This window comes from Salinivirga sp., assembly GCF_035268865.1.
Taxonomy (GTDB): Bacteria; Bacteroidota; Bacteroidia; order Bacteroidales; family Salinivirgaceae; genus Salinivirga.
In genome coordinates this window covers 1-46,915 of sequence record NZ_DATFKB010000134.1, presented here as the reverse complement: position 1 = coordinate 46,915, position 46,915 = coordinate 1, and the positions used below count along the sequence as shown (strand labels likewise).

Annotated in this window: 35 protein-coding genes; 16 read left to right on the top strand and 19 right to left on the bottom strand. The window is 38.2% G+C overall.

Going from position 1 to position 46,915, the window contains the following annotated elements:
• Window positions 1–1,074, top strand: a 1,074-nt coding sequence (locus VJ937_RS08280; RefSeq protein ID WP_324066428.1) for a T9SS type A sorting domain-containing protein, incomplete at its 5' end; no start/stop codon positions are given.
• Window position 1,075: 1 nt separating this feature from the next.
• Here the strand turns inward: VJ937_RS08280 and VJ937_RS08275 are convergent.
• The 3 genes from VJ937_RS08275 to VJ937_RS08265 form a co-directional block, all read right to left on the bottom strand.
• Window positions 1,076–1,852 (bottom strand): class I SAM-dependent methyltransferase, encoded by a 777-nt coding sequence (locus VJ937_RS08275; RefSeq protein WP_324066427.1) that lies wholly within the window; start codon window positions 1,850–1,852, stop codon window positions 1,076–1,078.
• A gap of 139 nt (window positions 1,853–1,991) precedes the next feature.
• Window positions 1,992–3,497, bottom strand: coding sequence for an AbgT family transporter (locus VJ937_RS08270; protein ID WP_324066426.1), 1,506 nt, complete (start codon window positions 3,495–3,497; stop codon window positions 1,992–1,994).
• Window positions 3,498–3,636: 139 nt separating this feature from the next.
• Window positions 3,637–5,871, bottom strand: a complete 2,235-nt coding sequence (locus tag VJ937_RS08265) for a tetratricopeptide repeat-containing sensor histidine kinase (protein ID WP_324066425.1) — start codon at window positions 5,869–5,871, stop codon at window positions 3,637–3,639.
• A 110-nt stretch (window positions 5,872–5,981) separates the two neighbouring features.
• On the opposite strand from VJ937_RS08265, the gene VJ937_RS08260 reads away from it, so the two are divergent.
• On the top strand, window positions 5,982–7,178 hold the full coding sequence (locus VJ937_RS08260; RefSeq protein ID WP_324066424.1) for a metallophosphoesterase: 1,197 nt from the start codon (window positions 5,982–5,984) through the stop codon (window positions 7,176–7,178).
• A gap of 50 nt (window positions 7,179–7,228) precedes the next feature.
• Here VJ937_RS08260 and uvrA read toward each other — a convergent pair whose 3' ends face one another.
• Window positions 7,229–10,012, bottom strand: coding sequence for an excinuclease ABC subunit UvrA (gene uvrA, locus VJ937_RS08255; RefSeq protein ID WP_324066423.1), 2,784 nt, complete (start codon window positions 10,010–10,012; stop codon window positions 7,229–7,231).
• A gap of 424 nt (window positions 10,013–10,436) precedes the next feature.
• Between uvrA and VJ937_RS08250 the strand changes: the two genes are divergently transcribed.
• Together VJ937_RS08250 and VJ937_RS08245 are read left to right on the top strand one after the other, a co-directional pair.
• Window positions 10,437–11,027: an RNA polymerase sigma factor gene (locus tag VJ937_RS08250; RefSeq protein WP_324066422.1), complete on the top strand. Its 591-nt coding sequence runs from the start codon at window positions 10,437–10,439 to the stop codon at window positions 11,025–11,027.
• Between the two features lie 79 nt (window positions 11,028–11,106).
• Window positions 11,107–11,280: a hypothetical protein gene (locus tag VJ937_RS08245; protein ID WP_324066421.1), complete on the top strand. Its 174-nt coding sequence runs from the start codon at window positions 11,107–11,109 to the stop codon at window positions 11,278–11,280.
• 53 nt (window positions 11,281–11,333) lie between these two features.
• On the opposite strand, the gene VJ937_RS08240 is transcribed toward VJ937_RS08245, so the two are convergent.
• Window positions 11,334–11,756 (bottom strand): DUF2147 domain-containing protein, encoded by a 423-nt coding sequence (locus VJ937_RS08240; protein ID WP_324066420.1) that lies wholly within the window; start codon window positions 11,754–11,756, stop codon window positions 11,334–11,336.
• A 120-nt stretch (window positions 11,757–11,876) separates the two neighbouring features.
• Between VJ937_RS08240 and VJ937_RS08235 the strand changes: the two genes are divergently transcribed.
• Complete coding sequence (locus tag VJ937_RS08235) at window positions 11,877–13,253, top strand: exonuclease domain-containing protein (protein WP_324066419.1); 1,377 nt, start codon at window positions 11,877–11,879, stop codon at window positions 13,251–13,253.
• A gap of 51 nt (window positions 13,254–13,304) precedes the next feature.
• On the opposite strand, the gene VJ937_RS08230 is transcribed toward VJ937_RS08235, so the two are convergent.
• Window positions 13,305–13,781 carry a hypothetical protein gene (locus tag VJ937_RS08230; RefSeq protein ID WP_324066418.1) on the bottom strand — a complete coding sequence of 159 codons (477 nt, stop codon included), beginning with the start codon at window positions 13,779–13,781 and terminating at the stop codon, window positions 13,305–13,307.
• A gap of 203 nt (window positions 13,782–13,984) precedes the next feature.
• Between VJ937_RS08230 and VJ937_RS08225 the strand changes: the two genes are divergently transcribed.
• Entirely contained in the window at window positions 13,985–14,515 is a 531-nt protein-coding gene (locus tag VJ937_RS08225) for a hypothetical protein (RefSeq protein ID WP_324066417.1), read from the top strand.
• Window positions 14,516–14,519: 4 nt separating this feature from the next.
• Here the strand turns inward: VJ937_RS08225 and VJ937_RS08220 are convergent, their stop codons facing one another.
• Window positions 14,520–15,794 carry an MFS transporter gene (locus tag VJ937_RS08220; RefSeq protein ID WP_324066416.1) on the bottom strand — a complete coding sequence of 425 codons (1,275 nt, stop codon included), beginning with the start codon at window positions 15,792–15,794 and terminating at the stop codon, window positions 14,520–14,522.
• Between the two features lie 240 nt (window positions 15,795–16,034).
• The gene (locus VJ937_RS08215; RefSeq protein ID WP_324066415.1) at window positions 16,035–16,814 is read right to left on the bottom strand and encodes a superoxide dismutase; all 780 of its coding nucleotides are present in this window, start codon (window positions 16,812–16,814) and stop codon (window positions 16,035–16,037) included.
• A gap of 186 nt (window positions 16,815–17,000) precedes the next feature.
• Between VJ937_RS08215 and VJ937_RS08210 the strand changes: the two genes are divergently transcribed.
• A complete protein-coding gene (locus VJ937_RS08210; protein ID WP_324066414.1) occupies window positions 17,001–19,055 on the top strand; it encodes a methyl-accepting chemotaxis protein in 2,055 nt (684 codons plus the stop codon).
• A gap of 35 nt (window positions 19,056–19,090) precedes the next feature.
• Here VJ937_RS08210 and glgP read toward each other — a convergent pair whose 3' ends face one another.
• The 4 genes from glgP to VJ937_RS08190 all read right to left on the bottom strand — a co-directional run bounded on the left by glgP (window position 19,091) and on the right by VJ937_RS08190 (window position 28,059).
• A complete protein-coding gene (gene glgP, locus VJ937_RS08205; RefSeq protein ID WP_324066413.1) occupies window positions 19,091–23,314 on the bottom strand; it encodes an alpha-glucan family phosphorylase in 4,224 nt (1,407 codons plus the stop codon).
• Window positions 23,315–23,402: 88 nt separating this feature from the next.
• Window positions 23,403–24,692 (bottom strand): glycoside hydrolase family 57 protein, encoded by a 1,290-nt coding sequence (locus tag VJ937_RS08200; RefSeq protein WP_324066412.1) that lies wholly within the window; start codon window positions 24,690–24,692, stop codon window positions 23,403–23,405.
• An 85-nt stretch (window positions 24,693–24,777) separates the two neighbouring features.
• On the bottom strand, window positions 24,778–26,073 hold the full coding sequence (locus VJ937_RS08195; protein ID WP_324066411.1) for a glycosyltransferase family 4 protein: 1,296 nt from the start codon (window positions 26,071–26,073) through the stop codon (window positions 24,778–24,780).
• 30 nt (window positions 26,074–26,103) lie between these two features.
• Window positions 26,104–28,059 (bottom strand): amylo-alpha-1,6-glucosidase, encoded by a 1,956-nt coding sequence (locus VJ937_RS08190; RefSeq protein ID WP_324066410.1) that lies wholly within the window; start codon window positions 28,057–28,059, stop codon window positions 26,104–26,106.
• Between the two features lie 154 nt (window positions 28,060–28,213).
• Here VJ937_RS08190 and VJ937_RS08185 point away from each other — a divergent pair, with 154 nt between their 5' ends.
• The 8 genes from VJ937_RS08185 to rocD all read left to right on the top strand — a co-directional run bounded on the left by VJ937_RS08185 (window position 28,214) and on the right by rocD (window position 38,281).
• Complete coding sequence (locus VJ937_RS08185; protein WP_324066409.1) at window positions 28,214–29,677, top strand: aminoacyl-histidine dipeptidase; 1,464 nt, start codon at window positions 28,214–28,216, stop codon at window positions 29,675–29,677.
• A gap of 76 nt (window positions 29,678–29,753) precedes the next feature.
• Window positions 29,754–30,548: a sulfite exporter TauE/SafE family protein gene (locus tag VJ937_RS08180; RefSeq protein ID WP_324066408.1), complete on the top strand. Its 795-nt coding sequence runs from the start codon at window positions 29,754–29,756 to the stop codon at window positions 30,546–30,548.
• A gap of 11 nt (window positions 30,549–30,559) precedes the next feature.
• Window positions 30,560–31,591, top strand: a complete 1,032-nt coding sequence (gene mltG / locus VJ937_RS08175) for an endolytic transglycosylase MltG (RefSeq protein WP_324066407.1) — start codon at window positions 30,560–30,562, stop codon at window positions 31,589–31,591.
• Window positions 31,592–31,609: 18 nt separating this feature from the next.
• Complete coding sequence (locus VJ937_RS08170) at window positions 31,610–32,356, top strand: YdcF family protein (protein WP_324066406.1); 747 nt, start codon at window positions 31,610–31,612, stop codon at window positions 32,354–32,356.
• Window positions 32,357–32,491: 135 nt separating this feature from the next.
• On the top strand, window positions 32,492–33,295 hold the full coding sequence (locus tag VJ937_RS08165) for a 3'(2'),5'-bisphosphate nucleotidase CysQ (RefSeq protein WP_324066405.1): 804 nt from the start codon (window positions 32,492–32,494) through the stop codon (window positions 33,293–33,295).
• 113 nt (window positions 33,296–33,408) lie between these two features.
• Complete coding sequence (gene cls, locus VJ937_RS08160; RefSeq protein WP_324066404.1) at window positions 33,409–34,884, top strand: cardiolipin synthase; 1,476 nt, start codon at window positions 33,409–33,411, stop codon at window positions 34,882–34,884.
• Between the two features lie 90 nt (window positions 34,885–34,974).
• Complete coding sequence (locus VJ937_RS08155) at window positions 34,975–36,969, top strand: BatA domain-containing protein (RefSeq protein ID WP_324066403.1); 1,995 nt, start codon at window positions 34,975–34,977, stop codon at window positions 36,967–36,969.
• 100 nt (window positions 36,970–37,069) lie between these two features.
• Complete coding sequence (gene rocD, locus VJ937_RS08150; RefSeq protein WP_324066429.1) at window positions 37,070–38,281, top strand: ornithine--oxo-acid transaminase; 1,212 nt, start codon at window positions 37,070–37,072, stop codon at window positions 38,279–38,281.
• 68 nt (window positions 38,282–38,349) lie between these two features.
• Here rocD and VJ937_RS08145 read toward each other — a convergent pair whose 3' ends face one another.
• Window positions 38,350–40,416: a tetratricopeptide repeat-containing sensor histidine kinase gene (locus tag VJ937_RS08145; protein ID WP_324066402.1), complete on the bottom strand. Its 2,067-nt coding sequence runs from the start codon at window positions 40,414–40,416 to the stop codon at window positions 38,350–38,352.
• Between the two features lie 529 nt (window positions 40,417–40,945).
• Here VJ937_RS08145 and VJ937_RS08140 point away from each other — a divergent pair.
• Window positions 40,946–42,040 (top strand): adenylate/guanylate cyclase domain-containing protein, encoded by a 1,095-nt coding sequence (locus VJ937_RS08140; protein WP_324066401.1) that lies wholly within the window; start codon window positions 40,946–40,948, stop codon window positions 42,038–42,040.
• Window positions 42,041–42,105: 65 nt separating this feature from the next.
• Here VJ937_RS08140 and VJ937_RS08135 read toward each other — a convergent pair whose 3' ends face one another.
• From VJ937_RS08135 to VJ937_RS08110, 6 genes are all read right to left on the bottom strand, one after another.
• Complete coding sequence (locus VJ937_RS08135; protein WP_324066400.1) at window positions 42,106–42,678, bottom strand: rhomboid family intramembrane serine protease; 573 nt, start codon at window positions 42,676–42,678, stop codon at window positions 42,106–42,108.
• 11 nt (window positions 42,679–42,689) lie between these two features.
• The gene (locus VJ937_RS08130; RefSeq protein ID WP_324066399.1) at window positions 42,690–44,231 is read right to left on the bottom strand and encodes a polyamine aminopropyltransferase; all 1,542 of its coding nucleotides are present in this window, start codon (window positions 44,229–44,231) and stop codon (window positions 42,690–42,692) included.
• 156 nt (window positions 44,232–44,387) lie between these two features.
• Complete coding sequence (locus tag VJ937_RS08125; protein ID WP_324066398.1) at window positions 44,388–45,266, bottom strand: DUF350 domain-containing protein; 879 nt, start codon at window positions 45,264–45,266, stop codon at window positions 44,388–44,390.
• Between the two features lie 43 nt (window positions 45,267–45,309).
• Complete coding sequence (locus VJ937_RS08120) at window positions 45,310–46,050, bottom strand: hypothetical protein (protein ID WP_324066397.1); 741 nt, start codon at window positions 46,048–46,050, stop codon at window positions 45,310–45,312.
• Between the two features lie 37 nt (window positions 46,051–46,087).
• On the bottom strand, window positions 46,088–46,627 hold the full coding sequence (locus tag VJ937_RS08115) for a DUF4178 domain-containing protein (RefSeq protein WP_324066396.1): 540 nt from the start codon (window positions 46,625–46,627) through the stop codon (window positions 46,088–46,090).
• A gap of 53 nt (window positions 46,628–46,680) precedes the next feature.
• The coding region (locus VJ937_RS08110; RefSeq protein ID WP_324066395.1) for a PspA/IM30 family protein at window positions 46,681–46,915 on the bottom strand (235 nt) is incomplete at its 5' end.

Genomic DNA, 46,915 nt, shown 5'->3' with positions numbered 1-46,915 from the left:
TGGATTCAGGACAATTATTCTGACTCCTGGACTTCATATGATCTTATGCTAAAAATAACAGGCACAGCACCATTCGACGATAGCTTGATGCTGCTAGCATGCGGCTCCGGTTCATATTCAGATGGAGTTTACAAGGTTAATGTAGATAATGGGCATAGTGAAGTACTATTTTACTGCTATAAACCCGAAACAATTACTAAAATCCAGGACAAATGGTACGTTGGATATAATGGAGGTGTTGCAGCTTCCGATGATGGTTTAAGCTGGAATAATATTTTATTTTTTCATACAGACACTACAGTTATTAAATACTTTATAGATGATAATCATCATTTGGCTCTTTGTTTTGCTCCCGAAGTTAATTTCATATACCATTCTAATGATAACGGAAATACCTGGCAAAAATATGATTCAATACCGCCGGTAAGTGATGCTGAATACGATTTAATGAATCACCGCCTATATATTGCCGGAGGCAATGGCTCATATTCCGATGGCTGTTATGTTTCCGAAGATTTTGGAGCGACCTTCGACAACCTCATTTTTGAACAGGGTATTACTTCTTTAAAAATGGTTACCAATGAGACGCTGGCAATAGGTTATGGTGAAAAAGATACTGATCCTCAGGGAGTTCATTTACTTAATACTTACACCCTTGAAACATATGATAAAACCGGAAACCTACCCTCCACAAATGTTTATAACCTTACAGTGAACCCCATAATTAATTGTATTAATCTGATAGCATGTACTGAAGCAGGTGCTTATTTAAACTGCAACGTCCTGAGTATTGAAGATATTCCATACGATGAGGATATTGCTGTGTATCCGAATCCAATCAAAAATAATCTCACTTTTGAAGGGTCACTATCCTTTTCAGGGACTTTATATTGCAAAATTTATGATTTAAGTGGAAGGCTTGCAACCGAGCAAAAGCGAATGATTAATACACCTGAAAAATTTAGCTGGACTATAGACAATTTGCAAGATATAATTCCAGGTTATTACACAGCCACATTAAGCCATAATGGTTTTACCATTTATAGCCAGTCATTTATTAAAGAAACGAAATAAACTAGTTTTCTGTTTTCTGAAGAATATAACTGAAATAAACATACTTCCCTGATTCAAAGTGGTTGTAAGTTTGGCTCCCCACGGTACCTGCAAAATTCAAAGCCACTTTATGAAGAAAGCCAGGGACCAACCTTTTTACAAGGTTCCGCTTTCTTGAATCATCGAGCGAAAGTGCTGCAAGAACCTCATTATTAATATTTTGCTCCTTTACTATTTGCAACCCGCTTTCAAGAAGATATTTTTTAAAATCATCCATCTCGTAGTCATACCTAAAATCTGTTAAAAGCAAATGACCACCAGGTCTTAAAATACGTGTAGCTTCGCTTAAAAAAGCTTTCATATTTTGATAACGGTGCGAAGACTCCACATTAAGCACCACATCAGATGATGCATCTTCCAGTTTTAAGCTTTGAGCATCTCCCTGGGAAAAAGTTAAATTCCCATCTTTATAATGCGTATTGCAAAAATTCACTGCTCTTTTGTCCAGTTCAATACCCTGTGCTGAAGCTGGCGCATGTGTTTGCTTTACATGAAAAAGTCCCCCTCCTCGTCCACTACCAATTTCCACTACATCAAGCCCTTTCAAATCAATTGCCGTTGCAAGATGATCATACAACTGAATAGAAAAACGATTACCATCATCGTATCCTACTGTATCAGCATTATTCTTATCATTATGGAAACCATAATTCATAAATAAAATTTCAGCCTTACGGTCTACCTTATTCACGTACCAATACCAAATTCTAAATAGATGATCACGTATTTTTAGTTTCATTTTCCCTTTTTAAATTATAAAATAAAAACGGCCATGCGTTGCCTACATACTTGCGCATGGCCGTTAACAAATTTAGGTATTTTTATATACTAAACCATGTAAAACACCTCTTGATTCATTATGGTTATCTAATAAAACATTACAAATGCAGGTTTACACCCGGTCCCAATGGTATATCAAACCAAACCCATATGACCAATAAAATTATCCAGGCTATAAAAAACACAATGGTATATGGAAGCATGGTTGATATAATTGTTCCAATTCCTGCTTTTTTATCATATTTCTGAATAAACGCAATAATAAGCGCAAAGAAACTCATCATTGGTGAAATAATATTGGTTACACTATCACCAATTCTAAATACAACCTGGCTTAACTCCGGGGAATATCCTAAAAACATGAATACCGGAATAAAAATTGGTCCCAACACAGCCCACTTGGCCGATGCACTACCCATAAACATATTGATTGTGGCTGATAGTATCACAAACATAATCAAAAGAGGAATTAAACCCATATCCAGGTGTACAAGGAAATCAGCACCCTTAATGGCGAAAATTAATCCAAGATTACTCCATTTAAAATAGGCTACAAACTGCGCAGCAAAAAACACAAGTACAATGTATGATGCAAGGGTTTTCATGCTATCTGTCATCCCATTTACAATATCCGTATCGCTTTTATATTTACCCACAGTCAGTCCATAAGCGACTCCGGCACCACCAGCCAAAATGAATAACCAGGCAACGACACCTTCAATTACAGGCGAATTCAATATGGTGCCATCATGACCACGTAAAAAACCATTTGAAGGAATTAAACCAACTAATATAACACCAATAATACCTAATGTAACAAGACCAGATATCCGCAAACCTTTTTTCTCTAATTTTGTGAGCGGGTGCAAATCTTCTTCATGCTCACCTTCGTATTTACCTAATCGCGGAACTACAATTCGCTCAGTAACCCACGTACCAGCTGCTGCAATAACAAATGTTGAAGCAATCATAAAGAAATAATTTGCGGTTGGGTTAACCTCATAATTTGGATCAACAATTTGGGCTGCTTCAGTGGAAAGCCCTGCCAAAAGGGGATCGATTGTACCAAGAATCAAGTTTGCACTGAATCCACCAGAAACCCCTGCAAAGGCCGCGGCCATACCAGCAACCGGGTGCCGACCAACCGAAAGAAAAATAACGCCGGCAAGAGGTATTAAAAGCACGTAGCCGATATCACTGGCAAAATTTGAAAGTATACCTGAAAATACAAGAATAAAAGTCAATAGTCGTTTGGGAGCACTTAATACCAACTTCCTAATTAACGCACCAATTAATCCACTGCCTTCTGCCATCCCAATACCAAGCATGGCTACCAACACAATACCTAAAGGTGCAAAACTTGTAAAATTCTCAACCATCTCGAGAAGCACACGATGAAACCCCTCTTTTGACAGAAGATTCACCGGTTCAATGGTTTCATCTGTAACCGGATGCACTGCAGTCCAGCCTGTTAAATGCGCCAATAGTGACAGTACCAGTACACTACCTGCCATTGCTGCAAACAGGGTAGCTGGGTGTGGTAGAGCGTTACCAACTTTTTCAACAAAATTTAAAAACGAGAACTTCCTTAGGGCTTTAAACATCTTAATATATTTTTTTCGGTTTTTTTAGCTGCCAAAAATAATGGGATCTTTGAAATATTAAAAGTCCTAAGGCTTAAGTTGATTCAAAAATCCCTAAATCATACATTATCATCATATACAAAATAATAAATATAATTGTTCAGGAAAGGTGTTTTTTTGGCAAAGTAAAAGATACAATCGTACCCCTATCAGGCTTACTTTCAATAGAAAAAGATCCGCAATGCTGGGTTACAAAATCTTTGCAGAGTTGCAAGCCCAAACCTGAGCCTTTTTCCTTTTGTGTACCAGCCGTGGAGTGAAAATTTGAAGCGTGTAAAATTTTATCAATATCTGATTTGTCCATTCCTACGCCCTGATCAAGCACCGATATTTTCACAAAATTGGAATACTCAATCATAGAAATTTTTATTTGACTACGCTCAGGCGAAAACTTAATGGCATTGCTCAATAAATTGCGCACAACAGTAGCAATCATTTGCTCATCAAAATAGGCTTTTATTTCTTTATCAATATCTGCGTTTATCTCAATGTTTTTATTGCGTGCCATGCCTTCAAGACTCCTAATAGCCTGCGATGCGACCGGATTCAGAAGTTGCTTTTTAAAATTTGTGCTCAATTTACCCTCCAGTCTTTTGGCCCACATTAGTAAATTCTCTAAAAGATTAATTGCCGAGTTGATATCGCTGTCCATTAAACTAATTAAGTGATCTTTTCGCTCAGGAGATACTTTTTTTGATTTGAGCAAATTCAGGGAAGTGTGTAGGCTCGACATAGGACTTCTTAAATCATGCCCTATTATTGAGAAGACTTTATCCTTTTTCTGGTTTTCTTCTTCAAGTTTTACCTTGTTCTTTTCTATCAGTCTGTTTTTTTCGACAAGCAAATGATTGAATCTTTTCAAATGCTCAGCCTGTTTGCTTATCTCTTTGTTTTTTTCTTTTACTTCTTGATTCCTATCGCTTAATTGTTTATTAAGACTTGTTTTTTGGCGATATTTCTGATATAATAGAAGGGAAAATATAAATATCAAACCTGCAATAACCAGAATTAAATTTTTAGTTGAGGATGTTCGGGCCAATTTAGTTTTATCAAGCTGTTTTTGTTTTTCAAGTATTTTTATTCGTTGCGCTTTCTGCTCCCCTTCAAATCGGGCCTCCAATGTTTCTAGTCTTTCCGTTTTTTCTTTTTCAGCCAGGGTATCCTTTGCTTTTGCATATTTTTGATGATAGGCATACGCCTTTTTAAAATCACCCTTTCGCTCAAATATCTTGGCAAGGTATTGCAATGCTGGCACTTGCGAAGAAATAACATTAATTTCGCGGGCAATATCAAGGGAGCTTTTAAAATATGCCCGGGCAGTTTCATAATCAGAAAGATTGTAAAAAACCTCCCCCATATTAAAATAAACCCCCGTAAGTTCTCTTTTCTGGCCCAGGTTTTTATAAATATCCAGCGTTTTATAATAATACACCAGGGTACTGTCGTAATTATTCTTATTCTGAAAATCCTGGCCAATATTGTAGTATATCGTACCAAGCAATCGTAAATTTCCAATTCTCTCTGCAATTTCCCTGGCCTTATGTATGGAAGCCCGATGTGCTTGCAAACTATCTAATTGTTCATAAATCAAACTAAGATTCGTCAGAGCTTTGGCCTTACCTAATTCATTCTGCTCATCTTCATATAAAGCAACAGCATTTATTAAATATTCGTATGCCTTTTGGGGTTCATCTAGTTTATTATCGTAAATGAGTGCGATTTTCATATAGTTACTTGCCAGGCCATGTTTATCCTCTATCTTCTTTCTAATCTCAAGAGATTTAATGAAATTTTTCAGGGCTTCTTCTGCCTGTCCCTGCACATAATTAACTACCCCAAGGTTCGAAAATGTGGTGGCCATACCAGTGGAGTCATTTGTTTGCTTATAAATTGATTTGCATTTTAGCCAAACCATTTTGCAGCTATCATATTCCGACAGATTATAATAATTTACTCCTATACTATTGAATCCATCAGCCAGGCCTATTGAATCATTTAGTTTCCTGTAAAATTCAATGGCCTCTTTAATGGTGTCAATTGATTGGCGATAGTTTCCCTGATAACTGATTACCTTCGATTTCGTGAATAAAAAGCGGGCCTTTTGTCTTGTCATCCCTGTTTTATTGGCAATTGCCAAACCCCGATTTAAATAATACAGGGCAGAATCGTAATGTTCACGCTGATAGTATTGGCCCAATTTATGCAATAGTTCTACTTCTACTGAATCTGATTTTGGAGATTGTAGTTCTGCTAATAACTTTGCCGGATGCTTTTGTTGTTGGGCATAAGCACTAGAAAATAGAACAAAAAATACTATGAATAAAAACAGCCTCATAGTTAACGAAATGTTAACGCACAATATAACCGTAAATTATCAGTAAACCAAACTTTTTTTTACTCCTACTGTTTAATAACCTAGTTTTAACGAATCAAACAAGCAAACACATGCGATTATATGCCGGACTTTTTTCTATAGCAATTTTCATTTTTCTTATTGATATTATTTTCTTCCTGATTTTTCTGCGACATACAAAAAACAAAAAGTTATGGTTGGGCATATCATTAGGTTTAGGTGTTTTGTATTCTTCATTCTGGATGTGGCTATTTCTTGCTTCTCCTGAATCATACAGCTATTTGCAAGAGGACAACTATCCGCTGTTTTTTCTTGCTACCTCAATCATGATTATTCTCTATATACCGCGGTTAATAGCCATTATTTTCAGACTAATTCTTTTTCCGGTGCAAATAGCGCATTTATTCAATCGAAGAAAGGCGCATATCATCTCTTTAACTTTAGCTGCGGTATTTTTTATAATCAGTCTGTTTGGCATATTTGTCATCCGCTTTCAATTCCGTGTCATCGAACAAACAATTGAATCACAATATATTCCCCAATCGTTTGATGGATATCGCATAGCCCAAATTTCTGATTTACATTTGGGCACATCTGACCGATTTAAGCACAGTTTCAATAAAATGGTAGACAGAATAAATGAGCTGGATGTAGATGTGGTATTTTTCACGGGAGATATTGTAAATAATTTTGCCACAGAATTAGATGGATGGCAACCCATACTGAATAAAATTAAAAGTAGTGACGGTACCTATGCCATACTTGGCAATCACGATTATGGCGATTACGTTAAATGGGAATCATCGAATGATAAACAGCGAAATTTCAGAGATGTTATAGCATTTTTTGATGATATCAACTGGAAACTGCTTAAAAATGAATATACCTTCCTTACAAGAAGAAGAGACTCGATTATTCTTGCAGGTGTAGAAAACTGGGGGCATCCGCCTTTTCCTCAATATGGTGATTTAAATGAGAGTTTACCAGATACCGTAAATAAACCTGTGCTTTTACTGAGTCATGATCCTTCGCATTGGGATGCTGAAGTAAAAAACCACGAAGCACCAATATTTTTAACCCTTGCAGGTCATACGCATGGATTTCAGTTTGGCATTCGCTCAGAAAGTTTCAACTGGAGCCCTGTAAAACTGCGCTACGATAAATGGGGCGGATTATATCAGCATAAAGATAAGTACCTCTATGTTAATGTGGGTGCCGGCACAATTGGTTTTCCCGGTCGCATTGGTATGCGTCCTGAGATCACACTTATAACATTAAAATCAAAGTAGTGCCAATTTTACCTGTTTTTGAGTATTAAATCACTATTTACAGGAATTGGCTAGCCATTCAGTTTGTCGCGAACAAATTTTGCAGTGTAAGAGTTATTACAATTTGCAAGCTCCTCGGGTGTACCCTCAAATACAAGTTCTCCGCCACCTTCGCCACCTTCTGGACCAAGATCAACTATCCAGTCTGCAGATTTAATAATTTCCGGATTATGTTCAATAACGATTATCGAATGGCCATTTTCAATCAGTGCATTAAAAGCATCAAGTAATTTGCTTATGTCGTGAAAATGCAGGCCTGTTGTAGGCTCGTCGAAAATAAAAACCAATGAATCAGCCGTTTGATCTTTTGCAAGAAATGAAGCGAGTTTCACCCTTTGGCTCTCACCTCCGGAAAGTGTGCTTGAGGATTGTCCGAGTTTCACATACCCAAGCCCTACATCCTGAAGAGGTTGCAATTTTTTAGCTATTTTAACTGCAGCGCCTTTCTTCTCCTGACTAAAAAATGTAATAGCCTCATCAATAGTCATTTCAAGCACATCGAAAATGGATTTCTCTTTGTATTGAACCTCAAGCACCTCATCTTTAAAACGTCTGCCCTTGCACGATTCACAAACCAGCTCCACGTCGGCCATAAACTGCATTTCAACTTTTATAATGCCTTCACCCTGGCACTCATCGCAGCGCCCTCCATCAACGTTAAAAGAAAAATGTGCCGGCTTAAAATTTTGTTGCTTTGCCAGTTGCTGCGCAGCAAAAAGGCTGCGTATTTCATCGTAAGCTTTAAGATAAGTTACCGGGTTACTTCGTGATGATTTACCTATGGGGTTTTGGTCGACAAACTCCACACCTTTATGCAAATGGAAATCGCCGCTCAATTGCCTGTAATCTCCTTTTTCATTGCTATAACCCTGGTATTGTCGCTGCAATGCCGGATACAGGATATTTCGAATGAGCGATGATTTTCCACTTCCGCTTACGCCTGTTATCACAGTTAAAGCTTGCAACTGTATCTGAACATCAATATTTTTAAGGTTGTGATGCCGCGCCCCCTCTATTTTTAAATAATTTCGCCCTGAACGTCTTGTTTGCGGAACGGCTATGGATCGCTTTCCGGTAAGATATTCAGCTGTAAGGCTTTTATCGCTTTTGAGTAAATCTTTTCCATCTCCCTGAAAAACTACTTCTCCACCATGGGTGCCTGCACGCGGACCAATGTCGATTATCTGATCGGCCTGATGCATAAACTCTTCCTCATGCTCTACCACAACAACCGTATTGCCAAGTTTTTTTAACCGGGTAAGCACCCCAATCAGGTTTTGGGTATCGCGCGGATGAAGGCCTATACTGGGCTCATCCAGGATGTACACCGATCCTACCAAACTGCTTCCCAACGAGGTGGCCAGGTTGATGCGCTGCGACTCACCACCGGATAAAGTTGATGATTGCCTGTTAAGGCTTAGATAACCAAGCCCAACGTCATTCAAAAAATTTATACGACTCGTAATCTCCTGCAAGATGCGGGAGCTTACCTTGGTGTCATATTCATTGATTTCCAGGTTATTAAAAAACCGGTCCAACTGCTCTACAGGCATTTGCACCAATTCCTGAATATTTTTACCTGCAATTTTCACATAACCGGCATCTTTACGCAATCTTGAGCCATTACACTCAGGGCAGGTGGTTTTACCACGGTAGCGACTGAGCATTACCCTGTATTGAATTTTATAAGCTTTTTGTTCCAGATACCCAAAAAAGCGATTGAGTCCGGCAAAATACTGGTTTCCTTCCCATAAAAGCACTTTCTGCTCATCATTCAACTCGTAATACGGTCTATGTATTGGAAAATCAAAAAGATGAGCATTCTGTACCAACTGCTCTTTCCACTCTCCCATCTTTTCTCCCTTCCAACAGGCTATGGCATCATCATAAACAGATAAACTTTTATCGGGCACCACCAAATCTGGATCAATACCTATGGTTTGACCGTAACCATCGCACCGGCGACATGCTCCAAGCGGGCTGTTGAAACTAAAGAAATGCTCATTGGGCTCCTGGAAAGTAATCCCGTCCAGCTCGAAACGGTTTGAAAAGTTATGCTTTTCACCATCCTGCTCCATTAGCATTATTGTGCATGAACCATGGCCCTCAAAAAAAGCACTTTCTACAGAATCTGACATGCGACTGATGTTGTCCTCATCAGCTTTAGCTACCACACGGTCCAGCACAAGATAAACATCGTCACACTTTTTTAAAGCCTCAACATCCTCAATATCAGTCAATCGCAAAACATCATTGGAGCATATAATACGACTGTATCCACGCATCTTAAGGCGCTCAAGTGTATCATCCTCAAATTTCAAGGGAGCTAGAATCATAGCTTTTTCATCCTGCGCTGTATTGATCAAAAAATCAATTACATCAGTTACGCTGTCTTTTTTTACCTCTTTACCCGAAACGGGTGAGTAGGTTTTTCCAATTCGGGCAAACAATAATCTCAGATACTCATAAATTTCTGTTGATGTACCTACTGTAGACCTTGGATTACGCGTATTGACCTTTTGTTCAATGGCTATTGCCGGGGGTATACCGCGAATATAGTCTACCTCGGGTTTATTAATGCGGCCCATAAACTGCCGTGCATACGAAGATAAACTTTCCACATACCGGCGCTGGCCCTCTGCATAAAGCGTATCAAATGCTAAACTTGATTTACCTGAACCAGATACGCCTGTTATGACAATAAACTGGTCTCGAGGTATTTTTACACTAATGCCTTTTAGGTTATGCACACGTGCATTGGCTATATCGATATAACTATTTTGTGCTTTTTTCATGTATAAAATCTATTCTTTTTTTTGAAAATGTGGAAGTTATACGATTTCCACTCTTCCATTTCCGCCGAAAAGATTTCGACGGACAAAAATACGTCCGATTTGTTCTTTATAAAAGAAATTGTCGACTAAATGCAAAATTAGCCAAACGCAATTTTAATGCCCGTATTAATAAATAGGCTTTTTACATATACTTTTATTAAGATAAATTTTCACGAAAACACATTAAAAGTACTTGAAAGGATGCTATTTTTACACTAAAAGTGAAATTTCATTGATAAAATGGCCAACTTTTTGCTTGATATAAGCGTAAAAACAATATAAAATTTGGTTTTTATCATACGATAACTATTTTTGTAACCATAACCTCTAAAAAATTAATGCCTATAGAAAGAAATCTACTCTGACTAATCAAAAAGGTAAGCTTATGAGAGCCGAACAAAAGAGTGATTTCGACCTCGTACAAGAATTCATTGATGGAAAAGATTCCAGCATTGAGGTACTAATCAACAGGCACAAAGACCGCGTTTTTACTTATATTCTTTTGCTCGTCAAAAACGAAGAGTTGGCAGAAGATATTTTCCAGGACACTTTTGTTAAAGTGATCAATTCACTACGCCAGAAAAAATACAAAGATGAGGGACGCTTTGTAAGCTGGGTTTTAAGAATAGGACATAATCTTGTAATCGATCATTTTCGTAAAGAAAAGAATCTGCGCACAGTATCAAACGATGACGGTGAGGTAGATCTCTTGAATTCCACAAAATTTGCCGATCTTACAATAGAAGAAGAGTTGGCAAAAAAGCAGGTTCACGGAAACGTAAGAGAACTTGTGGAACAATTACCATTTGAGCAAAGACAAGTGGTAGTAATGCGCCATTACATGGGCATGAGCTTTAAAGAGATCTCGCAGCACACCAATGTTTCAATCAATACTGCATTAGGTCGAATGCGATACGCACTGATTAATATGCGAAAAATGATTTTGGATCAGGAACATGCATTTTCCCTCTCCTGATATTTTTTTACAGAAAATAAAATATTTTATAAAAGGCTGCGTTTTTGTATCAGAACATTAAACTGATATGAAAATGCCTATGGAAAAATCATTTACGCCAAATAGTGACCCGGAGCACTTTAATGAACTCCTGGGAAAGAGAAATCTAAGAACTGCCTCTCCCCATCTGGTAAGCAATATCATGGCTTATGTAAGATGTACCAGAAATGAGAAAACCAGTATGCTGGGAGATTTGAAATTATTTCTGAATTAATTCAGACAAAAAAGCATTTCAAAGAGGTTTCATGTTAACATGAAGCCTCTTTTTTATTCAACAGCATGCCATTCCTGAGTGGCATAAAACCAACCAATATATCCTCTTACTTTAAGAATATCTCCTTCCCGCCATATGCGACAATCATAGACTTTATTGCGCCCCGGATCAATTATAGCATCGTCTGCATACCATCCGTCATCATCTTTCTCTAGGCCCCGAATAATTTGTAAGCCCAGAATTGGCTTTTCTGCCCATGGCTCCGGACAATCGTCGCAACGCAACGCTTCAGGGTTCTCCTTGTTGAGTACTTTCACAATTTTACCATATACCTTAGTACCCTCTTTATATATTTCAACGATAGACTTGGCTTTCCCGGTTTCATGATCAATGGTTTTCCATACACCGGTTACAGGCTGAGCTGCTAAAAAACCGGTCATTGATACAAATAAAATTATTAAAAAACGTTTCTTCATACTAAAACATTTATGCATTATTTTCAGATTACATTCAAATATATTATCTGACAATTTAAAACTAAATATGCATACAATAATGCACAATTTTTGTTGCAATTTACTGCGATTAATATTTTCATGAACTACGTTATAACCGATATCGAAACAACCGGAGGCAATGCCCGGAGAGAGAAAATAACTGAAATTGCCATATATAAATTTAACGGCAATGAAATAGTCGATGAGCTCACCACGCTGGTGAACCCCGAGCGACATATTCCACAACAAATTCAGCAACTCACAGGAATTACAAATGATATGGTAGCTGATGCGCCACGCTTTTATGAAATAGCCAAAAGAGTTGTAGAAATTACAAGGGATTGCGTTTTTGTAGCACACAATGCAGCTTTTGATTACAATTTCATACAACATGAATTTAAAGCCCTCGGTTACGAATACCAGCGCGAATACCTCTGTACGGTTAAACTAAGCAGGAAACTCATGCCTGGTCTCCCCTCCTACAGCCTTGGAATACTCGCAGAACACCTGGGATTACAAATAAAAAACCGCCACAGGGCTGCCGGCGATGCATTGGCAACAGTGGAACTGTTCAAACAGCTACTCGACAAACACGATGGTGATGACCTTGCAGATGTAGAATTATCTGAAGTTTTAAAAGGCATTAATGCCAACCTTGACAAACAAACATTGAAAAAACTGCCCGAATGCGCAGGAGTATATTATTTTCTCGATGACCAGGATCTGCCTATTTATATTGGCAAAAGTGTTAATATAAAAAAACGCATTTACTCACATTTTTCCAACAAACGATCGGTACGCGCCATAGAGATGAAATCGCGCATTGCTAAAATCGATTATGAAGTTACAGGTAGTGAACTTATTGCTCTGCTATATGAAGCAGCGGAAGTAAAACATCACATGCCCCACTACAACCGCTTATTACGTCGCTCTGTTTTTACCTGGGGTTTATTCACTTTTACCGATGAAGCCGGATACATAAACCTTACACTCAAAAGAAACAGTGCTAAAAGTGGAGATGCAATCGTACTATTCAACAATAAAAAAGAAGGTGAAAAGTATCTGCATAAACAAATTGAGCATTACGAGCTATGTCAAAAGTTGTGCGGGGTATACAAATCAGACTCAGGCTGTTTTCATCAGCAAATCGGATTGTGTCACGGAGCCTGTATTGGTATGGAATCACCAGCAGATTATAACCGCCGGATGGAATCATTGATAGAGCAAACCAGCATTCCAAACAACTCATATTTTCTGATTGACAAAGGCCGGAGTGCTGCCGAAAAGGCTGTAGTTAAAATAGAGCATGGTGTCTACAAAGGTTTTGGCTTCGCAGAAAAAAACCTCACGGGCAGCATTGAAGATTTACATAATGTAATTAAGCCCTATGACGACAACAAAGATGTGCGTAGTATATTGCGAAGTTTTATTAATCGCAAGCGCTATGAGCAACTCATATATTTTAATGCTTCATAAAACCATTTAGCATGCAGCAACAGGCCTTTTGGTTGTGTTGACCTATGTATACTATTCCGGCCAGGCAATTGTATCTTCGTCTTCAAATACGGGGCCCCACTGAATTTCTGACAATTCATCGTCCTCCAACCAAAAATTCATACTATGATTTTCAGAAAAAACCAATTCCTGCTTTGTATGATCTTCTGTTGCCCACTCTTCAGATTGCAAGTCATCTATACTTAAAGCTTTCAGCTCATTAATCATATCTGGTTTTGAAAGGCCAATAAGTTTTTTTCCCTGAAACTCATAATCTTCTCCGGAAACTGCAATAGAGAAAAGCCTCATATCGTCAATTTCCTCAAAACTTACAGATAATTCTAAACCATCATAATGCCATGATTCAGTGTTGCCTTCATCTTCGGTTTCAGTATGGGTGTCGATCTCATCAGGTTCGCCAAGCAGATTTTTCACATCAGCTTTCAGCATTCCGAATTTAATAGGGTCTAAACCAATACCTGCTTTTATCTCTTTTTCAATTTGTGCCATCTTATTGTATTTTAATTTTTTACAAATTTATAGTTTTCCTTTGCAAATACATGTATTGTATTATATTATTTTATAAACATAATGCGTGTTCAGCAGATACTCAAAATAAAATAACATTGTTTCGTCAAATATCTATGAAACTTTTTCAATTACTTAGCGGAATTCATAAATTTGTGTCCACGCTGAAAAGTGAAATAAAACAAATGAAAACAAAACAAATATATCTTGTTATAGCCTTTCTGATTTTTGGATTATTTGTCCATGCACAAAAAGACGGTTATGAGCATTTAACGAATGTTCCTCCTCCCCATTTTAACAATGCTGAAAATCAGCGTAATTTCAGATTAAACGGAATTTTATTGAGCAAAACCGGCAAACATTTGGTGCTCGATTATGGAAGAGGCAACTCCACCATAGCAATTTTTTCATTTCCCGACTTCAATTTACTCGGACTACATACCCTCAATAAAGTTGTAGAATTAAGCCAAACCTATTTTACAAATAACGACAGCCTGCTATTTGTAAAAGAGGATCGATATGCACCTGATTATATGATGATTAAGGTTTTTGAAGACAGGCGTAAAAACATCAAATGTGCCAATACACCCAGGGGATGTCCCTCACAAGCAGCAGGACTTGCAAAAATACGCACCTATACTCCTGATCAGAAATATCTTTTGGAACGCTCCAGAAAAAACAAATCGATACTTGAAGTATATAAACGCGTAGACTAAAATTTTAAGTTCTTGCCTGTGGGCGCTTTTTCATTGAATAGAGCATAATACCAATTCCAATAAGCAAGGTTAATACACCTATCATAAAAGTATAGAAATATCCTGTAAGCTCATAAACAAAAACACCGGCCAAAGGTGCAAATAGCGCCCTGAATCCTGTCAGTGATAAATGTATTGACTGGTAATCCCCCGCATCCTCGCTCCTTGCAAAATATGCAGAGCCGATATTCCACAGCAGGGCCATGGTGGCTGCAAAAACACCATAAAACAGATAGGCTATACCAACAGAAAAATAAAATTTAATTTTACCCAACATCAGCCAATCATCCCAAAAATAGGTTATTCCCAAAAATGCTATGAACAACATCAACGAACCAAAAGTGTAAATAGCAAATTGCCTTGGGTCCACCTTCCCGATAAGTTTACCAAAAAAGGGCAACAGTAATATAGCCAAAACATTATAAGCATTCTTATAAGTAGCTATACTCGTATAGTTTAAGTGTAGTTCTCGTTCGAAAAAAATGGTTAATACTGCAGCACTTGTCATAAATGCAAAACCGTAAAACATAAAGCCAATTTCAAAATCACGGTAAGGCTTATTTGTAATGATAATTCTTTTCATACGCACAAGCGACCCTTTGATAGAACTCCAGAATCCCTGCACAAAACTAACCTCCTGCGGAGTATAATCAATACGTGTCAACAAAAAAATGGATGCAATACCCAGTAACCCAAGAACAGGGTAAATCCATCTGAATATATAAGGATCATAATCGAGCCAAATACCAAAACCGAATGTGGCTACAAGCATCACAATTTTGTTTATTGAGGTAGCGTAGCTATAAAACTTACCGAAATGTTTGTGCTGATAGCTACCTTTTAGCAACAAATTAATTGTGGGGAAAACTATTGGATTGGCCAGGAAATAAATCAGAAATACAAAAAGAAAGATATAATGGTAAATGGGATGTAAGCCTTGAGATGCAGAAGGGAAAAAGGCAAATGCCAGTAATGGGAGTCGCGTTATTATCGCAATACCATTCAGCATTTTACGTTTCCTGACGGTCCTGCGCAGGAATTCATTCATGAACACTGACAAAATGAGTACGATGTGCTGAAACTGCAGCAAAAACCCAATTTGGTAGTTACTGCCATCAAGGCTTTTTATCAGCACAAACTCATTCAGAATCAGCACACCCCTAATCAATCCTTCAATAAAAGAATAAGAGAGATGCAGTCCAAATACTTTCTTCTCTCCGGATGTAAGTTTTTGTATCATGCTTAATAAATAAGCCGCAAATATAGCAATTTAACCACACAGTCTGTCCATGTAGTAATTTGGAGATATTTCCTAAGTAGTTTAAATAAAAAAAATCAAAAATTCGGTAAAAATACTGTTATATGATTGTAAAGACTTTTTTAAAAAAAAGAGAAACTCGCTGTTAACGAATTTCTCACTATTACAATCTGTTTGTTTAATTATTTTTCAGAAACCAGTGCCGAATTTACAAAATATTCATTACAAGGTTTGTGTTACTTCTTTAGCCATTAAATATCGATCATTCACGGTTTCCCAATTCACAATTTGCCAAAAATTTGAGATATATTCCGTTCTTTTATTCTTATATTCAAGGTAATATGCATGTTCCCACACATCAAGATTTAATAAAGGTATTCCCTGAACTTTAGCATCGGGCATCAATGGGTTATTCTGATTAGCTGATTGAGTAATAGCCAATTTACCATTAGATTTCAGTACTAACCATGCCCAACCGCTACCAAATTGAGTAGCAGCAGCTTTTTCAAATTGCTCCATGAAGGCTTCTTTGGTTTGAAACTCATTCACAATTGCATCAGCTACCTCACCTTTGAACTCAGAACCACCTGGTGTAAGAAACGTCCAAAATAGGTTATGATTATAAAATCCACCACTGTTGTTCCTCACAAAATCAGGATATTTAGTGATTTCAGTAAACACTTTAACCACAGGCATTTCTTGCAGACCATTGTCTTCAAAAGCCTTGTTGGTTTTTTTTGTATATCCATTGTGGTGCTTACTGTGGTGTGTTTCCATTGTAACAGCATCAATTATGGGTTCCAATGCATCGTATTCATAATCCAACTCTGGTAATTCAAATGGGTAAACCCATGCATACTCCGGAAGTTTTTCAATGAAATTTACCATCTCACCCTTAGGCTCATCTATTTTCTTTTGAACCTCTTTTACTTCCTCTTTAACAGTAGTCTGATTACATGATAAAAAAGCAATTGCCAAAAATAGTATTCCAAAAATTTTCATTGTCTTAAATTTTAACGTTTTACATTATTTATTATATCTGACAATGTAAAGTCATAATTGTTTCATTTGGGGATAGATTTAGCCCTACCATAACAAGTAAAAATACGTATAACATCATATTCATTTATGATATATATTCGCTAATAAACTGAAATATTGTCAAAACAACATCTTAAAGAATACACTATGAAGTGGAAGAATCTCAAACTTGGAAGAAAATTTTTTGTAGCATTTGGTATTGTATTATTATTGCTTGCTGTTGTTGCTTTTTGGGCAATTAATGGTATAGGCGGTATTGTTTCAAATGCAGGAGAAGTAATTGAAGGAAACAAGTTGCGCACAGAAATGAATGAAAAATATGTGCAACACCTTCAATGGGCTGGCGATGTAGCCCAGTTATTAACGGATGATAATGTAACTGAACTTCATGTGCAAACTGATGACCACCAATGTGCCTTTGGTAAATGGTACTATGGAGAAGGCAGAAAACATGCCGAGGAACTGGCACCTGAGCTCAAGCCAATTTTTGATCAGTTTGAGGAGCCGCACAAAGCTTTACATAATTCTGCAGTAAAAATTAAGAATGTGTTCCAACAAGCAAGCACCAAACTTAGTGCAAAGCTAAGACAAACTAAATCAGATCATCTTAATTGGGCACATAAATTAAAAGATTATATAATTGAAGGGGAAGCTGTAAGCTCCGTCAAAGTAGTAAAAAACCATGAAATATGCAAGTTCGGCAAATGGTATTACAGTGACGAGATGGATCAATTCAAGCAAAACCACCCGGGTTTTGCCTCAATTGCTCGTAAGGTGGAAAAACCTCATGAATTATTACATAATAGTGTATATGAATTTGAAAAATATATTAAAAATGGCCAGTTTAATCAGGCTAGTAAATATTATTCTAATGTAATTGAACCACTAGCAAGTGAAGTTTTAGAACTAATTGACGAGATGATAGCCTGGAACTATGAGCGATTGGCTGGAATGCAAAAAGCCAACCGCATTTACGTGCAGGAAACAGAAGTGCACCTGGATGAAATGGGCACCCTTTTCACGAGAGTAATTAATGAATCGGAAAACTACCTGATGACTGATGAAGTAATGCTGCAAGAAGCATCGCAAACACGCTCAGGCGTAATTGTTTTTAGTATTCTGGCTCTAATTGCAGGTATAGTTTTAGCTACAATAATTGCACTTGGAATTATCAGGCCCATTAATAAAGGTGTTGTGTTTGCTGATAAAATTAGTAAAGGTAATTTGACCGCAGAAATTGATGTGGACCAGGACGATGAAATAGGACAACTGGCGCGTGCTCTTCAAAATATGGCTAACAAACTCAAAGAAATTGTGGACAACATTATGCTCGGGGCAGAGAATATTGCATCGGCCAGCCAGCAAATGAGTTCAAGCTCGCAGGAAATGTCTCAAGGCGCCAGCGAACAAGCATCATCTGCCGAAGAGGTTTCGTCATCCATGGAAGAAATGGCCTCAAATATTCAGCAAAATACAGACAATGCCAACGAAACAGAAAAAATATCGCTGAAAGCTTCTGAAGATATCAATGAAGGTAATAAAGCCGTGAGCAATACAGTTGTTTCGATGCGCGATATTGCTGACAAAATTGGCATTATAAGTGAAATTGCCCGTCAGACAAACATACTTGCGCTTAATGCTGCTGTAGAAGCTGCCCGGGCAGGAGAACATGGAAAAGGCTTTGCAGTGGTTGCCGAAGAAGTCAGAAAACTCGCTGCAAGAAGTCAGGAGGCAGCCAAGGATATAGAAGAAACCAGTAAATCGTCGGTTGATATTGCCGAAAAATCAGGCAAAATGCTTGAACAAATTGTACCTGATATACAAAAAACTGCAAAACTCGTACAGGAAATTACGGCTGCCAATAATGAAATGACTGGCGGTGCCGGTCAGGTGAACAACGCCATTCAGCAACTGAACCAGGTAACACAACAAAATGCTGCAGCTTCTGAAGAGTTGGCTACAAGTAGCGAAGAGCTATCGAGCCAGGCAGATGAGCTTAAAAACGAGGTTGCATATTTCGATACAGGTAAAAAAGTCTCTGTAAAGAGAAAAATAAATAAACAGAAAACAGCCAAAAAGCCTGCAAATACTCAAAATAAAACACAAGACTCCCGGAAAACTGATAATAAACCAAAACCAGACAACCACGGTACGGGGTTCGACTTAAAACTTGACGACGATAACGAATTTGAAAATTTTTAGTAACAAAATAGGCCGGTTCTCCCGGCCTATTTTATTTAGATCCACCTTACAAGATTAAGTTCTGTTTTATATTTTAACAGATCATTCCTGGGATATATTCGCAATCCGTAATCATAAAGCCCAGGATCTTCTAACTCCAAATCTATTGAATAAAAATGCAATCCGTCAGATGTTTTGTCATATTGGAGCGTATAGACTTCTTCTGCCTCAGTCATTTGTCCGGCATGTTCTGAGAGCACCATATCCAAACCTATTTCGTTCGGATCAAGGTTTTTAAAGCCCAACACTATTTCTCCGTGATATTGATTCCCTGACTTGTAATCATGTTTTGATGTATCAGGAAAATCAACACTTACCACTTCTATCTCTTCCCAGTGTTCATAAATATGCTGCTTCCAAAGGGCAATATCTGTGGCCTTTTTGAAATTATCTTTATAAATCTCTTTACCATATCTCATTAAAGGTTCGTAATATCGCTCGATGTAGTCATGTAACATCCGATGGGTTGTAAACTCAGGGGCCACGTGCGCAATATTGTTTTTGATGTACCGAATCCAATTGGTTGGGATATTGTTATTTTCTCGTTTGTAAAACAGGGGTACAATCTCATTTTCGAGCATTGCGTAAATATTGACCGCATCAAGTTCATTTTGGTACTCCTGATTTTCGTAAATACGTTCTTCCTGGAGTGCCCAACCCGCCTCGGGTTGATAGCCTTCGCGCCACCATCCGTCCAACACACTAAAATTCATTACGCCGTTCAAAGTAGCTTTTTGGCCGCTCGTACCTGAAGCCTCCAATGGACGGGTTGGCGTATTAAGCCAGATATCCACGCCTTTTACAAGTCGTTTGGCCAACTGAATGTCGTAGTTTTCAATGAAAATAATCTTTCCAACAAACTCCGGGCGCTGCGATATTTCAATGATGTGCTTAATCAAATCCTGCCCTGCCTGGTCTTTTGGATGTGCTTTACCGGCAAAAACAAATTGAACGGGCATCTCTTCGTTATTCACAATTCTACTCAACCGATCCAGGTCGGTAAAAAGCAAATGAGCTCGTTTATAGGTAGCAAAACGACGTGCAAAACCAATGGTAAGGGTGTTTTCATCTATTGTATTCAATACATCCATAATCCGTCTGGGATTATCGTTCCGTTTCACCCAATTATCCTCGTAACGCTCTTTTATGTATGTAACGAGCTTTTTACGCAGTAACGTTCTGATGCTCCATATCTCATCATCGGGCACATCATATATGCGTTTCCATAAATCTCTCTGGTGAACTTTATTGCAAAACTCCTCGTCAAAGTAATCATTGTGAAGTTTTTTCCACTCTTTGGCTGTCCAGGTAGGATAATGCACTCCATTGGTTACATGCCCAATGTGCGATTCATTGGCAAAATACCCTTTGTATAAGCTTTGAAACATTTCGCGGGACACCTCCCCGTGTAATTCCGAAACCCCGTTCATTTCTTTACACGTATTGGCTGCAAGCACACTCATTGAGAAAGGTTCTTCAGGATCCATTGGGTTCATTCTGCCAATTTGCATCAGGTTTTCCCAACTTATACCAATTCGTTCGGGCATGTGCCTCAAGTATACACGCAATAAATCTTCATTGAAAACATCGTGACCAGCAGGCACTGGTGTATGCGTGGTAAAAAGTGAGGTATTTCGCACCACCTCCTGGGCTTCATCAAAAGTTAATTTTTCTTCCTGAACAAGGGTACCAATACGCTCCAGATTGATGAATGCTGCATGACCTTCATTCAAATGGTATATGTCAATGTTATATCCAAGATGCTTAAGTAAACGTATTCCGCCAAAGCCCAGTACAATTTCCTGTTTTAACCTGTTTTCCCAATCTCCACCGTACAATTGGTGCGTAATATCGCGATCCTCAGCAGCATTAAAGTCATTATCGGCATCGAGCAAATAGAGTGGATTCCTGCCAACCATCAATACCCAGACCTTCAGATAAACAGAACGGCCAGGGAAACTCACAACGACCAATACCGGATTACCAAATTCATCTTTGAGTGCCGTAACCGGTAAATCATTGAAATTATGTGGTTCAAGTATGGTTTGTTGTTCGCCTTTTATGGTCAATTGCTGTTTAAAATAACCGTAACGATACAAGAAACCCACCGAAATCATATTTAGCCTGTTGTCTGAGGCTTCTTTCAGATAGTCACCGGCAAGAATACCCAAGCCACCGGAATAAATTCTTATGTTATCGTTGAATCCGTACTCCATGCTGAAATAGGCAATGGTTTTATCCTGATGGCTTTCTGCGCTTATATATTTTTTGTATTCATTGCTTATTTGCTCGTACCGTTCCATAAAGTCAGCATCTTCGATTAAGACGTTTAGCGTATCTTTTGAGATTTTATTCAGAAGTGCAATTGGGTTACGATCGGTTTTATACCATAAATCCTCATCCATAGACTTGAAAAGCTGAATTGCCTCAAAGTTCCAGGTCCACCACAAATTTTGCGATATATCGGCAAGCATACGCAACTCATTAGGCAAACTACTCTGAATAAGCATCTTGCTCCACCGTGGTTCATTATTAATTTTGTCGCTGTATACTTGAGGTCTTTTTGCTTTAACTTTCGGGCGATGTTTTTTATGTCGTTCTGTAGTTTTTCCATTCGCCTGATGGTAAGCTTCGTCGTATTTAACCAATAAGTTTTTCCAAAGTGCTGCTTTTGCAATTTCTTTAGCTGCTTTTCGTGCCTGAAGTACCTGTTCATCAGTAAAATTCAGAAAGCGCACAATATCATTTATAATTTGTTCGGCTACTTCAGTATCATTATCATCGTTTCTTTCTATCACACTTGCGCCGGTGCCAATATTTAATTCCTCATTATTGATCCATATTCCAAAACCAGCGAGCGATGTAGTAATGGCCGGAATGCTAAAGGCTAATGATTCGAGCGGCGTATAACCCCATGGTTCGTAATAAGAAGGAAAAATCCCAAGATCGGCTCCAATAAATAAATCGTAATATGGCAGATTAAAAACACCATCAAAACCATTTAAATAGCAAGGCGCAAAGAGTGGAAAAAGGTTTTCGTTTTCATATACCTTATCCTGTTCCATTGCTTTTACAATGGGGTCGGCATCGCGATTATGTAATACATGCGTTAAATAAGGCTTTTCAAACCCCGGGTGTTCATTATCATTCAGGGCTTTTTGCAATTCATTTCTCACCCCGCCATGGCTGGCCGGAATTAATATCAAAGGTATCACGGGGCGTTTAACTTTTTCTGTATCCAAACGGCTGAATGCCTCCAGGAAAAGGTCAATTCCCTTATTCCGCCATTCGTAACGGCCACTAATCACTGCAATAAGTGCATTATCGCTGATTTCTGTCCCGTATAATGTTTCAATGACGTTGAGTAGGTTTTTCCGGGCCCTTTTTCTTTTATCATCAAATTGCTTCTCGTCCGGAACAATTCCCATATCGAAACCATTGGGTGTAATGATATCTGGTTCTTTTTGCAAGAAATGCTTGCATTCATTAGCAGTAATTTCGCTAACTGTAGTAAAACAATCGGCATAATGGGCTGCCTGTTTTTCGAGCGAGTGTTTAGCTACTAACTTATGTTCCTGTGCAAATTTTTCGGCATCGTGAGTTTCTATATCAGCATAAAGAGCAATACCATTGCCTGCCATGGAACGCCCTAATGTAGTGGCATGGGTAGTAAAAACAGTTGCTACGCATGGTACGTTTTTATTGAGGTATAAAACGCCGCTGCCAGTCATCCATTCATGAAAATGAGCTGTAATTTGGTGACGATGTGACAAATAAAAATCTGAGAAATGCTCTATAACTTTTCCAACGGCATATCCAAAAATAGCAGGTTCAATATAATCCCATTGACCAGAAATGGAGTCTACGCCAAAACTCTCCCACAATTCGGCAAGCACCTCGTCTTTTTTGGTCATTAAGGTCGTAAAATCGACTAAAATGACGATTGGCCTGCTTTCAATTTTCCAGCGACCTGTTCGCACCCTAAATCCATCCTGATGTGCTTTATTCAACCACTGTGGAAATAATGTACGGTCCTCTTCAAATTCCGGATTTCCGTCAGAATAGCGCGTAGTATCCGGGCCAATCATAATTAATTTATCGCCCAACTGTTTTTTTAAAAGTGGTGCTTTTGTGGCTATTACGGTGTGTATTCCACCTATTTTATTACATATTTCCCAACTTGTTTCAAACAAGTAATCGGGTCGCTTAAATTGGACCATAGCTTTTTGATTTAATTTTTTTCAAAATAAGGATCTCGCAAAAACAACTTATTTCCTTTGGCATAAGCTGCAAACCAGCAGTAAAGCGTTAATTGTTTCGCCTTATTTCACCAATCTCTTTATTCAGTTCCCTGATTTGTGCATCCTGCTGCTCTGTGAGTTTGCGTAAACGCTCTACTTCCGACTTTTCTTCTGTCCCATCGCCAAGGCGTATTTTAAAGTCACTCAATATGTTCATAAAATTAATATAGGCTTCATATGGAGAGCTGTATGGATTGAAATACTTATGTACATCTCCATCAGAGAACCACTTGGTGCACATGTAGTAAAAATGGTCGCTTGTTTGCAGGTATCGCCAATCGCGAATGATGTCGTCCTCGTCAGTTGCTCTTACAATTTTCCACAATGCATATAATTGCTCAAATGCATCGTCTTGTAGTTCATTCCCGAGCCATGCAGTGAGATCGCGCTCTTCATCGGCCCAGGAAATGGGTTCGGGTATGTGTAACGGACCTACCGGTTGCAGTTGATCAATAGCTTCCGAAGGTGTAACAAATTCCATATCGGTTTGTCTGAAAACAGCCTCAGGCAAGGCACGCATAAAGTTAAAAATACCTGTCTCAGCCCATTGATGTTCGCCAAAAGTCTCATAATCCATAAAAAGATTGACAATCTCTTCCTTACCATCCATAGTGCGCAGCCATTCGACATATTTTTCTGTGGTTAATGGCCATTGTTCCCAGTCACGATTCGAGAAACGGAAAGCAATATCATCACTCATTTGAAAATTCTTGAGTAATAACTTAAGCCTGGGATTCATTGTATTGGTATACACATAATTTGGGCTTTTCCAGGCCATAATGTGTTTGGCTCCCTCTGTTAGCATTCCTTTATAACCCATATCAGCGACAATTTCCCCGATATGATCGGAATAGATAAGCTCCGTATTTCGAAATACTGTTGGCGTTTGATTAAAATGCTCCTCAACTTTTTTAACCTGATTTTGCACCTGAATATTAAATTCATCTCTGTCGGTGAGGGAAGCAAGCGAGTGGGCATAGGTTTCGGCTAAAAACTCTACATGGCCTGTTTTGGCAAGTTTTTTAAAGCTCTCCAGTACATCGGGGGCATACATTTCCATTTGGTCAATAGCCACCCCACTTATTGAAAATGCCACCTTGAATCTACCTTCATACTTTTGTATAAGATCAAGTAAAAGCTGATTCATAGGCAGGTAGCACTTTTCAGCTACCTTCCTCATTATACTTTGATTGGCAAAACCATCGTAATAATCGTGGTTTCGCCCAATATCAAAAAAACGGTAGGTTCTTAACCTAAAGGGTTGATGTACCTGAAAGTAGAAACATATTTTCTTCATATCTGTTAATTTTTTCCAAATTTGTGCTTTAGTCTGTCACATCATAATACCAGATCAACAAGTATTTAATTTAATGTAAAAGCTTTCAACCTAAGGTGGTTGTTTGAATTACATCTTGATAAACCTGAACAACCTCAGCTGCAGCCTTATCCCACTTTAAATTATTTACTTCAGTTTTACCAAAGCGTTTGAATAATTCAGCAACGCCTTTGTAATTAAGTAAGCCATAAATTGAATCGGCCATTCCGTCAATATCCCAAAAGTCAACTTTAATGGCGTGTTCAAGTACTTCAGAAACGCCTGATTGCTTGGATATAATAACAGGCACATTTGACCTCATTGCTTCGAGGGGAGAAATACCAAATGGCTCTGAAACAGAAGGCATTACATAAACATCACTAATCGAAAACATTTTATGTACAAACTCGCTTGAGAGGAAACCTGTAAAATGAAACCGGTCAGAAATTCCAAGCTCAGCTGCCCTCCGCACCATACGGTTTAGCATATCGCCACTACCAGCCATAACAAATCTGATATTCCGGTCATGATCCAGCACTTTTTTAGCGGCTTCTATAAAATAGTCAGGACCTTTTTGGAATGTAATTCGGCCCAAAAAGGTAACTACTTTTTCTCTTACACTCCTGTCGCCATCACCGGGGCTTACTTTCGGGGGCTCAACCGCATTATATACGGTAGTAATCTTATCCAATGGTATGTAATATCTCTCGTTCACAATAGAGCGAGTCAGGTTGCTTACTGTGATCACCCGATCGGCAGCAAGCATACCTTTCCGTTCAATATCAAATACCTGTTGATTTACATGCTGCCCGCTGCGGTCAAATTCGGTGGCATGCATGTGCACGATTAGCGGTTTTCCACTTACTTGCTTAGCTGCAATGCCGGCTGCGTAGGTCAGCCAATCATGTGCGTGAATAACATCAAAATCGAGATTTTTGGCCAACACGGCGCCAATAAGGGCATAACGACTAACTTCCTGCATGAGGTCGTTGCCATATTTCCCTGAAAATTTAAAGCGTGTAGAAAACACCCTTTCTTCAATTTCCTGGTTCGAGAGAATATCGGTAGATACGATCCGTTCAAATTCTTCTGGTGAAACATAGGGAATTAAATTGGAGCCAATTTCAAGGTATTTGACTTTATCCCAAAACTCTTTCATGCTTTTTTCGCGAATATCGAACTCCACATCCCCGGCAGAATGAAACCTACCTATGCTCTGATCTTCGTCGCCATAAGCTTTTGGCACAACAAAATCAATTTCTACACCATGACTTGCAAGGCCCTTTGTAAGGCCATAGCATGCTGTTCCGAGTCCACCACTGATATGTGGAGGAAACTCCCAACCGAACATTAATACTCTCATCGACAACCGTAGTTTTAGCGTTATTTTGGTTTAGTTTTGTTTCAACACGAGTAATTCCTGAATCATCATTCGAATTTGCAAAAGTGCAGCGATACTGGTGGCCTGGGAGATTGCTCCTCTTGGATAATGGGGCGGGTCGCCATCGTAAATTTCTGCAATCGTTCCTATCCCGTAGTCATTCATATCCTCTTCAAAGGCATGGTAAATTTCCATTATTTCATCAAGCGCTTTTACTCCATAAATTTTATAGTTGGCTTTAACATAATACTCGAGTAACCAGGGCCATGCTGTGCCTTTATGAAAAGCACGGTCACGCTCATATTGATTACCTTCATACTGTGGCTGATATTCGGGATTTGCAGGGGATAAAGTACGCAACCCCTTTGATGTAAGCAATTGCTGTTTTACCGTTTTAATTACTTGCTCACTTTGTTCGTCGGAAAGCATACTAAAAGGCAATGCTGCAGCTATAATCTGATTCGGTGTAACATTCCAGTAAACTTCCTTTGTTGAAGCATAGTCAGCTAAATAGCCTTTTTCATCATCCCAGAAACGCGATAAGAATGAACTTTTTACCACATCCAGGTAATAAAACCAATCTTCAGTAAATCTTGTGTCTTTCTTCTCTTTAGCCTTATTGTAGGTATACTGCAATGCATTGAACCAAAGCGCCTGCACTTCGACGGGCATACCTTTCCTTGGTGTTACGGGTTTCTCTTTTACTTTTGCATCCATCCAGGTAAGCGGAATGTCGTCATCGCCGCCGTAAACCAGGGCATAATCGTTCATTTTTATATTATGCATAGTGCCGTCTCTGTAACCATTTAAGATTTTTTTCATTACAGCACCGTATTTCTCATAAATATCAATCCGGGGATCAGCTTTTTCCAGTTCCTGCAGCACATTAAAGAACCAGAGTGGCGTATCCATCTGATCATAACGCTCGGAGTTATAGGCTAATGATGTTGGGAATAGCGGACCATTCATTCGTCTGATAAATGTATTCAGAATTTTTTTACAGCTATCCACATCACCAATTGATAATGTAACGCCGGGCAAAGCAATCATGGTTTGGCGGGCATTACTTCCGTACCAAGGAAAGCCTGCTACCAGGCTGGTTGTTTTATGATGTCGCTCAATAAACTGCTGAGCGCTATTAATAAGGCAATTCTCGAAACTTACCCTTGGAGTTCTTGTTTTGCGCAAACTGGTAAACCTGTGTTTTATACCTGTTGGTTTCATTTCATCTACACCGGCAGCAAACACAATACTTTCGTTTTTGCGAAGCCTGACCTCAAAAAAACCTGGTGTAAACAGATCTTCCTTATACTCATAGCCGCGCTTTTGCTCCTCAGCATATTCTACGTTGTAATACCAATCAGGTACATGAATATATTCCGGTTCGCTATTAATCTGCAGGTATAAAAACGGATAACCTTCATATAATTTAATGCGAATGCCATTTCTAACCATTTCAGCTTTTGTATTCGCATACATATTGGCTTTCGCCAGGCTATGCACATTTCTAAAAGTTAAAAAGGGTCGTAAACGCAGTTTTATGGGAGCAGATGTTTCAACTACTTCATAGCGAATCAGAATGCGGTCATGTTCATTGTCAAGAATTTTTTCTTTGGTTATCACCACATCACCAATATTGTATGTAACCACAGGAATATCTTCTGCATCAAAATCCTGTATATATTTGTGTCCTTTAGGTTGATACACTCCACCAGCATACTTATGGATGCCAAGATTAAACTCCATATCCTTATGTACTATTGTGGCATCCAGGTTATTAATTAATACATGCTTGCCATCGTCGACCTCAGGTACCTCGGTAACCAAAAGGCCATGATATTTTCGCGTATTGCAATCAATTATACTTGAGCAGGCATAGGATCCTTTGCGATTAGTTCGCAACAACTCCCTGTTTAACGCGTATTCCAGATTTATTAGCTGGGATTTGTCGAATTTCAAATAACTCATATCTCTAAAATTGGATATTTAACAAAATAAAATTCACACACTATTTGATAAAATCCTGTCAAACAGGTTTTTTATCTTGTCTAAATTTCCGACAATTTTTTGAACTCACAAAAATTTATATCATTAACTTTCATTAAATTTGCGTTAAAAAAATATGAACGAATTGAAAAACCTATCACCGAAACTAGTTTGGTCCTATTTTGAAGAAATTTGTCAGGTACCCCGTCCCTCAAAGAAAGAAGAAAAGATAATCGAATATCTTGTGAATTTTGCGAAAAAGCACAACCTCGAACATCGCATTGATAAAGCAGGTAATGTGCTAATAACCAAAGAAGCCACAAAAGGTTATGAAAAACTGGAAACCGTGGTACTGCAGAGCCATATGGATATGGTTTGCGAAGCCAATAAAGATAAAAAACACGATTTTGACAAAGATCCTATTGAACCTGTGATCGATGGTAACTGGGTAAAAGCCAATGGTACTACGCTAGGCGCAGATGACGGCATAGGAATGGCAGCAGAACTTGCCATTTTAGCTGATGATTCCATTGAACACGGGCCAGTAGAGTGCCTCTTTACAGTAGATGAAGAAACCGGCCTTACAGGCGCTTTTGCTCTTGAACCCGATTTTTTCAAAGGTAAATACCTCGTAAACCTTGACTCTGAAGATGAAGGTGAACTATTTATAGGTTGTGCAGGTGGAATCGATACCCTGGCCACTTTTACCTACAAGGAAAAAGATTTGAAAGCTGATCACCAACCTTTTACAATAAATATTACGGGCCTTAAAGGTGGTCACAGCGGAGATGAAATTCACAAAGGCCTTGGAAACAGCATCAAAATACTTGTGCGATTTCTACAGAATGCACAGGTAAAATTTAAAATAAGACTTGCAGAAATTGATGGCGGAAAAGTGCGTAACGCTATTCCACGCGAAGCAATGGCTGTTTTCACAGTTGATAAAAAATATGCTAAAGATCTTCAGGCTTTCTTTTCAAAATTTGAGGCCGATATTAAAAATGAATTAAAAACAACCGAACCTAACTTAAAGCTTACGCTTGATCAGGAAGGCAATCCGGAATCACTCATTGACAAAGAAACTCAACAGAATTTACTCAACGCACTACATGGTGTAAGACACGGAGTATTTGAGATGAGTCGTGATATAGAAGGATTGGTAGAAACATCTACCAACCTGGCCAGTGTAAAAATGAACAATAAAAACAAAATCGATATTGTAACTTCACAGCGTAGTTCAGTAGATTCTGCAAAACACGATGTCAAAGAGACTGTAGCTTCAGTTTTCCGTCTGGCAGGAGCAGAAATAAAGCACAGCGACGGTTATCCGGGATGGGAGCCCAATACAGATTCAGCCATTCTGAATGTGACCAAAACCTCGTATGAAAAACTGTTTAAAAACGAACCTATTGTTCGTGCTATTCATGCAGGGCTGGAGTGTGGCCTGTTTTTAGAAAAATATCCATATTTGGATATGATTTCTTTTGGTCCCACGATTCGCGATGCGCACTCTCCAGACGAAAAAATTGATATTGAAACCACACAAAAATTCTGGGATTTACTACTTGATATACTGAAAAAAATCCCTGAGAAAAAATAAAATGCAACCTTAAAAAGCGGGTTATATTGTATCGGTTTACAATACAATACCGCTTTTTTTATATACTAAAGCCCACATGATTGCAGAATATTTCACTTCACTCGATCCATGGTCATGGCAAGCTATAAGCATGCTAATAGGTGCCGGATTTTTGGTGGGAGTTATTAATACCATTGCCGGAAGTGGAACTGTAATAACCTACAGCCTTTTCATGCTCATGGGCCTCCCGGCCAACATGGCCAATGGTACTGTGCGCATTGGCGTTATTATGCAAACGCTCGCCGCTACCCTAACTTTCAAAAAAGCCAAAATACTCGAACTACGCAAAGGCTTCTTCATAAGCCTGCCCATTGTAGTTGGATCTGTTGTAGGAGCACAAATTGCGGTGTCAATACCGCATGATATATTTGAAAAAGTACTTGCTGTAGTACTTATTTTCATGGTTGTATTTATATTTTTCGATCCTTCAAAATGGATTCACGGCCAACAAATACTCAACAACAAAAGACTTGGATGGTGGCAATACTTGCTATTTTTCTTAACCGGAGTCTATGGCGGATTTATCCATATCGGAGTAGGTATATTTTTATTAACCGCATTGGTACTTGCAGCCGGCTATGATCTGGTAAGGGCTAATGCAATAAAAATAATGGCTGTTTTTCTTTATGCCCCTTTTGCACTTGCTGTTTTCATAATTAACGGAGAGGTAAATTACCATTTAGGATTAATTGCTGCCATTGGAAATTTAATTGGTGGAATAACAGCATCAAAATTAGCTATAAAAAAAGGTGCTGGATTTATCAGATGGTTTCTAATTGTGATTATCGTTCTCTTCGCAATGAAATTATTGAATATATTTGAAGTTTCTTAATGTTGTAGTATATGCTGAAAAAAATTACAATTTTTCTGGTTACAGCTCTTCTTATCGGATTGAGCATTGCCGGATACCTTGCCTGGAAATATGTCTATAAAAGCAATGTAGATCTGACAGAAGATCAGATCTCTTTTTATATACAAACTGGCAACAATTATGAAGATGTGCTTGACAACCTTGACAGTTTGGAAATTATTGACAATCGTAACACATTCGATTGGGTAGCAAAAAAAATGAACTTTCCCAGTCATATTTATCCGGGTCGGTATATCATTCGGAACGGACTTAACAACAGGACACTAATCAAACTATTGCGTTCCGGCAAACAAACACCAGTAAAGATTACATTCAACAACATTAGAACGCGACCACAGCTAGCCGGAGTGCTTGCCAACCAGGTGGAGCCCGACAGCACGCCCATAGCTGAAAAAATGCTAAATGCAGAATATGCACAAAAATTCGGTTTTAATATTGATAACTTTGGCTGTATGTTTTTACCTAACACATATGAAGTGTATTGGGATATTGATACAGAGAAAATATTTAACCGTTTTTATTCAGAATATAACCGCTTTTGGACTGAACAGAAAAAACAAAAAGCTAAATCTCTGGAACTTTCTCCAATAGAGATTTCCATACTGGCGTCTATTGTAGAAAAAGAGACTTCAGTTATGGAAGAGTATTCAACCATAGCAGGTGTTTATTTGAACAGGCTAAACAAGCGAATGCCATTACAGGCAGACCCAACAATTATATTCGCACATAAAGATTTTTCCATTAAGCGCGTACTCCATAAGCATTTAGAAATTGACTCGCCTTACAATACCTACAAATACCGTGGCCTACCACCCGGTCCAATTTGTATACCTTCAATACAAGCCATTAACAGTGTATTAAACAATAAGTCGCATAATTATCTTTATTTTTGCGCCAAAGACGATTTTTCGGGCAGGCATGTATTTGCCAAAACACTTAGGCAGCACAACCAAAACGCCAGAATGTATCGAAAAGCATTAAACAAAAGAAAAATATACAATTAACACCAGTCTACTAAAAATTTGAAATTCAGAAAACCCAAAAAATCAGCTTTACGCACTTTTTTAAAAGCATTAAAAAAAGTGCTGTTTATTTGTGTTATATCGTGGTTTGGTTTAACCATACTTATGCTGGCCTTAAGCTTTACCAGCTTACCTTTTTGGGGTATGTACCAACTTTCAAAACCGGGTTCAGCCTACAGTTTTGAGCCTGAATATATAATATTTATGGGTGGATCAGGATTTCCAGGGAAATCGAGTTTAATGCGTGTTTATTACACCAGTAAACTGGCACATGAATATCCCAAAGCCAAAATAGTTGCAGCTTTTCCGGGTGACCCTAAAAAGAGTGATGGAATGCTAAGCAAAATTAGCAAAGAATTTAAGATAAGAGGTATTGACTCAACTCGTTTAATCTTTGAGCCTCAGGGCACGAATACACGCTGGCAAGCAATGGAGATCAAAGAAAATATTATCACTAATCCCAGTGACAATATGGTTATTGTATCATCTCCAGCCCACATTTACAGGGCATTTAAGGTTTTTAGTTCATTAGGTTTTGAAAACATTGGAAGTTTTGCCTGTTTTGAACGCAATATAAATGTATCATTACAATTCGACTCAGAAGATATTGAAGGGAAAGCATATTTGCCGGATATTGGCGCTAATCAACAGTTGCGTTATCAATTCTGGAATCATTTGAAATATGAAATTGTGCTGCTTCGGGAATACGCAGCTATCACCTATTATTTTTTACAAGGATGGATATGAAAATCAACAAATTAAACACACTGTAAAATATTAACCAATAAATATTTTATAAAAAAACGAATAGCATAATTTGAATAAATTATAACTTGCGCTCGCTGTGAGAAAAATCATATAACCAACGTAATCAGATAAATTATGGAAAGAATAAGACATGCACTGGACGCGGCACTAAAGGCATCACACTTAATCATGAAGTACTATGAGGGAGAGATTGAAGTGGAGACCAAAGCAGACCAAAGCCCCGTAACCATTGCCGATAAAGAGGCGGACGAATTGATACGAAAAGTACTGGAAGATACCGGAATTCCGATTTTAAGCGAAGAACATCCTATTCCTCCACATGATGAGCGCCTGCAATGGGAGCAATTTTGGATGGTCGACCCCCTGGATGGTACAAAGGAATTTATAAAAAAGAATGGTGAGTTTACAATCAACATTGCATTGCTGGAAAATAATGTTCCGGTAGGAGGAGTTATAGCGGCTCCGGCATCCAATATTGTATATTTTGGGGAAAGCGGTTACGGCTCATTTAAAAGCGAGTTGTCGCCAGAAACCGAAAACCTGAATGATATTTTTAAGAATGTAACACCCCTGCAACCAGAAGACTTTAAAAACGGCGATACACTGAAAGTTGCTGTTTCGCGCTCACACCTTGATGACACAACTGTGAAATATATTGAAAAACTAAAAAAAGACCATGATGTAGATACCACATCGGCCGGAAGTGCAATAAAAATTGGGCTTTTAGCAGAAGGGAAAGCACACATTTACCCAAGATTCTCACCTTGCATGGAGTGGGACATTGCAGCAGGTTTTGGTATTGTAAACCAACTCGATTTTCAATTTATCAGCACCGAAAACCAAAAGAAACTCAATTTTAACAAAAAAGATTTGCACGTAAATGGCTTTATTGCCCTAAGAGATAAAAAGTTTCTTTAATAGAACATTTGCAGAATTTATATAATTAACGTGAGTTAGATGTAAATTATAAAGTAAGCATAACCGGATTTTTAAAGATCCGGTTTTTTATTTAATTTTATAAAAAAACAACCATGCTGGGGTTTTGGGAATATATACGTGATATCTGGCCGCATATTTATTTAATTGTGTATTGGATCTATATTGCCATCATTGCACTGGTTATCATTTTTGTTATCACAGATGATAAAAGCCCGGTAAAAACACTTGCATGGGTAATGGTACTCATTTTCCTACCCATAGCCGGGTTGGTGCTTTACATATTTTTCGGACAAAACTTTCGCAAACAAAAAATCTTCTCGCGCAAGGGCCTTGAGGATTTCAGGCAAATAGAAAAACTTCGCTTTGAGCAGCTTCAATATTTAGACCGGCCGGAAATTACACATTACAGACCGGCTTATAAAAAAATGCACATTATGAAGTTGCTCCTAAACAACAGCAAATCAATTATATCGCAAAACAACAAGATAAAAGTATTAAACGATGGTAAAGAAAAATTTCCGGAACTAATTAGTGCCCTAAAAAAAGCTAAACACCACATTCACATCGAGTACTACATATTTGAATACGATAGTATCGGAAAAGAGATTTGCGATATACTAATAGAAAAAGCAAGCAAAGGTGTAGAAGTACGCATGATTATTGACCATGTAGGAAGCTGGCATTTCCCGAACAAAAAAATAAATGCACTTAAAGCTTCCGGCATAAAATTACAGAAGTTTATGCCGGTTACATTCCCGTATTTTACCAGTAAAATTAACTACCGCAACCACAGAAAAATAGTTGTAATTGACGGAAATACAGGCTTTGTGGGCGGAATAAACGTAGCAGAAAAATACATACACGGCACAAAACAACTTGGAGCCTGGCACGATATGCACTTAAAAATACAGGGCAATGCTGTGCACTCATTACAAACAGTTTTTTTAACCGACTGGTATTTCCTTACCAAAGAACTACCTACAGCTGAAATTTACTTTCCTGAGATAAATGAAAAACACGAAAGCATTGTACAAATTGCAGCCAGTGGTCCTGATAGCAGCTGGGCCGGAATTATGCAAACGTATTTTTCAGCTATTGCCACGGCAAGAGAATACATTTACATAGCAACCCCCTACCTCCTGCCCAATCCCGCCCTGCTAACTGCCCTCAAAACAGCATCGTTATCAGGTGTTGATGTGCGGCTTATTATTCCACGCAAAAGTGATTCAAGAATTGTTACCTATGCAAGTCTCTCTTTTATATCGGAATTACTCAATGCCGGAATTAAAGTCTATTTTTTCCAGGAAGGATTCATTCACAGCAAAACCATGGTTGTAGACAGCATAATGTCATCTGTGGGTACGGCTAACCTCGATTACAGAAGTCTCTCTGTAAACTTCGAAGTTAATGCCCTCATTTATGATGAAACAACTTCGCAACGACTCAGAGATATTTTCATGAGCGACCTTGCAAAAAGTACACTCATAACGAAAGAAAACTGGAAACAACGCAGTAAAATCACACTGCTTAAGAGCAGCATTGCCAGAGTGTTTAGTCCGTTAATGTAATTGCCTGGCATTACCTTATTTTGTGGGAATATTGCATTATGATGTTTTGAAAAAACAAAAACCATTACATTTGTGAAAAACACGTAAACCATGACGTTTCAAAATCCAGCAATACTTTATGGCCTTGCTTTGGCAGCATTGCCACTCATTATACACCTGATTAATCTGCGTAAATACCGCAAAATGTATTTCAGCTCGCTGTGGTTTCTTAAAAATATACAATACCAAACGCGCAGATCCAGAAAAATTCATGAATGGATAATTTTACTCCTAAGAACACTGCTTATAGCCAGCCTGGTTATGGCATTTGCCGGACCAATTATTACGACAAATACAAACAAAAAATCACAGGCACTTCACCTGATAGTAGACAACACCCTAAGCATGCAGGGAAGCAACCAAAAAGGAAATTTATTCGATCAGGCAAAAACCAAAGCCTATGAGGTTTGTGATGCACTGGAAACAAATCAACGCGTAAATATTCATTTCACAGCAGCTGCAAATTCACAATGGGAGCTTTCACCTCAACAGGCAAAAGAAGTTTTAAGTGCAGCAGAGCCAAGCCATGGTGCGAGAAAAATCAACTCTATAGTTAAAAACATTTATAAAAAAAGCAATATTGCACCAAACCTTGTAATATTATCAGATTTTCAGAAAAACATTTTACAACCTGATACAATTTTCCGGGACAGCACGCTTTCAATAAATATTGTAAAATATAGTAACGAAAGTCATAATATAAGCATTGACACCATGTGGTTTGAATCTCCGCTCCAAATACCCGGTCAAAACGCGATGCTCAACATACTTATAAAAAACCATGCAAATGATGAAATAAACGAACTACCGGTTAAAGTTGAAATAAATGGCGAGCTACTCTCTGCAGGAACAGTGAGCATTGACCCTATGGCTCAAAAGGTTTATAAAACAACTGTAGAAATCGAAGATTTGGGACAATTAAAAATAACCGCACTTGTTGATGATAATCCACTCTCTTTTGATAATAATTACTATTCAGGAGTTAATATTTCATCAAAAGTTAAAATTATTGAAACAGGAGCAAAACCATCACCATATTTAAAAGCCCTGTATGACGAACCCGGATTCTTTGAACATGAATTTCTACCTGCTGATAATATCCCACTGTCGGAAATAAACCAGGCACAAACAATAATTGTACATCAACCAGTAGAAATAAGTCCGGGTCTGGGTAACGCCATTGCACAAGCCATTCCAGCGGGTAAAAACATCCTGATTATACCGCAGGTAAAAGAAACACCAGCTGAAATCAACCAACTTTTAGAAACTTTAAGATTACCGCAGATAGACAAAACGATAGAAGACTCGACCACAATAAAAGAGATAAATGTTGGGCATCCCCTATTTAACAATGCCATTGAAGCCTTCGATGAACAGATGAATTTGCCTGCAATAGAAAATTATTATCAATTAGCCTCTGAAAGCTCCTACACGCCGGTTATATACAATGATTTGAATCAGGCTGTACTTTTTCACATGAAAAGAGGTAACGGCAATGTGTATATGTTTACTTTTGACGCACTCAAAAGGCAATTTGCCACGCATGCACTATTTGTTCCACTGTTTTACAATGCTGCGTCAATACGAAATAAAAATACAATTCCCTCAATAACAAGCAATGAACCAGGTACAATTAAACTGACTGGAATTAATAAAAGAGGCGACAGCCCAATAAAAATAAGACATAAAAAAGGAGAATTCATACCTTACATGTACAAAAACCCAAACGCCACCATCCTGGCCGTGCGCGAAAACCAAATAACCAGGCCGGGGTTTTATGACATTGTATTAGAGGATTCTATAGTTAACCTTCTGGCTGTTAACCATCAGAAAGATGAATCAAAAATGGATTTTTATGGTTCAGAAACCCTGCTGAACCAGGTTTTCAATTATGGATTGGCCAATAATTTTGATATAGATGCTGCTGCAGAAGAAATACTAAACCCTGTACAAAAATTATGGCGGTATTTTATTATTATCGCACTGATTATGATCATCTCAGAAATTGCCCTAATTTACTTTAAAGAAAAAAGTTATAAAACATAATCGAAATTATTCAAACTTACTTGCTTTAAGGCAAAACATTCCTATTTTTGCCCTTCAATTACTAGTTATAATATCCTAAATTGTTATAAAAATGGCAAAAATGACGGCTCAGGACTACATGGACCGGGAAAGCAAATATGGTGCACATAATTACCACCCACTTCCCGTAGTACTTGAAAAAGGTGAAGGTGTTCATGTATGGGACACCGATGGTAAAAAATATTATGACTTTCTGTCATCATATTCTGCTGTAAACCAGGGACATTGCCACCCAAAAATTATAAATACGCTCAAAGAACAGGCTGAAAAGCTTACACTTACATCAAGAGCCTTTTATAATAACGTATTGGGTGAGTTTGAAGAGTTTGTTACAAAGTATTTCGGTTACGAAAAAGTATTACCGATGAATACTGGCGCTGAAGCTGACGAAACAGCGCTTAAACTATGCCGTAAATGGGCATACGAGAAAAAAGGTATTCCAGAGAATGAGGCCAAAATAATTGTTTGCGCCGACAATTTCCACGGAAGAACTATATCTATTATTTCCATGTCGACCGATCCGGATGCCCGTAATGGATTTGGACCTTATACACCCGGATTCGTAACCATCCCGTATAACGATACCGAAACTCTGGCAAAAGAACTGGAAGATCCGAATGTGGCAGGTTTCTTAGTTGAACCCATTCAGGGTGAAGCAGGTGTAAACGTACCAGAGGATGGATTCCTGAAAAAAGCATATGATCTTTGTAAAGCAAACAATGTGCTTTTTATGGCTGATGAAGTACAAACCGGTATTGCACGTACAGGAAAAATGCTGGCTTGCGATCATGAAAATGTACGCCCCGATGTATTGATTCTTGGTAAAGCAATCTCTGGTGGTGTATACCCTGTATCAGCTGTTTTAGCTGACGACGACATCATGCTTGTAATTAAGCCCGGCGAGCACGGTTCTACCTTTGGTGGAAACCCTGTAGGTGCCCGTGTTGCAATGACCGCACTTGAGGTGGTTAAGGAAGAAAAACTGGAAGAAAACGCTGAACGCCTCGGAAAAATTTTCCGTGAAGAGTTTGAAAGCATCCAATCAGATATGATTGCCAAAGTACGTGGTAAGGGATTGCTTAATGCAGTAATCATTAATAACAAAAATGGTAAAACCGCATGGGATGTTTGTGTAGCCATGAAAGAGCATGGTGTACTGGCTAAACCAACCCACGGTAATATTATTCGCTTTGCTCCTCCATTGGTAATCAATGAAGAACAGCTTCGCGATGCAATGGACAATATAAAAGCGGCATTCAAAGAATTCGAATAAACCTGATTTTTTATAATATCCAGAAAAGCAGCCTCGTTTTGAGGCTGTTTTTTTTTAGCCCTGTTTTACTATACAGGTATCGAAAAATAAAAAGTACTTCCCTTGCCTATTTCACTTTCAACCCATAATTCTCCACCCAGCAACTCAACAATGTTTTTGCTGATAGCCAAACCCAGTCCAGCTCCACGATATATTTTTGTAGTATTCTCTTCGAGTTTTATAAAGCGATCAAAAATGTAGTCTATTTGTTTTTGATTCATACCAATACCAGAATCCTTAACAAAAAATACAACCTTGCGCCCGTCAAATTTATCCTTATCACAGGAAACTTCCACAAAACCCGACTCCGTAAACTTTAATGCGTTGTCAATGAGGTTTATAAATATTTGCTGCAATCTAAATGGATCTGTATATAACACAAGGTCATTGTTTGATTGGCAAATAGTGATTGAAATATCTGACTTACCCATTTTTTCTTTCTTGTCCTCATAAACAGGTATTAATTTCCCAAGCAAATCACTTACAGCAACATGCTCTTTTTTAATTGACAGTTGCCCGGATTCAATTTTTGCAATATCAAAAATATCATCGATAAGCTTTAGCAAGGTTTCGTTGCTATGGTTCATGTTAGAATGTAATTCATTCTTGGTTTGCTGATCAATATCCGGATCTGCAAGCAAGTCAGAAAAGCCAATTATGGCATTAAGTGGCGTGCGAATTTCATGGGACATATTTGCTAAAAATGCAGACTTTAATCGATCTGATTCTTCAGCCTTGTCTTTTGCCCTTTCCAACTCCATTGTACGCTCTTTCACAAGACTTTCTAAATTATTTCTATGCTTTTCCAATTCTTCTTTTTGGGTAAATAAAACCTCGTTGGCAGCACTTAACTCCTCATACAATTGCTGAATTTCTTCATTTTGCTCTTGCAACTGTAAACTTTTATTCTGAATATTCTCCGTTTTTTGAGAAAGCAACTTATTGATTCTTGACTTTTGAACCCAACCCCGAACAATTATAATAATAAAAATAAGTAAAAGGATAATACCGACAATAAGGGAGTTTCTTATTAATTTCTGTCGCTTCAACTCTTCCTCCTGCAATAATCTGGCCTCTTCTCTTTCTTTTTCATATTTGTAATGATACTCTAGACCAATTGTTTTTTCAAGATTTTTTTCATTATAAATACTATCATTTAACCTTTTATGTACCACATGATTATTATAGGCTTTTTTATAATTATTAAGAGCAGCATGTATTTTCGATAATTGCAGGTATACATCTTTTTGAATATCGAAATAATCATTGTAAAGTGCATATTCAAGACTCAGCTCTGCATATTCAAGTGCCTGCTTATAGTTTTTCTGGAGATAATAAACTGATGCTAAATCTTTATATAAATAACTTTGCCCGTAAATATCCTTAATTTCAATTGTTAGTTCAAGCGCATTATTTAAATAAGTTAAGGCTGAATCGTACTCGCCTGTGTCTCTATATACCTCACCAATATTATTTAGTCCTATTCCAACACCACCTTTTATGCCTAATTCTTTATCAATTACTAAAGATTTTTTGAAATATTCCAATGCTTTTTCCAGGTTCTTTTGCTCATAATAAATTACTCCCAGGTTATTTAAAGTGAAGGATTCGCCCCGTTTATCATCAAGTTCCTGAAATATTTCAAGTGACTTTACATAATATTCTTCAGCTTGCTTGTAGTTTTCCTGATCACTGTAAATAACACCTATGCTATTTAAGCAATCTGAAATACCTTTTTTATCATCTATTTTTTCACTTATGGTAAGCGACCTTTGATAAAAATCCAGGGCCAGTGGATAATTTGCTTTCATATCGTAATGCAAGCCCATCAAGCGTAAGCTTCTGGCTTTACCCTTATCATAATCAAGATGCTCCGACAACGATAATGCCTCCTCGGCCAGGACTTTAACAGTATCTGTATTTGTTAAATATAAACTATAACCAAGATTATTCAACAATTTAACCCTGATGGTATCTGTTTTTTGGTGTTGAGAGAGCAGCAAAGCAAGCGAATCTGCTTTTCGATTTTGTCCATAAAGGCTGCAAAAATGAAAGGAGAATAGAAAGAGAAGAACTATTTGGAGAATAGTTTTCATATGTTTATTTTTAATTTTCAAAGGTCATTACCTGTCCCGACACCAATCGGGATGGAACCGCATGATGTAAAATAATCATTCCTGCGTGTGTGTTTAATAATTATTTTAATCATGTTTGTTTCATCTGTTTATAATTTTTGGTTTTCTGAAAATGAAGAAACTATCTGCCATTTAGCGGACTTCATATTCAGGAACTCACATGAATTTATTTTAATCATAATCGTGTGTGTTTTGATTAAAAAAAATCATGTTCGATTCATTTAATTGGTTTATCTTATAAAAATAAAACAATTAACGAAAACACCAATTAGTAACAAGTTGCAATTGTATTTTTTCTTTTAAATCATTAATTACACTATCAGAGCAACAATGTGGCTTAAATCATTTACCATTGCAACATCAGCATATTGTTAAGGATGTGTTTTCCCTGGCCAGCGGTGCCTTGCAATAATGATGAGTCTGTGTTTTATAAAAAGACCTCACCTCTCCGGCAAATGTTTATCTTTGCTTTGAATTGTAAATGCAACCTATGTTTTCAAAAGAGAAAATCGTCATACGTTTTAACCGGATTTTAAGAAATATTTTTTTTCATTTTTTCTTTTGGTTTGCGAGCTTCCTTTTCTATGCTTTTCTTACGGGCGAAAACCAAATATTTAAGGTTTACCTTAATTTTTTAGAAGTTGACAATACATATCTGGTAATGACTGTGTTGAGTATTTTCATCGCAGTGCTCTTTTCCATCATCGATGGCCTGTTCCCCTACCGGTTCAGACGATTTTTCCCGAGGCGACTTATTACTTTTTTCAAGTCCATTCTTTATCTGGCCTCGGCATTTATTTTAATACTCATAGCAGCGCGTTTACCCCTGACTACATTTACTGAAACCAATTACACAGAAATTTTAAACCAAATACCCGACATGAACATACATTTCGTGCGGTTCCTGGTATATTTTTATGTATCCGGTTTTTTAATTACCCTTTTTCACGAAATGATCAGACGCGTTGGTCGCAGAAATATACGCAACTGGGTCTTTGGGTTACTTAACAGGCCTGTTGAGCAGGAGAGAATTTTCATGTTTGTAGATATGAAAAAATCAACCACCATTGCCGAAAAACTTGGACATAAAAAATTCAGTCACCTGGTACAGGATGTGTTTAACGATATGGCCGTGGTTGACAATTACCGGGGCGAAATTTACCAGTATCTCGGCGATGGGGCAATTATTTCATGGAGTATAAAAGACGGTACTACACGCCTAAATTGTCTGAAAGCCTTTGTAGCCTTTAACCGCCTGGTGCAGAGGCGAAGCCGTTATTACAACCGGAGATACGGATTCGTACCCGAATTTAAAGCCGGAATGCATGCAGGCAAGGTAATGGTATTACAGGTTGGCCAAATTCGGCGCGACATCTCCTATAATGGCGATACCATCAATACAGCAGCACGAATTGAGTCTGTTTGTAATGACTACCGTGCCACACTGTTGATATCAGGTGAACTATACAACATGTTGCCGGAGAACAAGATTTTCAATTTCAGAAAACTCGATAACATCAAACTCAAAGGAAAACGACGCGGGGTAGATATTTATACGGTGAAAGTCAGTCAGCGAAAGAAATAGCGTTAAAAAATATTTGAATTTAAATTTAACCTGCGACAATTTGAAATCGGGGTTTGTGCTTTGTGTTATTTTGCCTGACCCTGCTTTTGAATATTTTTCTTAAGTAAAAAGGCAAGTAAAACGCCTGCTGCAGCACCAAACAAATGTCCTTCCCACGAAATCCATGGACGGGAAGGGAATACCCCCCAAACCAAACCTCCATAAAGCGCTACAACCAACACAGAGACAATCAATGATGTGAAGGAACGTGCTAAAAAACCTGCTGTTACAAGAAATGCCGCCAATGCATAAATTAAACCACTGGCACCGACGTGTGCTGCAGGCCGCGCTACTAGCCAAACAGCAATTCCGCCCAGCACAATTGAAAGCAAGATCACAAACCATGCCTGTTTGGGATAAAAGGCAAACAATAAGAATGTGAGGACAAGCAGTGGCAGTGTATTACTAAGGATGTGTATCAAATTTGCATGAATAAACGGACTCAGAAATATACCTTTCAATCCGTTCACCGAGCGAGGTACAATACCGGAGTGATTAAAATCGTAGGGGACCAGCAAATCGGCGATGTACACCACCCAAATTACACCCAACAGAATCAGGCTGATCTTCAGTGCTTTTAGTAGTGCTTGTTTTTTCATAACCAAATTAATTAATAAAGATCCCAATTACCATTAAGGTAATATTTATACAATACCGGATTATGAATTTTGTTGACTTCAACTTTTCCTACTTCCTGACCATAATAATCTTTCCCAAAGGATGTGATCAGCTTCATGGCTTCATTATTGATCCAATGTGTTTCAATATCATCAAATTGAAGTTTATGCAAATGTGCTTTTACACGTTCATTAGTGCCCTCTTTAACACCCATTATCCAGCCCCATTCGCCAAGCGTAAGAATTTGGTTGTGTAACTGAACTGTCTCAAATCCTGCTGCTGCTACGGTTTTATCAATACAGCGGAACGCCCTCGTAGCAAAATATGGACTACCTGCCTGTGTTACCATCGCGCCGCCGGGCCGCAGGTGCTTGTAGCACAGCCGATAAAACTCTTTAGAATACATTCTTCCCAGCTCAATTGTTTTCGGATCGGGCAGGTCAATAATAATTACATCATAAAAGCGGTTGGTTTCACTTAAAAATTTATAAGCATCTTTATTGACTATACTCACCCTAGCATTATTCAAAGCATTTTCATTCATTTCAACCATTACCGGATGGTTCTTGCCCAACTCCGTCATCACCGGATCAAGATCGACCAGGGTGATTTGTTCGGTAACTTTATATTTAAGTACTTCCCGGGCAGCGCATCCGTCGCCTCCACCTAAAATGAGTACTTGCTGCGGATACTGTACCGTTTTCATTACGGGATGCACCATAGGCTCATGATACATGGCTTCATCAAGCGTACTTAATTGCTGATTTCCATTGATAAAAAGCCAATAATTGTCCTTCCACTGGGTCATTACAATTTTTTGATAACGACTCTGCTCCTCAAAAATAACCTTGTCTTTATATTTTTTCTGCTCACCAAAAAGGATAATGGGCTCGGCAACAAAAAAGCCCAGAATAATAGTTGCTCCAACCACTATAGAAGCCAGTTGCACGGAAATACGAATATGCTTTTTGATTTTGGGCCTTAGAATGAAAAAGAGTGAAAGTGCCACCACAAAATTGATCATTCCAAGTACAAAAGGCGTAAATGTAATCCCAAGGTAGGGCAAGCCAATAAAAGCAAAAAATAATCCCCCGGCCAGGCTGCCGTAATAATCCTGCTCCATTACAGATGAAATATTGACCCTCAGAATTTCAAATGAATTGTTGAGCCTGATTACAAGTGGAATTTCCATACCAATCATAAGACCAATTAGAATACTGAGCGTATAAATTATGGCACCCGTGTAAATTGTAAATGCTGCGGCAGTATAGGCAATAATCGATGAATAGGCCACTACAAGAGAGAGTGCAAACTCAATAAAAATGAAAATTTGCAATAAATTCCCCTGAAAATACTTACTGATGCGGCTGCCAAGCCCCATTGAGAACATCATGATACTTACAATGAGTGTCCATTGCATTACAGAATCGCCAAGAAAATAGGTTGCCAGGGTTGAAAGGATATATTCGGCCACTATGCCCGATAGTCCGGTAGCAAAGATGGCCATTTTTAGAATCCGTGAACGGAAAGGCATAAAAGATTATTTTAGATTTTTCATTGTTGAGCGGACAACGATTTGCTTCCTCTCAACATACTGTTTTTATTTGAATTTATGTCAATAAGCCTCACAATACAGCCATACCAAACTATTTTAGCAAGGTATGGTATGGCTGTATTAAAGCTTTGTTTTTTATAAACACCAGGTTATTAAAACTGAACCACCAATATAGGCAAAGGCTTCTATCAGGCCTGCTCCTATGTTGGCTTTTTCCTGATTCACCAGCTCATCGGTAAGTTTTTGCCCCGGGAGTAAAATTTTGTCTGTCAGGAAACGGACCACTGGCAATAATATCAAACCCAGCACAATTTCGAACCCAACATCTGAAAAGGTTACCGACCAACTTTCAAAATCGCCAGCCAACGCATAACGTACGAGGTTGGCTATTGCTATAATTGCTCCTGCAAAACCTACACCTACAGCAACATTGTCTTTTTCTATTTCTTTGTGGATGCTGTAACTTGTAATAAGGTTATAAACCCAGGCAATGAAAATAACTGCCGCCTGACCTATAGCCCAAAATATTAAGGCAGTTACATAGCCCGACATGCCGGTATGGTTTTCTCCGGTAACAGCGCCCATTAAAACCAGACCACTTGCAATGGCATTGGCTGCTTCTACAACGCCTGTACCTGCATTTCTGTCGTCGACAATCTCTTTACGCACACTAAAATGCCTTAACAGAATTTTATCTGTAATAATAGTACTGAAGTTCAATAGCACAATGGCCATTAAACCGTAAGTGGATATATCGAACAGATCTTGCCACAGGCCGTGCGAAGGCCCGATAATGGCACTACCAACGGCAAGTAAAATACCGGTAAAATATCCGGCATGTGCAATGGCAAATGCCAGGTTATCTTTTTCTACCAATTCATTTTTCACATTAATTTTGGGGTGAAAAAGCTGATAGCTCACTTTACCAATTAAAAACAACACAAATGCATTTAAAAGGTATGCAACTGTATTAATCAGATAAATGATATATTCGTTTTGCAATAATTCTTCCATGGCTAATCTTTTTAAATATTAATGCCTTTAAAAGCGATTCACACTATTTTCCAAAGCCTCCGCCTCGTGACCGGTAACTGGAGGAACTGTATCGGGAACTGCTGCGTGTTCTGCGCGACTTTATAGCACTTTGCTTTACACGACTGCGCACCTTGGATTTGAATGTGTTACCTTTCCGGTTCCAGGCAGTAGACTGGCGGTTTTGGTTATACCGGCTCTGTGTACCGTAATAATTTCGGCCGTTTCTTGTGGGGCCATAATAACTTCTCGACCCATAGTAATTGCTCCTATAATTGTTATAGTAAGAGCGCTGCACGGGATTCGACATCATGTGAAACATGGAGCTCATAAAAGCATACCTCCCGTAAAACTCCCAGAAGGAATTCCCATTGCGATTAGTCCACTGGCCGTAACGTTGGTTTCCTACGTAGTGATTGTACCCGGGGGGTGCCGCTTTTTTAGTGAGCTTACCATCGACTTTAGCGGTGATTTCCATGCCCATGTTGTCTACGTGTTTTTGAAAAAACACGTCGCTTACGGTATACCAGGGTGTAATTTCAGCCAGCACGGTATCTTTTTTGGGAATAAGCACCTGGTACTGATGCTTGTAGTCATTCGAGCGTTCATCATAATTCATATCATACAAGATGATAGAAAAATCCTGCTCATTGCTCAGCTGTTTAACCAGCTTATCGACAGGTGATTTTTGGTACCTGGTCGGACTTATACACCCGGCAAGCAGAAAAATCATGCCTGTAAAAAATATATACTTTAAAATCTTCATAAACTATGCTTTTATATTTTACATTGTAATTTAGTTATTATTCTGCGGGCAAAATATTCGATATCTCAAATGGTTTGATGATTTTGCCCACTGAGGCTTCAAATTCTCGTTCGCCCCACTGTTCAAGGTCTATAACTTCGTCCTCATTTTCGTTTAAATAGGTCCACGAGATTAATTCTACCCAGGTATCTTTTGATTTGGTCAAATTACAAAAATATCCCGGTGATTCCTCTTCAAGGAAAAAGGTTTTATCATCAAACTCTATTTTTTTTGGTGGTTTTTCATCAGCCAATAGCTCTGGTAAATCTTCACCTATCTTTCTTATATTGGATTTCTGACTGAGCACCACAAAAAGTTCATCATCATCTTCCACACTTAAAAAATGTGTTTCGGAACCTGATGATATTTTGTATTCGTATGAAAAGAAATGGTCTCCCCAATCATATTTATAAACCTCCTGCACTTCCCAGGTTTTGAGGTCATATTCAAATACAAATCCCCTATCGAGGTCGGTAACCTGCATGTCGGTTACATCATATTCTTTTTTATTTTTCTTAAAACGATCGAAAAGACCCATTATATGTCGATATTATAGAAATATGGTGCACCCTGAGATGCACCATAGACAAATTATTTATTCAATTTTGCTTTCAAATCTGCAAGCGCATCAGATGCTTTGCTTTTCGGTTCATCTTTAAGCACATCATCAATTTCATCATCAACTGATTTGCTTTCATTGGCAATTTCGCCATAAGCTTCAGCCATAGCCTCTTGCTGATCGACTTTATCCTTCATTCGTTCCAGCCTTGCCACTGTACTGCTACTGTCGATATTCGACATTGATTTATTAATTTTCGAAGTGGCT

Excerpts from the sequence above, each read along its gene's own strand:
- VJ937_RS08275 (WP_324066427.1), bottom strand. The coding sequence starts at position 1,852 with ATGAAACTAAAAATACGTGATCATCTATTTAGAATTTGGTATTGGTAC.
- VJ937_RS08270 (WP_324066426.1), bottom strand. The coding sequence starts at position 3,497 with ATGTTTAAAGCCCTAAGGAAGTTCTCGTTTTTAAATTTTGTTGAAAAA.
- VJ937_RS08265 (WP_324066425.1), bottom strand. The coding sequence starts at position 5,871 with ATGAGGCTGTTTTTATTCATAGTATTTTTTGTTCTATTTTCTAGTGCT.
- VJ937_RS08260 (WP_324066424.1), top strand. The coding sequence starts at position 5,982 with ATGCGATTATATGCCGGACTTTTTTCTATAGCAATTTTCATTTTTCTT.
- uvrA (WP_324066423.1), bottom strand. The coding sequence starts at position 10,012 with ATGAAAAAAGCACAAAATAGTTATATCGATATAGCCAATGCACGTGTG.
- VJ937_RS08250 (WP_324066422.1), top strand. The coding sequence starts at position 10,437 with ATGAGAGCCGAACAAAAGAGTGATTTCGACCTCGTACAAGAATTCATT.
- VJ937_RS08245 (WP_324066421.1), top strand. The coding sequence starts at position 11,107 with ATGGAAAAATCATTTACGCCAAATAGTGACCCGGAGCACTTTAATGAA.
- VJ937_RS08240 (WP_324066420.1), bottom strand. The coding sequence starts at position 11,756 with ATGAAGAAACGTTTTTTAATAATTTTATTTGTATCAATGACCGGTTTT.
- VJ937_RS08235 (WP_324066419.1), top strand. The coding sequence starts at position 11,877 with ATGAACTACGTTATAACCGATATCGAAACAACCGGAGGCAATGCCCGG.
- VJ937_RS08230 (WP_324066418.1), bottom strand. The coding sequence starts at position 13,781 with ATGGCACAAATTGAAAAAGAGATAAAAGCAGGTATTGGTTTAGACCCT.
- VJ937_RS08225 (WP_324066417.1), top strand. The coding sequence starts at position 13,985 with ATGAAAACAAAACAAATATATCTTGTTATAGCCTTTCTGATTTTTGGA.
- VJ937_RS08220 (WP_324066416.1), bottom strand. The coding sequence starts at position 15,794 with ATGATACAAAAACTTACATCCGGAGAGAAGAAAGTATTTGGACTGCAT.
- VJ937_RS08215 (WP_324066415.1), bottom strand. The coding sequence starts at position 16,814 with ATGAAAATTTTTGGAATACTATTTTTGGCAATTGCTTTTTTATCATGT.
- VJ937_RS08210 (WP_324066414.1), top strand. The coding sequence starts at position 17,001 with ATGAAGTGGAAGAATCTCAAACTTGGAAGAAAATTTTTTGTAGCATTT.
- glgP (WP_324066413.1), bottom strand. The coding sequence starts at position 23,314 with ATGGTCCAATTTAAGCGACCCGATTACTTGTTTGAAACAAGTTGGGAA.
- VJ937_RS08200 (WP_324066412.1), bottom strand. The coding sequence starts at position 24,692 with ATGAAGAAAATATGTTTCTACTTTCAGGTACATCAACCCTTTAGGTTA.
- VJ937_RS08195 (WP_324066411.1), bottom strand. The coding sequence starts at position 26,073 with ATGAGAGTATTAATGTTCGGTTGGGAGTTTCCTCCACATATCAGTGGT.
- VJ937_RS08190 (WP_324066410.1), bottom strand. The coding sequence starts at position 28,059 with ATGAGTTATTTGAAATTCGACAAATCCCAGCTAATAAATCTGGAATAC.
- VJ937_RS08185 (WP_324066409.1), top strand. The coding sequence starts at position 28,214 with ATGAACGAATTGAAAAACCTATCACCGAAACTAGTTTGGTCCTATTTT.
- VJ937_RS08180 (WP_324066408.1), top strand. The coding sequence starts at position 29,754 with ATGATTGCAGAATATTTCACTTCACTCGATCCATGGTCATGGCAAGCT.
- mltG (WP_324066407.1), top strand. The coding sequence starts at position 30,560 with ATGCTGAAAAAAATTACAATTTTTCTGGTTACAGCTCTTCTTATCGGA.
- VJ937_RS08165 (WP_324066405.1), top strand. The coding sequence starts at position 32,492 with ATGGAAAGAATAAGACATGCACTGGACGCGGCACTAAAGGCATCACAC.
- cls (WP_324066404.1), top strand. The coding sequence starts at position 33,409 with ATGCTGGGGTTTTGGGAATATATACGTGATATCTGGCCGCATATTTAT.
- VJ937_RS08155 (WP_324066403.1), top strand. The coding sequence starts at position 34,975 with ATGACGTTTCAAAATCCAGCAATACTTTATGGCCTTGCTTTGGCAGCA.
- rocD (WP_324066429.1), top strand. The coding sequence starts at position 37,070 with ATGACGGCTCAGGACTACATGGACCGGGAAAGCAAATATGGTGCACAT.
- VJ937_RS08145 (WP_324066402.1), bottom strand. The coding sequence starts at position 40,416 with ATGAAAACTATTCTCCAAATAGTTCTTCTCTTTCTATTCTCCTTTCAT.
- VJ937_RS08140 (WP_324066401.1), top strand. The coding sequence starts at position 40,946 with ATGTTTTCAAAAGAGAAAATCGTCATACGTTTTAACCGGATTTTAAGA.
- VJ937_RS08135 (WP_324066400.1), bottom strand. The coding sequence starts at position 42,678 with ATGAAAAAACAAGCACTACTAAAAGCACTGAAGATCAGCCTGATTCTG.
- VJ937_RS08130 (WP_324066399.1), bottom strand. The coding sequence starts at position 44,231 with ATGCCTTTCCGTTCACGGATTCTAAAAATGGCCATCTTTGCTACCGGA.
- VJ937_RS08125 (WP_324066398.1), bottom strand. The coding sequence starts at position 45,266 with ATGGAAGAATTATTGCAAAACGAATATATCATTTATCTGATTAATACA.
- VJ937_RS08120 (WP_324066397.1), bottom strand. The coding sequence starts at position 46,050 with ATGAAGATTTTAAAGTATATATTTTTTACAGGCATGATTTTTCTGCTT.
- VJ937_RS08115 (WP_324066396.1), bottom strand. The coding sequence starts at position 46,627 with ATGGGTCTTTTCGATCGTTTTAAGAAAAATAAAAAAGAATATGATGTA.